Source organism: Flavicella sp. IMCC45668 (assembly GCF_057219105.1).
This window is the reverse complement of record NZ_CM170114.1, coordinates 230,686-288,356: the sequence shown is the minus strand read 5'-3', so window position 1 is coordinate 288,356 and position 57,671 is coordinate 230,686. Positions and strand designations below refer to the sequence as shown.

The 57,671-nt window shown below is 33.4% G+C and carries 60 protein-coding genes, 4 tRNA genes and 1 other RNA gene (2 of these 65 only partly in view); 32 read left to right on the top strand and 33 right to left on the bottom strand.

Going from position 1 to position 57,671, the window contains the following annotated elements:
• From AC2DZ0_RS01395 to AC2DZ0_RS01385, 3 genes are all read left to right on the top strand, one after another.
• On the top strand, positions 1-482 hold the 3' portion of the coding sequence (locus tag AC2DZ0_RS01395) for a peptidylprolyl isomerase (RefSeq protein ID WP_484491242.1). 451 nt of this gene lie to the left of the window's left edge; only the last 482 of its 933 coding nucleotides appear in the window; the start codon falls outside the window, past its left edge; its stop codon occupies positions 480-482.
• Between the two features lie 198 nt (positions 483-680).
• A tRNA-Gly gene (locus AC2DZ0_RS01390) sits at positions 681-753 on the top strand.
• A gap of 84 nt (positions 754-837) precedes the next feature.
• Positions 838-1,623: a class I SAM-dependent methyltransferase gene (locus AC2DZ0_RS01385; protein ID WP_484643206.1), complete on the top strand. Its 786-nt coding sequence runs from the start codon at positions 838-840 to the stop codon at positions 1,621-1,623.
• Between the two features lie 120 nt (positions 1,624-1,743).
• Here the strand turns inward: AC2DZ0_RS01385 and AC2DZ0_RS01380 are convergent, their stop codons facing one another.
• From AC2DZ0_RS01380 to AC2DZ0_RS01355, 6 genes are all read right to left on the bottom strand, one after another.
• Positions 1,744-2,157, bottom strand: a complete 414-nt coding sequence (locus AC2DZ0_RS01380) for a hypothetical protein (RefSeq protein WP_484643205.1) — start codon at positions 2,155-2,157, stop codon at positions 1,744-1,746.
• Between the two features lie 176 nt (positions 2,158-2,333).
• Positions 2,334-2,406, bottom strand: a tRNA-Lys gene (locus AC2DZ0_RS01375).
• A 25-nt stretch (positions 2,407-2,431) separates the two neighbouring features.
• Positions 2,432-2,512 (bottom strand) — tRNA-Tyr (locus AC2DZ0_RS01370).
• Between the two features lie 41 nt (positions 2,513-2,553).
• Positions 2,554-2,626 (bottom strand) — tRNA-Lys (locus AC2DZ0_RS01365).
• 64 nt (positions 2,627-2,690) lie between these two features.
• Positions 2,691-3,458 (bottom strand): ABC transporter ATP-binding protein, encoded by a 768-nt coding sequence (locus tag AC2DZ0_RS01360; protein ID WP_484491239.1) that lies wholly within the window; start codon positions 3,456-3,458, stop codon positions 2,691-2,693.
• A complete protein-coding gene (locus tag AC2DZ0_RS01355; protein ID WP_484491238.1) occupies positions 3,459-4,199 on the bottom strand; it encodes an MlaE family ABC transporter permease in 741 nt (246 codons plus the stop codon).
• 126 nt (positions 4,200-4,325) lie between these two features.
• On the opposite strand from AC2DZ0_RS01355, the gene pafA reads away from it, so the two are divergent.
• Positions 4,326-5,966, top strand: a complete 1,641-nt coding sequence (pafA, locus tag AC2DZ0_RS01350) for an alkaline phosphatase PafA (RefSeq protein ID WP_484643203.1) — start codon at positions 4,326-4,328, stop codon at positions 5,964-5,966.
• Here the strand turns inward: pafA and AC2DZ0_RS01345 are convergent.
• The 5 genes from AC2DZ0_RS01345 to AC2DZ0_RS01325 form a co-directional block, all read right to left on the bottom strand.
• The gene (locus AC2DZ0_RS01345; RefSeq protein WP_484643202.1) at positions 5,963-7,264 is read right to left on the bottom strand and encodes a dihydrolipoamide acetyltransferase family protein; all 1,302 of its coding nucleotides are present in this window, start codon (positions 7,262-7,264) and stop codon (positions 5,963-5,965) included. The two genes, pafA and AC2DZ0_RS01345, sit on opposite strands and share 4 nt — an antisense overlap.
• 195 nt (positions 7,265-7,459) lie before the next feature.
• The gene (locus AC2DZ0_RS01340; RefSeq protein WP_484643201.1) at positions 7,460-7,921 is read right to left on the bottom strand and encodes a TspO/MBR family protein; all 462 of its coding nucleotides are present in this window, start codon (positions 7,919-7,921) and stop codon (positions 7,460-7,462) included.
• A gap of 6 nt (positions 7,922-7,927) precedes the next feature.
• Positions 7,928-8,326, bottom strand: a complete 399-nt coding sequence (locus AC2DZ0_RS01335) for a DUF2452 domain-containing protein (RefSeq protein ID WP_484643199.1) — start codon at positions 8,324-8,326, stop codon at positions 7,928-7,930.
• Positions 8,323-8,490 carry a Lacal_2735 family protein gene (locus AC2DZ0_RS01330; protein WP_484491233.1) on the bottom strand — a complete coding sequence of 56 codons (168 nt, stop codon included), beginning with the start codon at positions 8,488-8,490 and terminating at the stop codon, positions 8,323-8,325. The genes AC2DZ0_RS01335 and AC2DZ0_RS01330 overlap by 4 nt, the downstream gene beginning before the upstream one ends.
• Before the next feature lie 3 nt (positions 8,491-8,493).
• Positions 8,494-9,177 carry an SDR family NAD(P)-dependent oxidoreductase gene (locus tag AC2DZ0_RS01325; RefSeq protein ID WP_484643198.1) on the bottom strand — a complete coding sequence of 228 codons (684 nt, stop codon included), beginning with the start codon at positions 9,175-9,177 and terminating at the stop codon, positions 8,494-8,496.
• Positions 9,178-9,291: 114 nt separating this feature from the next.
• Here AC2DZ0_RS01325 and AC2DZ0_RS01320 point away from each other — a divergent pair, with 114 nt between their 5' ends.
• From AC2DZ0_RS01320 to AC2DZ0_RS01300, 5 genes are read left to right on the top strand one after another with little or no spacing between them, the layout of a single operon-like run.
• Positions 9,292-9,951, top strand: a complete 660-nt coding sequence (locus AC2DZ0_RS01320) for a TetR family transcriptional regulator C-terminal domain-containing protein (protein ID WP_484643196.1) — start codon at positions 9,292-9,294, stop codon at positions 9,949-9,951.
• 10 nt (positions 9,952-9,961) lie between these two features.
• Positions 9,962-11,275 carry an ABC1 kinase family protein gene (locus AC2DZ0_RS01315; RefSeq protein WP_484643194.1) on the top strand — a complete coding sequence of 438 codons (1,314 nt, stop codon included), beginning with the start codon at positions 9,962-9,964 and terminating at the stop codon, positions 11,273-11,275.
• On the top strand, positions 11,272-11,886 hold the full coding sequence (locus AC2DZ0_RS01310; protein WP_484643193.1) for a flavin reductase family protein: 615 nt from the start codon (positions 11,272-11,274) through the stop codon (positions 11,884-11,886). Before AC2DZ0_RS01315 ends, AC2DZ0_RS01310 begins: the two co-directional genes overlap by 4 nt.
• A gap of 3 nt (positions 11,887-11,889) precedes the next feature.
• Entirely contained in the window at positions 11,890-13,308 is a 1,419-nt protein-coding gene (locus tag AC2DZ0_RS01305; protein ID WP_484643191.1) for an SDR family oxidoreductase, read from the top strand.
• 50 nt (positions 13,309-13,358) lie between these two features.
• Positions 13,359-13,721 (top strand): hypothetical protein, encoded by a 363-nt coding sequence (locus tag AC2DZ0_RS01300; protein ID WP_484643189.1) that lies wholly within the window; start codon positions 13,359-13,361, stop codon positions 13,719-13,721.
• A gap of 70 nt (positions 13,722-13,791) precedes the next feature.
• Here the strand turns inward: AC2DZ0_RS01300 and AC2DZ0_RS01295 are convergent, their stop codons facing one another.
• From AC2DZ0_RS01295 to hemA, 9 genes are all read right to left on the bottom strand, one after another.
• On the bottom strand, positions 13,792-14,487 hold the full coding sequence (locus AC2DZ0_RS01295) for a hypothetical protein (RefSeq protein WP_484643188.1): 696 nt from the start codon (positions 14,485-14,487) through the stop codon (positions 13,792-13,794).
• A 127-nt stretch (positions 14,488-14,614) separates the two neighbouring features.
• On the bottom strand, positions 14,615-15,517 hold the full coding sequence (gene hemF, locus AC2DZ0_RS01290; protein WP_484643187.1) for an oxygen-dependent coproporphyrinogen oxidase: 903 nt from the start codon (positions 15,515-15,517) through the stop codon (positions 14,615-14,617).
• Positions 15,518-15,593: 76 nt separating this feature from the next.
• The gene (gene hemE, locus AC2DZ0_RS01285; RefSeq protein WP_484643186.1) at positions 15,594-16,619 is read right to left on the bottom strand and encodes a uroporphyrinogen decarboxylase; all 1,026 of its coding nucleotides are present in this window, start codon (positions 16,617-16,619) and stop codon (positions 15,594-15,596) included.
• A gap of 38 nt (positions 16,620-16,657) precedes the next feature.
• Complete coding sequence (locus AC2DZ0_RS01280) at positions 16,658-17,008, bottom strand: four helix bundle protein (RefSeq protein WP_484643184.1); 351 nt, start codon at positions 17,006-17,008, stop codon at positions 16,658-16,660.
• 39 nt (positions 17,009-17,047) lie between these two features.
• Positions 17,048-18,340 (bottom strand): glutamate-1-semialdehyde 2,1-aminomutase, encoded by a 1,293-nt coding sequence (gene hemL, locus AC2DZ0_RS01275; RefSeq protein ID WP_484491223.1) that lies wholly within the window; start codon positions 18,338-18,340, stop codon positions 17,048-17,050.
• 68 nt (positions 18,341-18,408) lie between these two features.
• On the bottom strand, positions 18,409-19,374 hold the full coding sequence (gene hemB, locus AC2DZ0_RS01270) for a porphobilinogen synthase (RefSeq protein WP_484643183.1): 966 nt from the start codon (positions 19,372-19,374) through the stop codon (positions 18,409-18,411).
• A gap of 2 nt (positions 19,375-19,376) precedes the next feature.
• On the bottom strand, positions 19,377-20,045 hold the full coding sequence (locus AC2DZ0_RS01265) for a uroporphyrinogen-III synthase (RefSeq protein WP_484643181.1): 669 nt from the start codon (positions 20,043-20,045) through the stop codon (positions 19,377-19,379).
• 17 nt (positions 20,046-20,062) lie between these two features.
• On the bottom strand, positions 20,063-20,983 hold the full coding sequence (gene hemC / locus AC2DZ0_RS01260) for a hydroxymethylbilane synthase (protein ID WP_484491220.1): 921 nt from the start codon (positions 20,981-20,983) through the stop codon (positions 20,063-20,065).
• Between the two features lie 17 nt (positions 20,984-21,000).
• Positions 21,001-22,251, bottom strand: coding sequence for a glutamyl-tRNA reductase (gene hemA / locus AC2DZ0_RS01255; RefSeq protein WP_484643180.1), 1,251 nt, complete (start codon positions 22,249-22,251; stop codon positions 21,001-21,003).
• Between the two features lie 307 nt (positions 22,252-22,558).
• On the opposite strand from hemA, the gene AC2DZ0_RS01250 reads away from it, so the two are divergent.
• The 3 genes from AC2DZ0_RS01250 (at position 22,559) to AC2DZ0_RS01240 (ending at position 24,758) form a co-directional block, all read left to right on the top strand.
• Positions 22,559-23,455 carry a helix-turn-helix domain-containing protein gene (locus AC2DZ0_RS01250; protein ID WP_484643179.1) on the top strand — a complete coding sequence of 299 codons (897 nt, stop codon included), beginning with the start codon at positions 22,559-22,561 and terminating at the stop codon, positions 23,453-23,455.
• Positions 23,456-23,459: 4 nt separating this feature from the next.
• Positions 23,460-24,476, top strand: a complete 1,017-nt coding sequence (gene hemH / locus AC2DZ0_RS01245) for a ferrochelatase (RefSeq protein WP_484643177.1) — start codon at positions 23,460-23,462, stop codon at positions 24,474-24,476.
• A gap of 135 nt (positions 24,477-24,611) precedes the next feature.
• Complete coding sequence (locus tag AC2DZ0_RS01240) at positions 24,612-24,758, top strand: hypothetical protein (protein WP_484491216.1); 147 nt, start codon at positions 24,612-24,614, stop codon at positions 24,756-24,758.
• A gap of 54 nt (positions 24,759-24,812) precedes the next feature.
• Here AC2DZ0_RS01240 and AC2DZ0_RS01235 read toward each other — a convergent pair whose 3' ends face one another.
• A complete protein-coding gene (locus tag AC2DZ0_RS01235) occupies positions 24,813-25,109 on the bottom strand; it encodes a DciA family protein (protein ID WP_484643176.1) in 297 nt (98 codons plus the stop codon).
• An 18-nt stretch (positions 25,110-25,127) separates the two neighbouring features.
• On the bottom strand, positions 25,128-26,210 hold the full coding sequence (gene recF, locus AC2DZ0_RS01230) for a DNA replication/repair protein RecF (RefSeq protein WP_484643174.1): 1,083 nt from the start codon (positions 26,208-26,210) through the stop codon (positions 25,128-25,130).
• A 170-nt stretch (positions 26,211-26,380) separates the two neighbouring features.
• Between recF and AC2DZ0_RS01225 the strand changes: the two genes are divergently transcribed.
• From AC2DZ0_RS01225 to AC2DZ0_RS01185, 9 genes are all read left to right on the top strand, one after another.
• On the top strand, positions 26,381-27,148 hold the full coding sequence (locus AC2DZ0_RS01225) for a tetratricopeptide repeat protein (protein ID WP_484643173.1): 768 nt from the start codon (positions 26,381-26,383) through the stop codon (positions 27,146-27,148).
• Between the two features lie 35 nt (positions 27,149-27,183).
• Positions 27,184-27,663: a 6,7-dimethyl-8-ribityllumazine synthase gene (ribH, locus tag AC2DZ0_RS01220; RefSeq protein WP_484491212.1), complete on the top strand. Its 480-nt coding sequence runs from the start codon at positions 27,184-27,186 to the stop codon at positions 27,661-27,663.
• Between the two features lie 126 nt (positions 27,664-27,789).
• Positions 27,790-28,083, top strand: coding sequence for a hypothetical protein (locus tag AC2DZ0_RS01215; RefSeq protein ID WP_484491211.1), 294 nt, complete (start codon positions 27,790-27,792; stop codon positions 28,081-28,083).
• Positions 28,083-29,963 (top strand): DNA mismatch repair endonuclease MutL, encoded by a 1,881-nt coding sequence (gene mutL, locus AC2DZ0_RS01210; RefSeq protein ID WP_484643172.1) that lies wholly within the window; start codon positions 28,083-28,085, stop codon positions 29,961-29,963. Before AC2DZ0_RS01215 ends, mutL begins: the two co-directional genes overlap by 1 nt.
• Positions 29,964-29,968: 5 nt before the next feature.
• Positions 29,969-30,700, top strand: a complete 732-nt coding sequence (locus tag AC2DZ0_RS01205) for a rhomboid family intramembrane serine protease (protein ID WP_484491209.1) — start codon at positions 29,969-29,971, stop codon at positions 30,698-30,700.
• A 4-nt stretch (positions 30,701-30,704) separates the two neighbouring features.
• On the top strand, positions 30,705-31,568 hold the full coding sequence (locus AC2DZ0_RS01200; RefSeq protein WP_484643170.1) for a rhomboid family intramembrane serine protease: 864 nt from the start codon (positions 30,705-30,707) through the stop codon (positions 31,566-31,568).
• Positions 31,565-32,575, top strand: a complete 1,011-nt coding sequence (locus AC2DZ0_RS01195) for an endonuclease/exonuclease/phosphatase family protein (RefSeq protein ID WP_484643168.1) — start codon at positions 31,565-31,567, stop codon at positions 32,573-32,575. Before AC2DZ0_RS01200 ends, AC2DZ0_RS01195 begins: the two co-directional genes overlap by 4 nt.
• A 28-nt stretch (positions 32,576-32,603) precedes the next feature.
• Positions 32,604-33,755, top strand: a complete 1,152-nt coding sequence (locus tag AC2DZ0_RS01190) for a geranylgeranyl reductase family protein (RefSeq protein ID WP_484491206.1) — start codon at positions 32,604-32,606, stop codon at positions 33,753-33,755.
• 5 nt (positions 33,756-33,760) lie between these two features.
• Positions 33,761-34,486 carry a pseudouridine synthase gene (locus tag AC2DZ0_RS01185; RefSeq protein ID WP_484643167.1) on the top strand — a complete coding sequence of 242 codons (726 nt, stop codon included), beginning with the start codon at positions 33,761-33,763 and terminating at the stop codon, positions 34,484-34,486.
• 41 nt (positions 34,487-34,527) lie between these two features.
• On the opposite strand, the gene AC2DZ0_RS01180 is transcribed toward AC2DZ0_RS01185, so the two are convergent.
• The 3 genes from AC2DZ0_RS01180 to AC2DZ0_RS01170 all read right to left on the bottom strand — a co-directional run bounded on the left by AC2DZ0_RS01180 (position 34,528) and on the right by AC2DZ0_RS01170 (position 38,003).
• Positions 34,528-35,691, bottom strand: coding sequence for a sigma-54-dependent transcriptional regulator (locus AC2DZ0_RS01180; RefSeq protein WP_484491204.1), 1,164 nt, complete (start codon positions 35,689-35,691; stop codon positions 34,528-34,530).
• 61 nt (positions 35,692-35,752) lie between these two features.
• Positions 35,753-37,069 carry an ABC transporter permease gene (locus tag AC2DZ0_RS01175; RefSeq protein WP_484643166.1) on the bottom strand — a complete coding sequence of 439 codons (1,317 nt, stop codon included), beginning with the start codon at positions 37,067-37,069 and terminating at the stop codon, positions 35,753-35,755.
• A gap of 4 nt (positions 37,070-37,073) precedes the next feature.
• Positions 37,074-38,003 (bottom strand): ABC transporter ATP-binding protein, encoded by a 930-nt coding sequence (locus AC2DZ0_RS01170; protein WP_484643165.1) that lies wholly within the window; start codon positions 38,001-38,003, stop codon positions 37,074-37,076.
• A 139-nt stretch (positions 38,004-38,142) separates the two neighbouring features.
• Between AC2DZ0_RS01170 and AC2DZ0_RS01165 the strand changes: the two genes are divergently transcribed.
• The 8 genes from AC2DZ0_RS01165 (at position 38,143) to AC2DZ0_RS01130 (ending at position 46,358) form a co-directional block, all read left to right on the top strand.
• Positions 38,143-38,592 carry a MarR family winged helix-turn-helix transcriptional regulator gene (locus AC2DZ0_RS01165; RefSeq protein WP_484491201.1) on the top strand — a complete coding sequence of 150 codons (450 nt, stop codon included), beginning with the start codon at positions 38,143-38,145 and terminating at the stop codon, positions 38,590-38,592.
• A gap of 18 nt (positions 38,593-38,610) precedes the next feature.
• The gene (locus tag AC2DZ0_RS01160) at positions 38,611-41,013 is read left to right on the top strand and encodes a 3-hydroxyacyl-CoA dehydrogenase/enoyl-CoA hydratase family protein (RefSeq protein WP_484643163.1); all 2,403 of its coding nucleotides are present in this window, start codon (positions 38,611-38,613) and stop codon (positions 41,011-41,013) included.
• A gap of 37 nt (positions 41,014-41,050) precedes the next feature.
• Positions 41,051-42,235 carry an acetyl-CoA C-acyltransferase gene (locus AC2DZ0_RS01155; protein ID WP_484643161.1) on the top strand — a complete coding sequence of 395 codons (1,185 nt, stop codon included), beginning with the start codon at positions 41,051-41,053 and terminating at the stop codon, positions 42,233-42,235.
• Between the two features lie 31 nt (positions 42,236-42,266).
• Complete coding sequence (locus AC2DZ0_RS01150) at positions 42,267-44,060, top strand: acyl-CoA dehydrogenase family protein (RefSeq protein ID WP_484643160.1); 1,794 nt, start codon at positions 42,267-42,269, stop codon at positions 44,058-44,060.
• Positions 44,061-44,116: 56 nt separating this feature from the next.
• Positions 44,117-44,302 carry a membrane or secreted protein gene (locus tag AC2DZ0_RS01145; protein ID WP_300324913.1) on the top strand — a complete coding sequence of 62 codons (186 nt, stop codon included), beginning with the start codon at positions 44,117-44,119 and terminating at the stop codon, positions 44,300-44,302.
• 2 nt (positions 44,303-44,304) lie between these two features.
• Positions 44,305-45,411: a glycosyltransferase gene (locus AC2DZ0_RS01140; RefSeq protein WP_484643158.1), complete on the top strand. Its 1,107-nt coding sequence runs from the start codon at positions 44,305-44,307 to the stop codon at positions 45,409-45,411.
• A 10-nt stretch (positions 45,412-45,421) separates the two neighbouring features.
• Positions 45,422-45,970 (top strand): RNA polymerase sigma factor, encoded by a 549-nt coding sequence (locus AC2DZ0_RS01135; protein ID WP_484491196.1) that lies wholly within the window; start codon positions 45,422-45,424, stop codon positions 45,968-45,970.
• 193 nt (positions 45,971-46,163) lie between these two features.
• Positions 46,164-46,358, top strand: coding sequence for a PID-CTERM protein-sorting domain-containing protein (locus AC2DZ0_RS01130; protein WP_484491195.1), 195 nt, complete (start codon positions 46,164-46,166; stop codon positions 46,356-46,358).
• A 76-nt stretch (positions 46,359-46,434) separates the two neighbouring features.
• Here the strand turns inward: AC2DZ0_RS01130 and rny are convergent, their stop codons facing one another.
• The 4 genes from rny to AC2DZ0_RS01110 all read right to left on the bottom strand — a co-directional run bounded on the left by rny (position 46,435) and on the right by AC2DZ0_RS01110 (position 48,801).
• Complete coding sequence (gene rny, locus AC2DZ0_RS01125) at positions 46,435-48,006, bottom strand: ribonuclease Y (RefSeq protein ID WP_484491194.1); 1,572 nt, start codon at positions 48,004-48,006, stop codon at positions 46,435-46,437.
• A gap of 47 nt (positions 48,007-48,053) precedes the next feature.
• Positions 48,054-48,160: non-coding RNA, 6S RNA (gene ssrS / locus AC2DZ0_RS01120), on the bottom strand.
• 46 nt (positions 48,161-48,206) lie between these two features.
• Positions 48,207-48,500, bottom strand: coding sequence for a cell division protein ZapA (locus tag AC2DZ0_RS01115; RefSeq protein ID WP_484491193.1), 294 nt, complete (start codon positions 48,498-48,500; stop codon positions 48,207-48,209).
• Between the two features lie 10 nt (positions 48,501-48,510).
• A complete protein-coding gene (locus AC2DZ0_RS01110) occupies positions 48,511-48,801 on the bottom strand; it encodes a hypothetical protein (RefSeq protein WP_484491192.1) in 291 nt (96 codons plus the stop codon).
• 210 nt (positions 48,802-49,011) lie between these two features.
• On the opposite strand from AC2DZ0_RS01110, the gene AC2DZ0_RS01105 reads away from it, so the two are divergent.
• Entirely contained in the window at positions 49,012-50,709 is a 1,698-nt protein-coding gene (locus tag AC2DZ0_RS01105; RefSeq protein ID WP_484643156.1) for a M23 family metallopeptidase, read from the top strand.
• A 13-nt stretch (positions 50,710-50,722) separates the two neighbouring features.
• Positions 50,723-53,185 carry a TonB-dependent receptor gene (locus AC2DZ0_RS01100; protein WP_484643154.1) on the top strand — a complete coding sequence of 821 codons (2,463 nt, stop codon included), beginning with the start codon at positions 50,723-50,725 and terminating at the stop codon, positions 53,183-53,185.
• 2 nt (positions 53,186-53,187) lie between these two features.
• On the opposite strand, the gene bcp is transcribed toward AC2DZ0_RS01100, so the two are convergent.
• Complete coding sequence (gene bcp, locus AC2DZ0_RS01095) at positions 53,188-53,643, bottom strand: thioredoxin-dependent thiol peroxidase (RefSeq protein ID WP_484643153.1); 456 nt, start codon at positions 53,641-53,643, stop codon at positions 53,188-53,190.
• Positions 53,644-53,795: 152 nt separating this feature from the next.
• On the opposite strand from bcp, the gene nth reads away from it, so the two are divergent.
• Complete coding sequence (gene nth, locus AC2DZ0_RS01090; RefSeq protein WP_484643151.1) at positions 53,796-54,455, top strand: endonuclease III; 660 nt, start codon at positions 53,796-53,798, stop codon at positions 54,453-54,455.
• Here the strand turns inward: nth and AC2DZ0_RS01085 are convergent.
• The 3 genes in view from AC2DZ0_RS01085 to AC2DZ0_RS01075 are tightly spaced (at most 55 nt apart) and all read right to left on the bottom strand, a layout consistent with a single transcriptional unit that may run on beyond the window.
• Entirely contained in the window at positions 54,452-55,384 is a 933-nt protein-coding gene (locus AC2DZ0_RS01085) for an alpha/beta hydrolase (RefSeq protein WP_484643149.1), read from the bottom strand. The genes nth and AC2DZ0_RS01085 overlap by 4 nt on opposite strands.
• 5 nt (positions 55,385-55,389) lie before the next feature.
• Entirely contained in the window at positions 55,390-56,388 is a 999-nt protein-coding gene (locus tag AC2DZ0_RS01080; RefSeq protein WP_484643147.1) for a DUF4421 family protein, read from the bottom strand.
• A gap of 55 nt (positions 56,389-56,443) precedes the next feature.
• A protein-coding gene (locus AC2DZ0_RS01075; protein ID WP_484643146.1) for a GH1 family beta-glucosidase crosses the window boundary here: on the bottom strand, positions 56,444-57,671 show its 3' portion. Its footprint extends 137 nt past the window's final position; the window shows 1,228 of its 1,365 coding nt (coding positions 138-1,365); its start codon lies beyond the right edge, outside the window; it ends in the stop codon at positions 56,444-56,446.

Here is a 57,671-nt window from a genome sequence, read left to right as displayed (position 1 = left end):
CTTTAGAAATTGTCCGTGTAGGAGAAGAAGCTGAAAACTTCAATGCAATCGAAGCTTTTAGAACTTTTGAAGGATCTAGAGAGGCTAGAATCGCTGAAGCAAATGCTAAACAAAAAGCAATTTTGGATGAAGTTTCTGCAGGATACGAAGAAACTGCTTCTGGATTACGCTACAAAATATTAGAAAACGGTAATGGAAAACAAGCAACTAAAGGAGCTGGTGTTTCTGTTCATTATAAAGGTCAATTATTAGACGGAACCGTATTTGATTCATCTTACAAACGTAAACAACCAATCGACTTCAATGTTGGAGTGGGTCAGGTTATTAAAGGATGGGATGAAGGAATTCAGTTATTAAAAGTTGGAGACAAAGCTCGTTTGGTTATCCCTTCTGAATTAGCTTATGGTTCTGCTGGAGCGGGAGGAGTAATTCCTGCCGATGCAATACTTATTTTTGATGTTGAATTGGTTGCTGTAAAGTAATTATCTTCTTCAAATAATAAAAAAAGACCTGTTTTAAACAGGTCTTTTTTGTTTCTAAAAACAATTTAAAAAAAAGTTTTAACGCATGTTTCTCGTATACAAATAGTTATAAAAAAACATTAAAAAAAGGTAAATTTATTGTGCTATTTCCCTTGCCAAAACGAAGAAACGTACTATATTTGCAGAGCAATACCAAACGCGAAAGTAGCTCAGTTGGTAGAGCGTCAGCCTTCCAAGCTGAATGTCGCCGGTTCGAACCCGGTCTTTCGCTCAAAACTCCATCTTTTTAAGATGGAGTTTTTTTTATCCCAGTTTTTAATATTTGTTACGTACATTTAAACAAAAAAAAACAAAAATGAAAGTACTGCAGAAATTATGGATTGCACTCAATATTATCAGAACATATCGAAAAGGCTTTTTATTTCTTAGCAATCCTATTTACATATCAGGAAGGAAAAACGTTAAACTAGAAAAGAACAAGAACGGAAATCGAACCGAAACGATAAATGCTATTTTAAAAACCTTCAATAGAAAGACTGCGTATTTAGAAATTGGAACAAGAAACCCTTCTCATAACTTTAATCTTGTCGAAGCAGACCAAAAATACAGTGTAGATCCTGGTGTAGAATTCAAGAAAAACCCAGTAGATTTTAAAATGACGAGTGACACTTTTTTTAAAAAACTAAAAAAAGGTGAAGTACTTCATAAAAACCAATTATTTGATGTTATATTTATTGACGGTCTACATCTTGCCGAACAAGTAAACAGAGATATCAATAACGCCTTTAATCATCTCAGCAAAGATGGTTTTATCGTTATGCACGACTGTAACCCTCCAACAGAGTGGCATGCGAGAGAAACATACAATTATAGGTACAGCCCAGCGGGTGGAATTTGGAATGGAACTTCATGGAAGGCGTTTTACGCATGGAGATGTAAAGCAGATATTTTTTCACTTTGTGTAGATACCGACTGGGGTATTGGTGTATTATCAAAGAACAAATACATCGGAAACAACACCACCCTAACCAATCCATATTATGAATTTTCCAAAATGTATAAAAACAGAATCGAAGACTTAAATTTGATGAGTTTCAATGATTTTAAAACATTGATAAAAAAAAAGCAGCCCCCTCAATAAAAAATTAAAAGAAAGAACAATCCTTACAAATAAATAAAAAAGCCAGATGGTCTATAGAATAAAAACTTTCTTACCATCTGACTTTTAAATTTTAGTATTTCTTTTATCAACTACATCATACTAATGCAATACAACATTTTTATACGAAGCACCATTTAAAGACTCTTTCCAAGTAGTTCCTTTAGGTCTAATATTAATACGTATTTCATGATTACTACCTGATACAGGCGCTTTCTTAAACTTAATTGAAATAACACCTTTATTGGTTCCTTTTTCAACCTGCATTACTTTACCTCCAATCCACTTACCATCTTCTCTCAACTCAATAGCAACCTCTCTTCCACTTTTAGCAGTATACTCTATTTCAAAATCCATCTTAATTGCTGCTGTAAAGCCTTTATCAATATTTAATACTTGAATCGACTCTTCCTTTAAACTATCTACAGCGTACGTTTCCGAGCTCCATGACACCAGTCCAACTGCCAATACCAATAGCGCAACAAGTCCTCTTAATTTTAATCCAATTGTTTTCATAATTCTAATCTATTTTATGGTTATTAATTCTACTGCAAGTTTATTCACAACGCAACCAAAAAAGGATAAGAAAACATTTTGGAAGGGCAACAAATGGCTTATTTTTCAATTTATAGACAGAAAATACAAAAAATATAGACAAAAAAAAAGTCTGCAATAAATTGCAGACTTTTCTGTGACCGGGCTGGGGCTCGAACCCAGGACCCTCTCCTTAAAAGGGAGATGCTCTACCAACTGAGCTACCAGGTCATTGCTAAAAGCAAAAGAAATATAGTGGTGAGAGTAGGATTCGAACCTACGAAGCTTGCGCAGCAGATTTACAGTCTGCCCTCGTTGGCCACTTGAGTATCTCACCAATATTTCAATAAAAAGGAAAATTTAGTTTACCTAAATTAGTGACCGGGCTGGGGCTCGAACCCAGGACCCTCTCCTTAAAAGGGAGATGCTCTACCAACTGAGCTACCAGGTCATTATTTCCTTTGTTTTAGCGGGTGCAAATATAGAACGTTATTCCAATATAACAAAGCTTTTTTTTAATTAATTTCATCTAAATATGCTTGTCTTACTTTCTTGAATAAATTGGAACTGTAAACAAAATCCACAACAGATTCATTATCAGTTTTAAAGACATCCTTACTCGTCCCTTCCCACTCTTTCAAACCATTTTTTAAAAAAATAATTTTTTCTCCAATTTCCATCACCGAGTTCATATCATGGGTATTTATAACCGTTGTTATTTGAAATTCGGCTGTTATTTCTTGAATCAAATTATCAATAACAATAGCCGTTTTTGGATCAAGTCCAGAATTTGGTTCATCACAAAACAAATATTTGGGATTCATCACAATCGCTCTTGCAATTGCTACACGTTTTTGCATCCCTCCAGAAAGTTCCGCTGGGAATTTTTTATTTGCATTTGTTAAGTTCACCCTTTTTAGAACCGTATTGACACGATCCATCATTTCAGACATCGATTTATCTGTAAACATTTTCATCGGAAACATCACATTCTCTTCAACCGTTAACGAGTCAAACAATGCGCTTCCTTGAAAAACCATTCCTATATCTTGTCTTAATTGTCTTCTACCGTCTTCATCCAAATCTTTACTGATCTTTCCGTCAAATGCGATAGTACCCACCTCTGGAACATGTAAACCCAATAAACTTTTTAAAAACACGGTTTTTCCAGAACCACTCTGACCAATGATCAAACTAGTCTTTCCACGTTCAAAGGTTGCGTCTACCCCTTTTAAAATAGTTGTATCACCAAAACTCTTTTGTATCCCCTTAACTTCTATCATCTATCCTAAAAGTGTTTGTGTTAAAAAATAATTCATTAAAATAATAACTACACTGGTCCAAACCACTGCTTGTGTACTTGCACGACCTACCTCTAAAGCACCTCCTTTTACATAAAAACCATGATAAGAAGGTATCGTAGCTATAAGAAATGCAAAAACTACAGACTTAATCAAAGCATATTGAACTAAAAATGGATCAAAATCTAATTGAATTCCACCTATATAATCTGCTGAATGAAACAACCCTGTTAAAGAACCTGCAACCCATCCTCCAAAAATTCCAAGAAACATTCCTACAATTACAATTAAAGGATAAAAAAACACAGTCGCCAATACTTTAGGCATCACAAGGTAGTTCAACGAATTTATTCCCATCACCTCCAAAGCATCAATTTGTTCAGTTACTCGCATTGTACCAATACTAGAGGTAATAAACGACCCAACTTTCCCCGCCAAAATAACAGAAGCAAAAGTCGGAGCGAATTCTAGTATCATTGATCTTTTTGTAGCAAATCCGATAAGGTATTTTGGAATCAGTGGACTATCAACATTCAAAGCTGTCTGAATAGCAACAACTCCTCCAACGAAGAAAGAAATAAAAGAAACGATTCCTATAGACTTCAAACCCAAATCTTCAATTTCTCTAAATAAAGCCTCTCGGAAAACATTCCACTTCTGCGGCTTTTTAAAAACCTCTTTAAGCATAATAAAATACTTACCGATATGTTCTATATAATTCATGTATTAATTTTTTGCTAAAGTATTAAATAATCAGAAACTATATTACATTAAAATTAGGAATAGAATCACATATTCTACCGTTTTTTATAACAATAATTGACTAATTTTATACCAAACAATATTCCTATGCAAAACGCAATTCTTTTCTGTACAGCAATCTTATTTTCTTTAACCTCAACGTTTGCTCAAAACAAAAACAAACCTAAGTTAATGGTTGGAATTGTAGTAGACCAAATGCGCTATGATTATTTATATCGGTTTGAAAACAAATATGGTAATGGTGGTTTTAAAAGATTAATGAACAAAGGATTCCGTGCGGAAAACACCCATTATAACTATGTACCTACTTATACTGCGGTAGGCCATGCTTCAATTTACACCGGAACTACCCCACAAAACCATGGTATTATTGGAAACGATTGGTATGATAAGTTTCTTAAAAAAAGTATTTATTGTGTGGATGATGCTGCATACTCTTCAGTTGGTACAAGCACCAAAGCTGGACAAAAGTCTCCTTATAGGATGCATACAACAACTGTTACGGATCAACTGAAACTTGCCCAGAATTTAAAAAACAAGACCATCAGCATCGCCATCAAAGATAGATCATCTATATTACCAGCAGGGCACACAGCAGATGGTGTCTATTGGTTTGAAGGAGGCAAAAACTCACATTGGATTACCAGTAGTTTTTACACGAAAGAACTGCCAAAATGGGTACAGGAATACAATAATGGAAATTCTATAAATCAATATCTAGAAAAAGATTGGAACACTTATTACCCAATAGAAACTTATACCGAAAGTATGGAGGATGACAATCCTTTTGAATGGAAATTTAAAGGAGAAGAAAAACCTGTTTTCCCACATAAGCTTCCCCTCTTAAAAGAAAAAAATGGAGGTTCTAATATTTTAAAATCTACTCCTTTTGGAAATTCTTTGACGACAGACTTTGCGCTAGCTGCAATCAAAAATGAAAATTTGGGACAAACTGATGGTACCACTGATTTTTTAACCATTAGCTATTCAAGTACAGATTATGTTGGTCATAAATATGGGGTGGATTCCAAGGAGATTGAGGATACCTATATTCGAATGGATTTGGAAATAGAACGATTCTTAATTTACTTAGATAAAACCGTCGGTAAAAACAATTACACCTTATTTTTAACCGCTGATCACGCCGTGGCACAAACTCCAAATTATTTAAAAACGCTTAGAATCCCCGGTGGACATTTTGAATACTCTAAATTAAAAACAAGAATTAAAGAATTATCCTTAGAAAATTATGGTTCAGATAAAATTGTGGAGACTATCTCTAATTACCAATTATTTTTCAATTATAATGAATTAAAGAAATTAAAACTTTCTTCTGTAGAAGTTCAAAACTTTTTTGCTCAAGAATTAATAAATTTCAATCAAGTATACAAAACGATTACAGCACATACGCTTCAAACTAGTGAATTTAGAAAAGGTATTTACAGTTTAGTACAACAAGGGTACAATCAAAAATTATCTGGTGATGTTATTTTGGTCCCGAATCCTTCTGTGCTGCTAGGACATGATGCCTTTGGAACTACTCATGGAAGTGGTTATAGCTATGATACCCATGTTCCATTATTGTTTTTTGGTAAAGGGATACAAAAAGGTTCTTCAAGCAACTATTATCCAATTATTGACATCGCACCAACGCTATGCAATCTTTTAGAAATTGAATTTCCAAACGGTGTTACAGGTAAAGTAATTAGTGAAGCTATAAAAAACTAAAATGCTGCATCAGCATCCCAAGCTTCTAGGTAATCCTTAATAAATTTAATAAACAACCCTCCCAATGCACCATTTATAACTCTATGGTCATAAGAGTGTGATAAAAACATTTTCTGACGAATTGCTATAACATCCCCTTCCGGTGTTTCAAGTACTGCAGGAACCTTGCGAATGGCACCAATAGCTAATATTGCAGCTTCTGGTTGATTTATGATTGGAGTACCAAATAAACTTCCGAAACCTCCAACATTTGTTACCGTATAAGTACCACCTTGAATCTCATCTGGTTTTAGCTTGTTGTTTTTAGCTCTTGCAGCCAAGTCATTTACAACTTTTGCCATACCAATTAAATTCAATTCATCTGCTTTATGAATTACAGGAACAATTAGGTTACCATCACCTAATGCGGCAGCTAGTCCAAGATTGATATCTTTTCTAATTGCAACTTTTTTATCACCATCAAATGACAAGTTCACCAACGGATATTCTTTAATAGCAGCTGCTACCGCCATCATAAACACAGGAGTATAAGTCAATTTTTCTCCCTCTCTTTTTAGAAAAGCATCTTTGTTATTTGACCTCCATGTTACCAAATTAGTAACATCAACCTCTATAAAAGATTGTACATGAGCTGACTTTTGAACAGAATGAATCATATGATCAGAGATCATCTTTCCCATTCTACTTAATTCTATCAATTCATCTTCTCCATTTAAAGATAATGGAACTACGGCTTGGGCTTTAGATACTGAGGCAGTGGGCTCTGTTTTTTTCTCTACAACACGTGTTTCTAAGTATTCTAAAATATCAGATTTTGTAACCCTACCTTCTAATCCTGAACCAGGAATTTTATCTAACTCTTCTTGACCAATACCTTCTTCACTTGCAATATTTCTTACCAATGGAGAATAAAATCTATCAGAGGTAACCACTTTGGTAACTGCTGTTTTAGATATTACGGCTTTTTCTATATCTTTTTCAACTTGCTGGGCAGCTTCGGAAACAGAACTATCAACTTTTTCAATGACAATGTCATTCACAGAACTCTCAAGCTCTCCCTCTACTTCAATAATCGCTAAAGTCTCCCCAACTTTTACTACTGAATCTTTCTCATGTAAAATTTGAACTAACGTACCAGAAACTTCACAAGGAACATCAGAATCCACCTTATCTGTTGCAATTTCCACAACAGACTCATCAGCTTCAATAACATCTCCTACTTCTTTCAACCAACCTGTAACTGTTGCCTCAGCAACACTTTCACCCATTTTCGGTAGTTTCAATTCAAATTTAGCCATAGTAACAATTTATTGGGAACTTAACATCCCTCGTATTCAATAGTTGAACCGCCAAATTAGTGGCTAAGTTCATTATTTTAATGCTTCGCAAATTTAGTAAAAATATAGACAACAATCTTAAGGAATCAATCTAGATAAAAGTTCAGTAATAACTAAAGAATTTCAAAGAAATCAATCTTACTGAAAGCTGAAATATTAATTCATGATAACCGCAAAGATATTCAATGAATTAGCTATCAGTAACCAAAGAAAATAAGGAACTACCAACAGGCTGTAATATTTCATTTTTTTTAAATATGTAAACAGAAAAAAACCAACAATTACCGTTAGAGAAATTAAAATAATCCCTGCCACTAGCATCTGATGTTGATTGAAAAACACCCAATTCCATGAAATATTTAACAACCATTGAATAAAAAAAAGTTTTGAGATCTTTATTACTTGTTCTTTTTGCATCAAAATCGCCATATAAAAAGAAAAGCAAACCATAATAGTTGACCATGCAGCACCAAAAACCCAACCAGGCGGTGTCCATGGAGCTTTATGTAATTTCAAATACCAATCACTCGTTGGGCCAGAATTCATAAGCCAAGCACCTATCCCTAAAGCGGCAAAATTTAAGGTAAAAAATAAAAGTACTCTAAGAAACTGTTTCATTAAGATTTATATTTTGGTCCATAATTTATCACTATTCAAGAGAAAACTCCCTAGATAATCAAAATTACATTCTTTTGGAGAGAGAATTGAAAGAAAGTTTTCTCCATTTTTATTTATGTACAGATGATATGTTTGTCCTACAATCGGCTCAAAACTAAATTTTGCGTTGTACAACATTTGATTGTCCGTAAAATTTTGTTTAAACTCTTCTAACTTTGCAGTCAATTCTTCAAATTTTGTTTTGAACTGAGCATTTACCGTTTGTAAATTGGTTTGTTTCCAAGAAATGGTGTTTGGTATTGATATTACAGGAGCGCTTAGGTTTGTTCCATACTCCTTATAAGATGCATCATAAACACCTTTATCTTCATTAAACACTACATTATCTGGCTTCTTTTCTATCATATTTGATGCGCCTCAATTTGCTCAAGAACCGCTTGGGCTTCCACTATTTTTTTATCACTTTCTGTTCTGTTGATCTTCGATAACTCAAAAGATTCCCGAAGTAACTTTTCATACGAATCTTGCAATATTTCTAACTTTGATTTTTTCTTAAACAATCCAAACATCTTTTAAACTTTTAAATTTGTAATTCCACAATCCATTTCTATAACCTGACCAGAAAAAGACTTGGCTTTATCAGAAATTAAAAAACTAGCCATTTCTGCTACTTCGGAGGCTTCTAAATATCTTTTCAAAGGATGTCGTTCAGCACTTAACTCTTTTGATTTATCGTTCCTTAAAATTTTTTCTGCCAATCTAGTATTCGTTAACGTTGGAGCAATCCCATTAACTCTAACCGTAGGTGCATACTCTGCTGCTAAAGATTTTACCAAGCCCTCCACAGCCCCCTTAGCCGAGGCGATACTTGTATGAAATGGCATCCCTATTTTTACCGCAACCGTACTAAACATCACTACCGAAGGTGACACTCCTTTCTTTAAAACGGGCAAGTATTTCTGAAGTACTTTTATTGCTCCCATCACGTTTATCTGATAGTCTGCATAAAAATCTTCTTCTTTCAGCCTAGAAAAAGGCTTTAAATTTATACTTCCCGGACAGTAAACAAGAGCATCTAAATTCTCTAATTCTGGCAATTCATCTGAAAGAACATCTAAATGATACTCTTTTAAATTCTCATGCTCTATACCCACAGAATTACGTTGGATGCTAATTATTTTTGAGTGCTCAATTTCGGACTCTATAAGAGCTCTACCGATACCACTACTTCCTCCAATTATTCCTATTGTTTTCATAATAAATAGATTAACTTTATAAAACATAACATTATACAAAACTACATTTTTTTGTTTAATAAACAATATTATTTATTAAACATTATGTATCTTTGATAAACAGAAACGAATATCATGGCAACACAAAAAAAAATCACATCACAAGAAATCATTTCAAAATATATGGATGTTACCCTTACAGAAGGGAATAAACCACACTCCATATATAAATTTACGAAGGAATTAGAAATTGAAGAATCAGAGTTCTACAATTTCTTTAGTTCTTTCGAACAAATAGAAAAGAAAATCTACTCGCTTTTTCTTGAGAATTCTATTTCATTGCTTGAAAAAAACGAAGAATTTCATCAATATGACCCAAAGAACAAATTACTGAGTCTCTATTTTACACTTTTTGAAAACTTTACTGCAAATCGCTCTTACCTTTTAATGGATTTACAAGGCGAATCATCGAAATTGAAATCATTAAAAAAGCTAACTGATCTAAAGCAAGATTTTACAAGGTTTGTAAACAGTATAGGTATTGACAAAATAGACCTAAAACAAGAAAAGCTGCAGAAAATACAGAACAAAGGTTTTGAAGAAGCATTTTGGATGCAATTTTTATTAATCTTAAAATTCTGGATGAATGACACTTCTCAATCTTTTGAAAAGACAGATGTTTTTATTGAGAAAAGTGTTCATGCATCTTTTGACATGATCAACACACAACCCATCAAAAGTTTTATTGACTTAGGTAAATTCATCCTAAAAGAAAAAATGGATTTTAAACTTTAAAATATCCAGTATGAAAACAATAGACAACATACCCACTTCCAAAATACAAAGAGCTACTAAGTTAGTAACTACAGGTGCCAAAGTTGGAGTTAACTATATGAAATACTATGGTGATAAAATATTAAGTACCGAAGAAGAAGCTAAAGAAAAATTAAACAAAGCAAATGCTGAAGATATTTATGATGGTCTAAAAACCATGAAAGGGAGCGCCCTAAAGGTAGCTCAGATGTTAAGCATGGAAAAGAATATTTTACCAAGAGCTTATGTTGAAAAGTTTTCCTTAGCCCAATTTTCTGTCCCTCCATTATCACCTCCACTAGTTATCAAATCATTCAAAAATTATTTTGGCAAGCACCCATCTGATTTATTTGACTCTTTCAATTTAAACTCTGTAAATGCCGCCAGTATTGGTCAGGTGCACAAAGCCGAAAAAGATGGAGAAAAATTGGCTGTAAAAATCCAATATCCGGGAGTAGCAGAAAGCATCTCAACCGATCTTGCTTTGGTGAAACCGATCGCCATGAAAATGTTCAATATCAAAGGAGAAAATTCAGATAGATACTTCAAAGAAGTTGAAGATAAACTTACCGAAGAAACCAACTATAATTTAGAGTTTGCACAAAGTGAGGAAATTGCCAATGCTTGTGCACACATCCCTAATTTAAAATTTCCAAACTACTATAAAGAATATTCATCTGAGCGAATCTTAACGATGAGCTGGATGGACGGTATTCATTTATCAGAGTACACCAATGAGCCGATGGATTCTGAGGTCTCAAAAAAACTAGGACAAGCTTTGTGGGATTTTTATATGTTTCAAATCCATAAATTGAAAAAAGTTCATGCAGACCCTCATCCAGGAAATTTTTTGGTTAACAAACAAGGCGAATTGATTGTGATTGATTTTGGCTGTATGAAATCCATTCCTGATGAATTTTATGTTCCATATTTTGAACTTGCGAAAAAAGAAAATATTGACAATCCTGAAATTTTTGAGAAAACCTTATTTGAATTAGAAATCTTAAGAGAAGATGATACGGACAGGGAAAAAGCTTTTTTCAAAGAATTATTTCATGAAATGCTCAGTTTGTTCACGCAACCATTTCAGGTAGATACTTTTGATTTTTCTGATGGAATTTTCTTTAATAAAATAGCCGAGTTAGGAGCTAAATATGCAAAATCTACAGAACTCAAAGACATGAACGGAAACAGGGGTTCAAAACATTTCATTTACATCAACAGAACTTTTTTCGGACTCTATAATTTGATGCACGATTTAAAAGCCAAAGACATCAATATAAAAACATATTACACCATAGGATGATTGAATTTTCAAAAAATAAAATTGACGAATTACCACATTTAGAAAAAATAAACTTAATAAACTCAGCAACCGGTTATAAATCAGCAAATTTAATAGGAACTATATCGAATGATGGTATCACCAATTTAGCAATCTTTAGCTCCGTTACTCATTACGGTTCTGCACCTGCTATATTTGGTTTTGTGTTGAGACCCACAACCGTTGCTAGAAATACATATACCAACATAAAAAACACAGGTTATTTTACAATAAACCCAGTTCATGCTTCTATTATAGAAGATGCTCATCATACGTCCGCTAAATATCCAGAAGGGATTAGTGAGTTTGATAAAACCAACTTAGAAGAAGAATATAAAGACGACTTCCTAGCTCCTTTTGTAAAAGATGCCCCAATACAAATCGGATTAAAACTCATTGAAGAACATCCTATAAAAGCAAATGGTACAATTCTAGTTTTGGGAGAAATTGTGAAATTATATGTAAAAGAATCCTTGATAGAAAATGATTTATTTATTAATTTAAGCAAAGCTAACATTGCAACCATTAACGGTCTTGATGGATACACGATACCTTCTAATCCAAAAAGACAAGCTTACCAAAGACCTAAATAAACTATGAAAATTCTTATAACTGGTACAACTGGATACATTGCAAAAAGACTCATCCCATTACTCTTAGATCAAAAACATGAGCTTGTTTGTTGTATCAGAGACCTTATGAGAATCCCTGAAAATTTCAAAAACAACGATCTCATCACCTTTATTGAGGTAGATTTTTTAAAATTTGACAAAAACCTAAAATTCCCCACAGACATTGATGCTGCCTATTATTTAATACACTCCATGTCAACCTCTTCAACTGATTTCAGTTCACTAGAAGAAACCTGTGCGAAAAATTTTAAAAAATATGTCTCCGAATCAAATTTACAACAAGTAATTTATCTAAGCGGTATCACCAACGATGAAGAACTATCAGACCACCTGATGTCTAGAAAAAATGTTGAGCTAAATTTGGCCTCTCCTAAATACGCCCTTACCACTTTAAAAGCAGGAATCATTGTAGGAAGTGGTAGTGCATCTTTTGAAATCATAAGAGATTTAGTCGAAAAACTTCCCATAATGATTGCTCCCAAATGGCTACAAACCAAAACACAACCAATTGGAATATCAGACGTTATTTTATTTCTAAACCGGGTATTACTTAAAAAAGAATTATTCAACCAATCTTTTGATATTTATGGTCCTGAAATTCTTACCTATAAAAAAATGCTGTTAGAATTTGCTGATGTAAGAAAATTAAAAAGAACTATCATTACAGTACCTGTAATGACCCCTAAACTATCATCTTACTGGCTGTACTTTGTAACCTCAACATCCTACTCTTTAGCATCTTCTCTTGTAGATAGTATGAAGGTAGAAATTATCGCTAAGAAAAATAACCTTGCAAGTATTTTAGACATTCAACCAATTTCTTATAAAACAGCTGTTGAAAGAGCCTTTGACACTATAGAGCAAAACATTCTAATTTCTAGTTGGAAAGATGCAATGGTTAATGGAACCAATGAAGACAAACTTTCTAAACATATTAACATTCCTCACTTCGGATGTTTTAGAGATATAAGACATAAAACAGTTAAAAACAGAGAAAAATCTTTAGATAAAATTTGGGCTATTGGCGGAGATACCGGTTGGTATATTGCCGATTTTTTATGGCGCGTAAGAGGATATATGGATAAACTAGTTGGCGGCATTGGGCTTAGAAGAGGAAGAACCCACCCTACCAAGTTGCAAACCGGAGATGCATTAGATTTTTGGAGAGTGATATATGCGAATAAAAAAGAAGGTAGATTATTGCTATACGCAGAAATGAAACTTCCTGGAGAGGCATGGCTCGAATTTAAAATGATTAAAGATCAGCTTTACCAACGTGCTGTTTTTAGACCTAAGGGAATAATGGGGCGTCTTTATTGGTACGCTGTGCTTCCATTTCATGGAGTTATATTTCAAGGAATGTTAAAAAAAATTGTGGAATAAAAGGAATTCATGTTTAATTGTTTTAATTTTGACTGCTAAAACTAACTATTTTGAAAAATATTTTTATCGCATTTATTACGATTCTATCTGTTTCTATTTCTTCTTGTGACAGAGCAACGGTTACACCGGGGGAGTATCCTATTATCGGAAAATGGAAATACACTTCTGATGGAGGAAGTATATCTATCACTAGGACTTTTAAAGCAGATCAATCCTATATATACCAAGGTATAAACAACACGAGTCCTGATTTAAATGTTACGCTAACAGGAACCTACGAATCTGACGGTACGAACTTATCATTCACTTATTCAAATGGTTCTACCGACACAGGCAAATACACCTCTACCGATTTGGAGCTTATTTTAACTATGGCCAATGAAAATGGGCCTACGGTTTATATAAAACAATAAGTTTTTACAAAAAAATAAAAAAAGGATGTTATTTTATAACATCCTTTTTTTTATCTCTATATTCAAAAATTTATAAACTAATCAGAGGCACTGCTTGCTCTAAAAGAACCTTATACTTATAACCATAACCTAAATCAATATCTGTAGCAATAACTCCTTCTAAGGTTACGATATCCCCTACTTCAAAAACCTCTTTTGAAGTAATAATCAAATCAAAATCGTCACCATACTTGGTTCCATCCTCTAAATGAATCCAATTTTTATTCATAATCATTGGATTGAATTTGGTTACTTTTCCTTTCACTACAATTTTCTTTCCATTGTACTTTTTATAGTCCTTATTTAATTCCGCTACTGTAGTTACTGCTTCTATCTTCTCTATAACAATAGCTTCTCCCTTAGGTAATTTTGATTTTTTCATTATTGGTTGATCATTATCATCTCCATTAGGATCCTTATGAATTCTTTGTAAAAACAAAATAGAATTAAACGTTCTATTCAACTCTTTGCTTTTAAACTTAAACATTTCTAATCCATCATTAAAGTAATAGGTTTCCCCTACTTTACCATCAAAAGAAGGAGCTGCTAACCAAACTTCTTTTCCATTTTCATCTGAACGCACATAGGTATAACCACTAACCTGAATAACCTCTTTCGCTACAACTTCATGAGCAAAGCCACTTTCTTTATTTATCTTTTTACCACCTTCCTTACAAGCAATAAAAACTAAACCAACCAACAAAAGACTTATAATTTTCTTTATCATAATTTTTAATTTTTCTGTATCATTACATAAATATACAACACACCATCTCTTCTACCTAAAAATGAATCTGAAGTTGTATTCATTCGTTTGAGAAAAAAAAGGATACTAAATTAGTATCCTCATTTTTTTATATCCATTCTTTCGGCTGCTCCAATATTGAAACTAAATATGCCTCATCACTACCCTCTATAGGCTTATGATTGTAATGCCATTGTACCTTTGGAGGTAAACTCATTAAAATAGATTCTATCCTACCATTTGTTTTCAAGCCGAATAAAGTTCCTTTATCATGAACTAAATTAAATTCTACATAACGTCCCCTTCTAACCTCTTGCCAGTCACGTTGTGACTCTGTATATTTTAATTCTTTTCGCTTTTCAACAATTGGAACGTAACTTTCTAAAAAGCTATTTCCTACCTCAGTCACAAAGTCATAACGATCTTGTAAACTAAATTCATCAGTCTTTTTCAAATAATCAAAAAATAACCCACCTATTCCTCTTGCTTCATTTCTGTGTGCATTCCAAAAATATTCATCACAACGTTTTTTATACATCGGATAAAATTCTTTATGATGCTTATCACATGCTTTTTTGCATACAGAATGAAAATGAACCGCATCCTCATCAAATAAATAATAAGGTGTTAAATCTTGTCCACCTCCAAACCATTGCGTTACTATCTCACCTGTATCATCATACATTTCAAAATAACGCCAATTTGCATGCACTGTTGGTACCATAGGATTTTTTGGATGTAATACCAAAGACAGGCCACAGGCAAAAAAGTTCCCTTCTTTGACACCAAAATTGTCACGCAACGCTTGTGGCAACTCCCCTTCAACCGCAGAAATATTTACACCTCCCTTTTCAAAAATAGCTCCGTTTTCAATTACACGAGTTCTACCTCCACCTCCTTCTGGTCGTTTCCATAAATCTTCTACAAATTTTGCTTTTCCATCAACCGCTTCTAACTTAGAAGTTATGGTATCTTGAAGATCTTGTATGTACTGATAAAATTGTTCTTTCATATTTATTTGGATTCTGGACATAAGACTCAAGACTCATGATACTCAAAACAAACCACTTGACTCCTGATTCTCGATTCTAACTACGATATTCTTTCACTGCTTCTATAAAAGCACCTGCGTTTTCAAGTCCGATATTTGGTAATATTCCATGACCTAAATTCACAATATATTTATCTTTTCCAAAAGCATCAATCATTGTTTTAACTTGGTTCTTGATTTCTGCCGGAGGAGAAAACAAACGAGTTGGATCAAAATTCCCTTGTAAAGTGATATTTCCACCTGTTAATTTTCTAGCCCATTCTGGAGTAATCGTCCAATCAACTCCCAAAGCAGAAGCATTTGATTTTGACATTTCTTCCAATGCAAACCAACATCCTTTTCCAAAAGCAATAACTGGAGCATCATCTTTCAACGCTTCAATAATTTGATTGATATATTTCCAAGAAAACTCTTGATAATCTACTGGAGATAACATACCTCCCCAAGAATCAAAAACTTGAACGGCATTTACACCTGCTTCTACTTTTTTCTTTAAGTAGGCAATTGTAGTATCTGTAATTTTCTGCAATAAAGTATGTGCAGCAACCGGCTGTGTAAAACAAAACTCCTTAGCTTTATCAAAGTTTTTAGAACCTTGCCCTTGTATACAGTAACACAAAATTGTCCAAGGAGACCCAGCGAAACCAATCAAAGGAATTTCATCCTCTAACATTTGTTTGGTTAGCTTGATAGCATCCATTACATACCCCAAGGTCTCGTCAATATCAGGAACAATAGCTTTATTAACATCTTCCATAGTACGAATCGGATTAGGCAACCATGGTCCGATTCCATTTTTCATTTCTACTTCAATATTCATCGCTTGAGGAATTACCAAAATATCAGAAAATAAAATCGCAGCATCCATACCGTATCTTCTGATCGGTTGTACTGTAATTTCTGCAGCCAATTCTGGAGTTTGACATCTCGTAAAGAAATCATATTTTTTCTTGATTTCTTGAAATTCTGGTAAATACCTTCCTGCTTGACGCATCATCCAAACAGGTGGTCTTTCAACTACCTCTCCTTTCAATGCTCTTAAGTATAAATCGTTTTTTATCATAATAATATGTATCTGGTATCATGAGTCATGACTCAAGACTATTTTAAATGTTGATTAAATTTATATAACATCTTTTGCACTTGCTGAATTGAATTTTCAACCTTTTTAAAAGTTAATTCAGCAATTAATTGCAATTCAAAAGCTATAATTATTTGTGTTTCTATTTCAAACGAGGAACCGAAGGCAATATCAATAAATCGAGAAAAATCTTTATCCGACTTTCTACTCGATCCTTCCGCTATATTTGAAGGGACAGAAACAACCGTCCTATTTAATTGACTCACTAATCCATACTTTTCAGAATCTGGAAAAGTATTCGTCACCAAGTAAATCTCTTTACAAAGATCCTTAGACAACTTCCAAACATGTGATTCTTTAAAATTGTGCATCGTAGCAATTCCTGATTCTTGAATCCTTATTCCCGTATCTTATTTTATTTCTGACACTTTTTTCATAGCTGCATCCACTGCTACTTCAAAATTTTCTAAATCTTTACTTGACAATGCAGAACACAAAAACCATGACTCAAATTGAGATGGTGGCAAAAACACACCATGTTTGATCATCTCCCAAAAGAAAACTGCAAACTTTTCTGTATCGCACTTTTGAGCCTCTGTAAAATTTGTAATTTCTTCTTTTGCAAAAAATGGATTGATCATCGATCCAAATTTATTCACAGTAATGTCAACCCCATATTGAGAAGCTGCACTTGACAATATTGAAGCAATTTTTTCTGCAGTTTTTTCGAATTTCTCGTATGGATTTTGACGCTTCAATTCAGACAATGTAGAAATTCCAGCAGCCATTGCAATTGGGTTTCCTGATAAGGTTCCTGCTTGATACATCCCTCCTAAAGGCGCTACATTTTCCATAATTTCATTCCTAGCACCATAAGCTCCTACCGGAAATCCTCCTCCAATAACTTTACCCAAACAAGTAATATCTGCTTCAATACCTAAAAGTTCTTGCGCTCCACCAAATTTAGAACGAAAACCTGTCATTACCTCATCACAAATCAAAAGAACACCGTTCTCTTTTGTTAACTTTCTCAATCCGTGGATAAATTCTTGAGATGGTTGTACAACTCCCATATTACCCGTAACTGGCTCTAAAATTACCGCAGCAATATCTTTGTGCTCTTGAAAATGTTTTTCTACACTTTCTAAATTATTATACTCTGCAATCAACGTATTTTCTACCGCTTGCGAAGGCACTCCTTTTGATCCTGGTAAACTTAAAGTAGCCAAACCAGAACCTGCAGCCACCAACATAGCATCCATATGTCCGTGATAGCAACCAGAAAACTTTACGATTTTATCGTTTCCTGTATGTGCTCTTGCCAAACGAATAGCGCTCAAAACAGCTTCAGTACCTGAATTCACAAAACGTACTTTATCCATGCCCGGAAAAGCATCACATACAATTTTGGCTAATTTTATTTCTGCATTCGTAGAAGCACCAAAAGAATAACCATTTTTCAAAGCCTTAGAGATTGCTTTTTCTACTTTTTTATGACGATGTCCTAAAATCATTGGCCCATAAGACAAAACCATATCAATATATCTATTGCCATCTACATCTTTAATCTTACTTCCTTTAGCTTTATCAATAAACAAAGGATTTCCGCCTACTGATGCAAATGCTCTAACAGGTGAATTTACAGCCCCTACAAGATTTTCTAAACCTTTATTGTATAGTTTTTCTGATTGTTTGAATTTCATATATTTTGTATTTGGTCTTTCCTATTCGACTATTATTAATAGTCCAATGCTAATACTTTAATTAACTACTATTTGTCTTTTAATAATTTTGCCACTTCCTTTGCGAAATAAGTAATAATAATATCTGCTCCAGCCCGTTTCATAGATAACAAGGACTCCATCATTACTCGCTCACCATCTATCCATCCTTTTTCTGCGGCGGCCTTCACCATGGCATATTCTCCGCTTACATTATAACATGCAATTGGACGATCATACGTGTTTTTTAAATCTCTGATAATATCTAAATAAGACAACGCTGGCTTCACCATTAGAATATCTGCACCTTCTTGATCATCAAAAGTTGCTTCTCTTAAACCTTCATCTCTATTTGATGGATCCATTTGATACGTTCTTCTATCCCCAAATGTTGGTGCAGAATCTGCAGCATCTCTAAACGGACCATAAAATGCTGAGGCATATTTAACAGAATACCCCATAATAGGCAAATTATAAAAACCAGTATTATCAAGAGCTTCACGAATTGTTGCAATTGTTCCATCCATCATTCCTGACGGTGCCACCATGTCAACTCCTGCCTTCGCATGAGATATAACTTGCTTTGCCAAGTTCACCAAGGTAGCATCATTATCTACATCATTATCGTGAATAACACCACAATGACCGTGGCTTGTGTATTCGCAAAAACACACATCTGTGATTACATATAAACTTGGATAGTTTTTTTTAATATAGCGAATTGCTTGTTGCATAATCCCTTGATCATTCCAAGTTTCTGTTCCAGAATCATCTTTTTCAGAAGGGATACCGAATAATAAAACTGCTGGAATATCAAGTTCCACAACCTCGTCTAACTCAGTATGCAAACGATCTAAAGAAAAACGTTTGATGCCTGGCATAGAAACAATTTCTTTTTCAATATTTTCACCCTCTTCAATAAACAAAGGATAAATCAAATCATCAGTTGTCAATTTATTCTCACGAACCAACCTTCTAATTCCTTCCGTTTTCCTAAGACGTCTTGTTCTATTCATACTTATTTTACTAGTATTTCGTTTACTTTATCTAACACAGATTCCACCGTAGTAGTATCTGATATATACACATTATCAAAATATTCAATTGCTTTTGTTGCTGTGGTAGTCCCTATACAAAACACGGGAGTTGAATTCACTCTATTCTTTTTAATATAGCTCTCAACTCCAGAAGGACTATAAAATAAGATAGCATCATAATTCTCTGCAACCTCCACAGGAATTAATTTAGTTTGATACACCAAATATTCAGTAACCAAAACCCCATTTGCGGCCATTACTTGTGGTAAATCATTATTTCTTAGATTGCCACAGAACCAACTTATTTCTTTGATGCTAAGCGCTTCATTTGAAAATCGTTCAGCCAAAAGCTCCGCTAACTCTAAAGCATTATTTGCTACCAAGGCAACCTGTAGACCAAAACATTCTAATAATTCTTTTGTTTTAGTTCCCACACAAAACACAACATCAAAAAAAGAAGTTGAAATTTGATGTTTTTCAAACACAGACCGAACACTATTAGCGCTGGTAAAAACTGCATTTAATATATTCTCTTTTATTTCAAAGTCACTTCCATAAGAAATTTCTATCATCGATATTTCATCCAAGGTAATTCCTTCAATTACTGATTTTTGAGGCTTGGATAAAATTTTAGTTGATAAAACTCTCACGTTCGTTAGCTATTGAATTATTTTTTAATCACTTTTTTTATTTCCTTCATCAACTCAGCACCACCATCTTCAAGAATCTCCTTTGCGCTATGAACTCCTAATTGCTTAGCATTATGAAGCGAAGCCATTCTAAAAACACCTTTTTGCTCCTTACCATCAATCGAACTCAACAGCCCTTTGAAGGATACATTTTCTCCATCTATTTCTGCATAACCACCTATTGGTGCAGTACAACCTCCTTCTAAGGTTCTCATAAAATCTCTTTCAATCCCTACACATAAAGCAGTATCATCATGATGTAATTTTTTACAAGCATCCAAAACAAAAGCATCTGATTCTAGTGCCGTAATCATGATTGCCCCTTGCGCCGGAGCCGGTATCATCCAATCCAACACCAGGTGTTCTTTTGGCAACAACTTTATACGTTCTAGTCCTGCTTTTGCAAAAATAGCCCCATTCCAATTATTATCTTCTAATTTTTTCAAACGGGTATTCACATTTCCACGCAAATCCGTAAGCTTATGTGTTGGATATTTATGCAACCATTGCGCAGTTCTTCTTAAACTACCTGTTGCAATTGTTGCTCCTTCGGCAACCAACTCTTCCTCTGTTCCTTTATAAACAATTACATCATTTACATCAGCCCTTTCCAAAACAGCAGCTTGCACTATTGTATCTGGTAATTGAGTAGGTACATCTTTTAAAGAATGTACCGCAATGTCAATCTGACCGCGTAGCATTGCAACATCAAGTGTTTTTGTAAACACTCCCATACTACCAATTTGATGCAAGGGTATATCTAAAATCTCATCTCCTACCGAAGACAATTCAATTATTTCCGTGGTATACCCTAATTCATTTAAGGAGTCCTGAACTAAATGGGCTTGCCACAAGGCCAACTCACTATTTCTAGTTCCAATTCTAATTGCTTTGGTCATATAATTGATTGGGAAAATTATTTATTTATCTGCATATCAAACATTTTTGAAATCACATCAATACTTTGATCTACAGAAGTATCTTCAGCTTTTAAATGTTTGACAAATTGGGTTGTGATTTTTTGAATCATTCTTGAAGCAATAACTTCAGCATGTTCAACATTAAATCCATCTGTTTTTTTACTCTGAAAATCGATTGCATCATTTTGAATTGACATCAATGAAGATTTCAATGCATTCACCGCAGGGGTAAACTTTCTGTGATCCAACCATTCCATAAACTCAGATTTATGTTCATCAATGATTGCTTCCGCTTTAGGGATTTCTTTTTCTCGTTCAGCAATTGTTTTATTGGTAATTTTTGATAACTCGTCAATATTTACCAAATTAACTGATTCCAATTCACCAACCGCCAAGTCAACATTCTCTGGCATGGATAAATCAAGGATCAGCAACTTTTTATTCTCAGCAACATTTTCTGTAGTTATTGTTGGTACGTTTGCTCCAGTGGATACAATTAATATATCAGCTTTTTCAATTTCAGCGTTCAATGCTGACAACGTTTCTATTCTAACTTCTTTATGCTGTTCATGAAACGCCCTTGCTTTACTTTCTGTCCTATTTATCAATACAACATTATCATTTTCAGTATACTGAATTAGATTTTTACAAGTATTTTTACCTATATCACCCAAACCATAAACCAAAATGTTTTTCGATTCAAAATCTTCCACTTTTTCAATAATATACTGAACCGCGGCATAAGAAACTGATGTGGTACCTGAACTTAATTTTGTTGAATTTTTTACTTTTTTACTAGCCTGCAACACCAAATTGATCAATCTCTCTAGATAAGCATTTAGGGTGTTTTGATCTTTTGCGGTTTGAAAAGACTCTTTTAATTGCCCAACAATTTCATAATCTCCTAATATCTGACTATCTAAACCTGTAGCTATTTTAAACAAATGACGAATCGCATCTTTTCCTTTATAAACATTCGAAACGTTTACAAATTCTTCAACAGAACCTTGTGAGTATTTACATAGCAAAGAAATCAACTCAAATGGATGATTTGCAAATCCCATTATTTCAGTTCGATTACAAGTAGATAAAATAAACACTCCATCTACTCCAAACTTCTTTGCTTCTCTAAGAAGTAAAACTTGGTTTTCTTTAGTTATACTAAAAGCCCCTCTCGTTTTCACGTCGGCTTTTTTGTAACTTAAACCTACATTATATAATTTTCTTCCTTTAGATTCGATACTCATCAATACTATATTTCGTTCTGATTACAGTCTATTCATTGATTAGGATAAATAAACCACGCCAAAAGTACCACCTTACTTCCGATAAAAACATCGCTAAAAGGACTTTAAATATCGTTGAAAGGAACGAAGCCTTAATTTAGAATCATTACAAACAAAACAAAACCCTTTAAAAAACAACCATTTACAATAATCATATGGTAAATTACATAATTTTTATTGCGCTTAAAACATAAAAACAACAGTCAAAAAACTTTGATATTTATCGGTATTTTTATCGTATTTTTGCTGTGTAAATAATTTATCACGTATGAATTTCGATACTTCAAAATTTAAAAACATCGACAAAAGTACTATTCGTCTTTACAGAGAAAAAGGAACTTTTACGTTAGTGAATTACCGAAATAACACAGACGAGACTTTATTTCAACAATTTGAACTAGAAGACAACTATATACAGATTTACTTTAGTTTAAATAAAAAAATATCTGTTGCCTTTAATATGGAACATTGTGCCATTCACCTAACTCCAGAAGACTCTGGCTTGGTGTATTTTAAAGAGGACAACACCAAAGTTTTAACAACACTACCTCCTCATGGAGAGTTACTTGGGCTCCTTATACCTGTTCCTTATTTTCACTCATTATTTGCACACGAAGGAGACTCTTTTTTCAATTTCGCAAGCATCAAAGGTGGAAGACCTATTATTGAAGAAAAAGTTGTAAGCAACTCAACAAAACTAGTTCTAAACCAATTAGTTGATAAAAAACTACACGGAGCACTTCAGAACATATATATGAAGGGAAAAATATACGAACTTTTAAGTCTGTATTTTAACATCTCCGAAGAAACCGAATCAGACCACTGCCCATTTATGGCTAACGAAGAAACGGTTGCTCAAATTAAAAAGGCCAAAGATATTATGATTGAGAATATGGCCAACCCACCAAGCTTAGAAGAACTTTCTAAACAGGTAGGACTTAATATCAAAAAATTAAAAATGGGTTTCAAAGAGTTTTATGGAACCCCTGTTTTTACTTTCCTTTTGAATTATAAACTGGATTATTCAAAAAAACTTTTAGAAGAAAACAAATTAAACGTTTCTGAAATAGCAACTCAAATTGGCTACAGCAACTCTAGTCACTTTATCGCTGCATTCAAAAAACGTTTTGAAATTACTCCCAAACAATTTACAAAACAAGAATAAAATAATGAAAGGTGTATTATTAGTAAATTTAGGATCTCCGGACACACCAAATCCTAAAGACGTAAGAAGGTATTTGGATGAATTTTTAATGGACGAACGTGTGATTGACACAAACGTTATTTTAAGAAACATACTGGTTAGAGGCATCATACTAAACACGAGACCTAAGAAATCTGCAGAAGCCTACCAAAAAATTTGGTGGGACGAAGGCTCTCCATTAATCGTACTTTCTGAAAGGTTCCATAAAAAAGTAGTTGCAAAAACTGACATTCCAGTTGCATTAGGAATGCGTTATGGTTCTATGAGTATTAAAGAAGGATATCAAAAACTGGCAGAACAAGGTGTTACAGAAGTTTTACTGGTTCCTTTATACCCGCATTACGCAATGTCTTCCTTTGAAACGGTAGAAGTAAAAGCAAAAGAAGTTCAGCAAAAGTTTTTCCCTGAAATGACTACTGAGGTACTTCCTGCATTTTACAACAAGCCTGATTACATTAAAGTAATGGCGGAAAACATCAAGAAAAACATTGAGGGGTTTGAACATGACCATATCTTATTTTCTTACCACGGAATACCTGAACGTCATATTTTAAAATCAGACACAACCGGATCTCATTGTAAATTAGATGGATCTTGCTGTAACAAACCTTCAAAAGCACACGCTACCTGTTACAGACATCAATGTTTTGAAACCACTAAAGAGATCGTAAAAGAACTAGGACTTAAAGAAGGTACTTATAGCAATTCTTTTCAATCTAGACTAGGTAGAGATCCTTGGTTAAAACCATATACAGATTTTGAATTTGAAAGACTTCCTCAAGAAGAAGGAAAAAAGAAATTAGCTGTAATTACGCCTGCTTTTGTTTCTGACTGTCTAGAAACACTAGAGGAAATAGCAATAGAAGGTGAAGAACAATTTAAAGAAGGTGGAGGAGAATCCTACAAACACATCCCTTGTTTAAATGACAATGATGATTGGGTTGATGTTATGGTTGACTGGATTAACAACTGGAAAAACTAATTTATAAATGCTATTTTTAAAAGCGCTTCTTGAAAAAGACAGCGCTTTTATTTTTAACAACCTTTTCTTAACATTGACATAACTTTAAATTCTGATATCGTATCTATTTTTGCAGTGTAAAAATTAAAATCAGAAATGAAAGTATTTATCGTTTTATCAGCACTGGCATTATTCACATTAGCTTCTAGCTCTAAAAAGCAAGATTCAAAAGTTGAAGTTACTAAATCGTTGAAAATTTTAAATATCCACGAAACAACGGATGCTAAAATTTTATTAGCTTAAAACTTTCCTTTACCAAACATAAAAAAAGCCAACTTGTAAGAGTTGGCTTTTTTATTATAGTAACATTACTTTTTTTATTTCATTACCTCCCAGCGCCTCATTCATCATGGCTAGAATTTTCTCTTTACCATAACCTAGTTCCTCCCTAAGTACAGAAGAACTTAACTTAACAAATAAAGTACCATTTCGCAACTCTACTTTCTCTGTATAACTTGCAACACCATTTCCCATAAGAGAATCCCAGTTTTCTTTCACAGAAATTTTCTGCATCCCTTTAGAAAGATTATTTTCTTTTATAAAGCTCCCCATTAAATCTTTAAGTGAGAGATACTCCTCTTGACGTTTTGCCATATCTATTTATTACGAACTTTAAGAAAGTTCAAACATTTTATACGATTTATTAATTCTTTGCACTACTTCTTCTGTTCTTTCCGCATGAGTATCCGTAATAAACAATTGACCAAACTGATCATTATTAACCAGTGAAATAAGTTTAGAAACCCTATTTTCATCAAGCTTATCAAATATATCATCCAACAAAAGAATCGGTACTACCTTAGATTCTTTCTTTATAAAATCAAACTGAGCTAACTTTAAGGCTATCAAATATGATTTTTGTTGTCCTTGAGAACCAAACTTTTTTATGGGATACCCTCCGATTTCAAAAACTAAATCATCCTTATGCACACCAGAACTAGTGTACTGAAGCATTTTATCTTTTTGCAAGCTTTCCGCTAAAAGTGTTTCAAAATCCACTTCTAATAACTGAGACTTATATACTAAATTCACCTCCTCTTTTCCTTCGGATATCGTACGATACCTCTCATTAAAGATAGGTATAAATATCTTTAAAAACTCTCTTCTTTCTTTATGAATAATTTCACCGTATGAAATCAACTGCTGGTTATACACCTCTAAATTAACCGCATCAAACGTTCTATTGGCAGCAAAAAATTTCAATAACGCATTTCTTTGCACCAATGTTTTGTTATATGCAATTAGAGTTTTTAAATAGGACTGATTCTGCTGAGAAATCACACTATCAATAAATTTCCTACGTGTTTCACTCCCCTCTATAATCAAATCTCTATCCGCTGGAGAAATAATCACTAAAGGGAACTTACCTATATGTTCAGAAAATTTTTCATAAGCCTTACCATTTCTTTTAATTATTTTTTTTTGCCCTTTTTTTAAACTGCAAAGAATCACCTCCTCACGATCATCAACTTCATAAGTTCCTTCTAGCATAAAAAACTCTTCACCATGTCGAATATTCTGAACAGCGACAGAATTAAAATAACTTTTCGCAAATGACAAATAATAAATAGCATCTAACACATTTGTTTTTCCAACGCCATTATTTCCAACAAAACAATTTATCTTCTCTTTAAAATCAAACACTTGCTGTGTTAGGTTTTTATAATTTACTAAAGATAATTTACGCAAATACATAGTTCAGTTGTCATATAAATAAGAGGCCGCAAATTATTAAAAGTTTTGCGAAAAAGAGACTTTTTAAATTCAATTAAAAAAACTATTTTTGCTTGCTTATAAATCGAAAATAAATTAAAAAACTTATTTTTTCGATCGAAATAAACCAAAAAAAAGAAAAACAAAAATAGATGGCAACATACAAGAAAAAAGGACAGAAAAAAGTTAAAAGTGCACCTGTAGATCACGTTGAAGAAGAAAGCACAACTGCTGAAGTATTCAAAAATTTAGAGGAAAGTGCTTCAAAGTCTGAACAATGGATTGAAAAATATCAAAAACCATTATTTTCTGGATTGGTACTTGTTGTTGTTCTAATCTTGGGATACATTGCTTATAACTCTTATGTTATAGAACCAAAAGAGCAAGAGGCAGCAAACGAATTATCTTTCCCTAAAGAAAACTTTGAAGAAGCTATCAATGCTACTGATGACGCTCAATCTTTATTCAATTTGGCTTTAGAAGGTGCTAACGGTAAATACGGTTTTATCGATATCGCAGACAAATACAGCGGAACTAAAGCAGGAAACCTTGCCAATTACTACGCAGGTCTTTCTTACTTAAAAACAAACGACTACAAAAACGCTATTGCTTACTTAGAGAAGTTTTCTTCAAGCGATGTTTTATTAAATCCTACAGCCTTAGGAGCTATTGGTGATGCTTTTGCTGATTTAGATCAAAACAGCGATGCTTTATCTTATTACGAAAAAGCAGCAAATATCAAACCGAATGCATCTACTACACCATTGTACTTATTAAAAGCTGGTAATACTGCTTTAGATTTAGGGGATGCAAAGAAAGCAGAAGATTTCTTTTCTGAAATCAAAAACAAATACCCTGAGTCTGCTTTAGCCAACAATATTGAAATGCACATCAATAAAGCTAAGTACGCACAAAATTAATTAGCAGTTACCTACTCAATATAAAATTAGCATTCATGGCTACTACTGACTTATCAGCATATGACAAAAATACAGTTCCAAACGCGAAAAATTTTCGGTTTGGAATTGTTGTTTCGGAATGGAATGAATCTATTACAGATGGCTTATACAAAGGAGCTGTAAAGGCTCTTTTAGAAAACGGAGCTCTTGAAGAAAACATAATAAAATGGGACGTTCCCGGGAGTTATGAATTGATTTATGGAGCAAAAAAAATGGTTAATTCTCAAGATCTCGATGCTGTAATCGCAATAGGAAACGTAATCAAAGGGGAAACCAAACACTTTGATTTTGTTTGCGATGGAGTAACACAAGGAATCAAAGACTTAAACATAATTCAAGACATTCCTGTTATCTTTTGCGTTTTAACTGACGATACCATGCAACAATCTATTGAAAGATCTGGAGGTAAGCACGGAAACAAAGGAGTAGAATGCGCTATCGCAGCGATTAAGATGGCTGTGATTAAAAATATTTAATCCTTATTACAAACTCTTATTTCCTTGAAATACTTTGTTAATTTCTTTAACAAAGTTTTCAAGGAATTGACTTTTATTCCTTCATTAATTTCTTTAATTTTGAGGATACAATCAAAATGAAATTATATGTTCGGAACTCCTTTTAAACAAAGAGCTCATTACGTTTTTAACTACAAGCCTCGCTATTATAGTGAGCGTAAAGAACGTTTGGAAAATTTAAAAGGAAAATATGCGGAAGATTCTGAAAACTCAGAAAACAAAGATTACAGAGTTTCCTTAGTAAAAAACAACTTAAAAAATGATTGGGCAAAATCAAAAAAAGGTCCCAATGACGGTGGTTCGAGCAAACGCTTGGCAATAATCATTGCTCTTTTAGTAGGAATCTGCGCCTATCTTTTTGAATTACACACACTTATTTAATGACAGACATTATACAATTGTTACCAGATCACGTAGCAAATCAAATTGCTGCAGGGGAAGTTGTACAACGTCCTGCTTCTGTTGTAAAAGAATTATTAGAAAATGCCATTGATGCAGGAGCTACCAACATCAAGCTGATCATAAAAGATGCTGGAAAAACTTTAATTCAAGTTATTGACAACGGAAGTGGAATGACCATGACTGATGCTAGATTGTGCTTTGAAAGACATGCGACTTCTAAAATTAAGGAAGCGCAAGATTTATTCAACTTAAACACTAAAGGTTTTAGGGGAGAAGCAATGGCCTCTATAGCTGCTATTGCCCATGTTGAATTAAAAACCAAACAAGAAGGACAAGACATTGGAACTTGTTTAAAAATAGAAGGCAGCAAAATAACGTCACAAGAACCAGATTGCCCTGCCAAAGGAACTAGCGTAGCTGTAAAAAATTTATTCTACAATATTCCTGCTCGAAGAAATTTTTTAAAATCTGATACCATTGAAACTCGACACATCGTAAATGAGTTTCAACGAGTTGCCTTGGCGCACAATGATATTGGATTTTCATTAAACCACAATAACTCTGAAGTATATAATTTAAAAGCAGGAAACTTAAAACAACGAATCGTTGGTGTTTTTGGTGGTAAAACGAATGAAAAATTAGTTCCGATCACAGAGGATACCGATGTTATTAGAGTGGATGGTTTTGTTGCTAAACCAGAGTTTGCTAAGAAAAAACGCGGAGAGCAATTCTTTTTTGTTAACGATAGATATATCAAAAGTTCCTATTTACACCACGCAGTTTCTAGCGCCTTTGATGGTTTGTTAGGAAATGGGTACCATCCATCGTATTTTCTCTATTTAAACGTACCACCAGAAAGTATCGATATTAACATACATCCAACTAAAACTGAGATTAAATTTGATAACGAAAAGATTCTGTATGCCATTATCCGAGCAACGGTAAAACATGGTTTAGGTCAATACAACGTATCACCTGTTTTAGATTTTAATAGAGACTCTTCTATGGATACACCGTATGCATTAGAAGGAAAAGAATATTCTTCTGAACCAAAAATAGAAATTGATCCTAATTTCAACCCTTTTAAAACGGAGGCGGCTTCAAATTCTTATAGCACTTCTACACAATCGAACACAAATACTTACACAGCGCCAAGTTTTGCATCAAAATCAGAACTTCCGGCTTGGGAATCCTTGTATACAGATAGTGCTGAAAATGAAACTTTTGAAATCCAATCAGAACCTGTTCAAACGGAATTAGGTTTGGATTTACAAGAGGAAGAAAAAGCAACTGGTAAAACATTTCAAATTCACAATAAATACCTGTTGAGCACAATTAAGTCAGGTGTCGTTTTAATTCATCAAAACTTAGCTCATCAGAGAATTTTGTATGAAGAATTTTTAGAAAACATTACAGTAAAAGAAGCTGCTAGTCAACAATTATTATTCCCTGTAGAAATTTCATTCACAAAAGAAGAAATTGAAATCTTAAGAGAATTAAAATTAGACTTAGAAAATACTGGCTTTCTTTTTGATAAAATCACCAAGGACAGCATTATTGTAAAAGGTATTCCGACCTCTATCACAGAAAGTCAGATTACAATTATCATAGAACAGTTGCTAGATGATATAAAAGAAGAAGTTCCTGAAAGCAGTTTTAGTCAATTGGATATTATTTCTAAATCTTTAGCTAAATCACTTGCTATCAAAACAGGTAGTAAACTTACTGAAAAAGAACAAGAGAGTTTGGTTTTTAATCTATTCGCTTGCAAAGAACCCTCTATTTCTCCTTATGGAAAAAAAGTTTTTGAAACCTTAACCATTGGAGAATTAGATAAAATTTTTAATTCAAAACTATAAATAACATGGGTAGAATTACAGAAAGCATAAAGCATTTGATTATCATCAATGTCATTTTATTCATCGCACCTCAATTTTTCAAAGGAATTGATTTGCAAACTCTTTTCGCACTGCACTTTCCAGGAAATCCTGAGTTTGGGGTTTGGCAATATCTTACGCATATATTTATGCACGGGAGTTTTTCACATATCTTGTTTAATATGTATGGACTTTGGGCATTTGGGACACCTTTGGAACAAATGTGGGGTAGAAATAAATTTTTATTTTTCTATTTCTCAGCAGGAATTGGAGCTGGATTGATTTATACCGCTGTCAATTATTATCAATTCAATGGATTCTACGAACAATTAATTTCTGATGGCTTAAGTAGTGGTGATATCCAGAACCTTTTAGATACGGGTAAATATAATGCCAATATGGTTAGTTTATCAAATGAAGCTTTAAGTGAATTTTTCAGTTTATATCACACACCTGCCGTCGGGGCTTCTGGAGCCATTTATGGGGTGTTAGTTGCATTTGGATTATCTTTCCCTGAATCTAAATTAGCTTTGATATTCTTTCCGGTACCCATCGCTGCAAAATATTTTATACCAGTGATGATCCTTGGAGATTTATTCTTTGGGGTTACCAAATATTCTATTGGAAACGTAGCGCATTTTGCTCATATTGGAGGTGCCTTAATCGGTTTTATTATTGCTTGGTACTGGAAAAACAATCAATTCAAACGCTGGGATTAATCATATGAACAAGTATCTAAATAAATACAATCAAGGAACTATAGTAGAAAAACTCATCTATATAAATGTTGGCGTATTTCTATTGACATTTCTTTTAAATTCTTTTGGTTCTTTTTTTGAGTCCAACTCGAATATTGTGATGGATTGGTTTTCTATGCCCTCCAACATAGATTATTTTCTAACAAGGCCTTGGACTGTTATTTCATACGGTTTTCTTCATCTAGACTTTATACATATATTATTCAACTTAATTTTTCTTTACTACATAGGAAATCTGTTTATTGATTATTTTACTCAAAAACAACTATTGAGTTTTTATTTATTTGGAACCGTTTTTGGTGGATTGCTTTATTTAGTTAGCTATACTATTTTCCCTGCATTACAAACCACAAATGCCACCCTAGTTGGCGCCAGTGCTGCAGTAATGGCGATATTTATCGGAATTGCTACTTACATTCCCAATTATGAAATCAACATTAGATTTATTGGTTTTGTCAAACTATGGAAGCTCGCAGCCTTTTTTGTCGGACTGGATTTAATTCAAATTCCGAGTGGCAATGCAGGTGGTCATTTAGCACATTTAGGTGGAGCTTTATTTGGTTTAATTTATATGAGCCAGATTAGAAAAGGTGCTTTATCTTTCAAAATAAACAATCCTTTTAGTTCTTTATTTACAAGAAAAAGTACTTTAAGAACTGTTTACAAAGCGAAACGAAAAAAAGCGAAGGAAAAATCTGTTACAAAACCTGTTAAAACGAATCAACAGCAAATCGATGCCATTTTAGACAAGATTAGCAAATCTGGTTATGATTCTTTAAATCAGGAAGAAAAAAATTTGTTGTTCAAACAAGGAAAAAAGAATTCATGAAAAACCTTTCCTTCTTAGATAAAATACTGTTTTTTTTAAATTCTCTAGCAGCATTTTTTTTACTTGCTTCCTATATAATCCCATATGTCCCTCCAGAAGTAACAGCCACAATCTCTGTATTTAGCTTAGGAATGCCTGTGCTTATCATAATTAATGCTGCATTTTTTATTTACTGGATCGTAACAATGAAAAAGCAATTTTTCTTGTCTCTGTTAATTTTAGGTATCGGTTTTCAGCATATCAATGCTTTTGTACAGTTTGGAAATTCTAAGCCAGCTACTGATGTGGAGACTATCAAAATAATGTCTTATAACGTTCGCCTTTTTAATGCTTACAAATGGTCTAAGAAAAATGACCTAGACAAAAACATATACGAGTTTATCAATATCAAATCTCCTGATATTATTTCCTTTCAAGAATATTTTCAAAAGAAGGACATTCAACTTGATTTTCCATATAAATACATTCTTAAAAACAAAGGCTCGAAAGCAAGTCAAGCTATTTATTCCAAATACAGAATAATCAAGAAAGGCTCCTTAGAGTTTACGCACTCTGGCAACAACGCTATTTTTGCTGATATCATTGTAAAACAAGATACCCTTAGAATATACAACATACACTTACAATCATTTAGCATCGATAAAAACAAAGAGAATTTCGGTGAAAAGGATTCTGAAAAATTATTGAAAAAATTTACGACTAGATTTGTCAAACAGCAAACTCAAGTTGAAAAAATACTGAAGCATGTAAAAAACTCTCCTCATAAAAATATATTTCTGGGAGATTTTAACAATACCGCTTTTTCATGGGTCTATAAAGAACTTAGTAGAAACAAAAAAGATGCATTTATTGAAGCTGGTAATGGCTTTGGAAAATCATTTGATTATATATTTCCATTTCGTATCGACTTTATCTTAACAGATCCCAGCATAGATATACATGATTTTAAAACACACAAAGTAAATTATTCTGATCATTACCCAATAATGACTAGAATAACTCTTTGAAATTAATACATTTGCAAAAAACCGAATTATGAAAACATTTGATGTTGCAGTTATAGGAAGTGGACCTTCAGGTGCTTCAGCTGCATTAAAACTGGCAGAAAACGGAATTTCTGTGGTACTTATTGAAAAAGAAACACTCCCTAGATATAAAACCTGTGGAGGTGGTTTTGTCTATAGAGGTAGAAGAAACATGCCGTTTGATGTAAGTTCTGTAGTTGAAAGAGAGTTCAATAAAATTGATATTTATTTTGACAAAGCCGGAATTCATTTAACTTCAGAAAGAGAAGAGCCTATTATTAGCATGATCATGCGTGATGATTTTGATAATTTAATTGTTGAAAAAGCTAAAAAAGCAGGGATCACTCTTTTGGAAGACCATAAATTAAAAGACATGACTTTTGGAGATGTTATTACATTACACACTTCCAAAGGTGACCTTCAATCTAAATTTGTAATCGCAGCAGACGGAGCATTGAGTCCGACAGCAAAATTAACAGGTTGGGAAGAAACAAGATATCTTATTCCCGCCTTAGAATACGAGGTGGAAGTTTCTCCTGAAGACTTCGAAAGACTCTCTAAAGAAGTTCGTTTTGATTTTGATGCTGTTCCCCTAGGATACGGATGGTCTTTCCCTAAGAAAAACCATTTATCTATTGGAGTGGCTTCAGCACGCAGAACAAAAATAGATCTAAAAAAGCACTACCAAGAATATTTAAAAACACTGGGAATCGAAAAAATTGTAAACGAACAATTTCATGGATTCCAAATCCCTGTTACCCCGAGAGAGGATGGGTATTTTAGAAAAAACGTATTACTTGTAGGTGATGCTGCCGGTTTCGCAGATCCAGTAACTGCAGAAGGTATCTCTAATGCAATTTTGACAGGTGTAATGGCTGCTGAATCTATTATTGAAGCAAAATTAGATAGCAGTAAAACGGAAGAATTGTTCGAGGCAAAACTTAGTAAAGTATTACTTCCTGAATTAAAAACAGGAGTATACTTAGCTAAATTATTCTATGAAAACGAAAAAGCACGTCACTTTTTAATGAAGATGTATGGACCTCGTTTTTGTGAAGCTATGACGGATGTTTTTATGGGAGAAAGATCATATCCAACGGATATAAAAGCAAGAATTGGTGAAAAAATTAAAGGTGCCATTTTCGATAAATTCAAGATCTAGAGCCCATGGAAACCAAAAGACTTAACAAAGCTATTTCTGAAACTGGATATTGTTCAAGACGTGCCGCTGATAAATTAATTGAAGACGGACACGTTAAAGTGAATGGTGAAACTGTTGGTCTTGGTGTAAAGGTAACTTCAAAGGATACTATCATGGTTCACGGCCAAATGATCACCAAAGAAGTAGAAAATATTTATTTAGCATTTAATAAACCTGTTGGGATTACTTGCACAACAGACACAAAAATTAGAGGAAATATTATTACCTACATGAATTATCCTGAAAGGATATTCCCTGTGGGTAGACTCGACAAACCTAGTGAAGGTTTAATTTTCATGACCAATGATGGTGATATCGTAAATAAAATTTTACGTTCTAAAAACAACCATGAAAAAGAATATATTGTGACTGTAGACAAAAAAATCACAGAAAGCTTTATAAAAAAAATGGGAAACGGAATACCTGTTTTAGATACGATTACCGATAAATGTTTCGTTGAGAAAATCAATGAGTATACCTTCAAAATTATTCTAACACAAGGTTTGAATCGTCAAATTAGACGTATGTGCGAGTACCTTGGATATGAAGTCAAGAAACTGAAACGGGTAAGAATCATGAATATCCGTTTGAATAATATCAAACCTGGTAAATACAGAGCTTTTACTAGAGATGAACTTTTAACCATCAATAAATTGGTTGGGAATTCTAGTAAAACAGAAGAAGCTTCTTAAATTAAAAACCCCATTTCTAAATAGAAATGGGGTTTTTAATTTTATTTACTTGCAAACAATTTTACATCTTCTTCAGAAACCTCAGAAGCTCCAAGAATCATCAAACGCTCCACTACATTACGTAATTCACGTATATTTCCAGTCCAATCATAAGCCTTGAGCAAATCTATCGCCTTCGCTGAAAAACTCTTTACGGGTAAGCCTTGTTCCCCTGCCAAGATTTTGGCAAAATAATTAACCAAAAGAGGGATATCATCCCTCCTATCATTTAATGCAGGAACTTTTATTAAAATAACAGCTAACCTATGGTAAAGATCTTCTCTAAACCTTCCTTCAGCAATCTCTTTTTTTAAATCTTTATTTGTTGCCGCTACCACTCTCACATTAACTTTTATATCCTTGTCGCTTCCAACTCTACTAATTCTACTTTCTTGTAAAGCTCTAAGAACTTTTGCTTGAGCAGACAAACTCATATCCCCTATCTCATCTAGAAAAATTGTTCCATTGTTCGCTGCTTCAAATTTCCCTGCTCTATCTTTATTTGCTCCCGTAAAGGATCCCTTTACATGACCAAACAATTCACTTTCTATTAATTCAGAAGGAATAGCGGCGCAATTTACCTCAACCATTGGAGCCTTAGATCGATCACTTTTCTCATGCAACCAATGAGCCACTAATTCTTTTCCTGTTCCATTTGGACCAGTAACCAAGACTCTTGCATCCGTGGCGGCTACTTTTTCTATCATTGTTTTGATATGTGAAATAGCCTCGCTTTCACCAATCATTTCGTACTTTTTACTAACCTTTTTCTTAAGACGAGTATTTTCAACTATAAGATTATTACTCATTAGTGCATTCCTGACCGTTGTTAACAAACGATTTAAATCTGGCGGTTTTGAGATATAATCAAATGCACCTAGTCTCATCGTTTCCACAGCAGTATCCAAATCTCCATGCCCAGAAATCATAATAACCGGAACTTGAGATTTAATTTTCTTTAATTTCTCTAACACCTCAACACCATCCATTTTAGGCATTTTAATATCACAAAGAATCAAATCATACTCTTTTTCCATTACTTTTTCAAGTCCTATCAATCCATTCTCAGCCTCTTCAACATGGTAAGCATCATTTTCTTCACTGATAATCTTAGTCAATACTCTACGTATTGCTGCTTCATCTTCAATTATTAATATATTACTCATTTAAATGGATTTCTTTTAATAGTTTTCAAACTCAAACCTAACAAAACTTTCTCAATTATTATTAATATTTAAGCCATTTGTATAAATCTTTATAGCTAGGTTTTTTACCATACATCAATATTCCTATTTTGTAAATTTTTGCAGCCACATATACTATCCCAACAAATGTAATTACTAAAACAAACATTGATAGGATTATCTCGTACCATGCCACTCCAAAAGGAATACGCATCATCATTACTATAGGAGAGGTAAATGGTATCATTGAAAATGTTGTCGCAACAGGTCCGTGTGGGTCACTAATAACGGCTGCAAAACCAACATAGACTCCTAAAATCAATGGAATAATAACGGGTAACATAAATTGTTGTGTATCTGTTTCACTATCTACAGCCGCTCCTATTGCCGCATAGATTGAACTGTATAAAAAGAAACCTGCAATAAAATAAAATATAAACAGAAAAAACATGCTTATCAACGGTAAATCCAACACTTCACGGACCACTTTAACAATATCATTTATTTGACCAGATGGCATAGAAATATTAGAATTCATTATTTCATTTGATTGCACTGCCATTAAATCAATTCCAAGAAAAAACGAAGCACCGAAACTAAAGGTTATCAGCAATACTCCCCAGATAAGAAACTGTAATAAACCTGCCGAAGCATTCCCTATTATTTTTCCCATTAAAAGTTGAAACGGTTGTACCGAAGAAATTATTACTTCAATAATTCTACTTGTTTTCTCTTCAATTACAGATCTCATCACTGAGTTCCCGTAGACTACTATAAACATCATTATTAAATAACCTGCAGCCATTCCAAGTCCAATTTTTATACCACTTCCCAATTTTGAAGACTTACCACCTGAAAAGTTTATTTGATGCATACTCACCTGATAACTCGCATTTTTTATAGTCTTTGGTTGAATACCAATAGCTTTCAAGTGAGAAAATTTTAATCTATTCGCTATCTTTTCTTCAATGCCTTTTATGAACATCAAATTGGGAGCATCTATTGAATAAAACTCAATACTTTCAGATAAATCTTTTAAATTAGTGTAGTCTGATGGTAAAAATAACAATCCATCATATTTAGCTTCTTCAACCAATGTCTTACATTTCTCTATTCCTACTTTGGTAAGATCCATATAATACACTGTTTCAGTATCATTGAAATCTTTACTTATTCCAAGCTCCGAATTATCAACAATAACAATCTCCTTAATATTAGATTCGTTTACTTTTGTCAAATAAGCAATCAACAATCCCATTCCAATAACTAAAAAAGGACTCAAAAAAGTAAGAATGATAAAAGACTTATTTCTCACCTTAGTCAGAAACTCCCGATAAATGATCAGTTTCAGTTTTTCCATACCACTATACATTTATCTTTTTATTTGACACAGCCTTCATAAAAATTGAATTCATTGTGGGGATTTGTTCTAAAAAATGTGTCACTGTTCCATACGTCTTAATTTTTTCAAATAGGACATCCCTTGATTGCCCCTCCTCCAATTTCACTATCAATCTGGTATCGTCATACAACGTTTGAAAATTTGCAGGTTGAACATTATATTCTTTAGACAAAGCAATCATTATATCTTCCTCATGATCGGTTTTTACAGCAATTTCAAAAAGATCGGATCTATATTTCTTCTGTAAATCGAGCAGTTTTCCTTCCAGAATTTTCTTCGATTTATGAATCAATACAATATAATCACACATTTTCTCTACAGACTCCATTCTGTGCGTCGAAAAAATAATGGTCGTTCCGTTCTCTTTTAGTTCTAAAATCTCATTCGCAATCAATTCTGCATTTACAGGGTCAAATCCACTAAAGGGTTCGTCAAATATCAAAAGTTTAGGTTCATGTAAAACAGTAACAATAAACTGTACCTTTTGGGCCATACCTTTTGATAATTCTTGAATTTTTTTATCCCACCAATCAGTAATTCCAAATTTTTCAAACCAAATCAAAAGCTTTTCTTTAGCATCTTGCTTAGACATCCCTTTCAATCGCGCCAAGTACATGGCTTGCTCACCTACCTTCATTGATTTATACAAACCTCTTTCTTCCGGCAAATAACCTATTTGCGAAATATGGCTTTGATTTAACTCTTCACCATCCAATAATACGGTTCCTTTATCTGCAAGAACAATTTGATTCAATATTCTAATCAAAGAAGTTTTTCCTGCTCCGTTTGGCCCCAATAGACCAAAAACCGAACCTTTCGGTATAGAAAAAGAAATATCATCTAAGGCAGTATAACTACCATAAAATTTACTCACATTATTTATTTGTAGCAATTTTTTGTATTTTAAAGATAGGATTCAAATATATCAAAAATTAAAAGCCCTTTTTATTTAACAGATAATTTTGTTTTCTATCGAAATAAATTCATATATTTACTGTGCATGCATAATATAATTTATTAAATATTTTTAAATGCCAACAAAAAATAAATCCATAGATCATCAATTAAGAGCAACTTGGCAAACCGTAGCTAAGATGTATAACGAAGAAGCAGCCACTTATGGAAGCACTATGGCTACTGGATTTCTATTACTAAATATAGATTTTGACAAAGGAACCCCCTCTACATCTCTTGGTCCAAAAATGGGCATGGAGCCCACGAGCCTTTCTCGACTCATAAAAAAAATGGAAGAAAAAGGATTGATCTACCGAGAAAAAAATCCAGAAGACGGACGAGGTGTTTTGATTAAACTCACTGAATTTGGCATAGAAAAAAGGGAAACCTCTAAGCAAAGTGTTCTACAATTTAATGATATGATTAAAGACAATATTTCAGATTTCAAACTAAAGCACTTTTTTGAAGTCACTGAAACAATTCAAGAATTAGTTTCCAAAAAATTAATATTCAATACTAAACAATAAGCAAGTAAACTCAATCAAATGAAAAAGCACATTAAAAAGATTGCCGTTATTGGCTCAGGAATCATGGGGTCTGGAATCGCATGCCACTTTGCCAATATAGGGGTAGAAGTACTTTTATTAGACATTGTTCCAAAAGAATTGAACGAAAAAGAAAAGTCGCAAGGACTTAAGCTTGAGTCTAAAGTTGTTAGAAACCGAATTGTCAATCATAGCCTAACAACCTCATTAAAATCAAAACCATCTCCTATTTATAAAAAAGAGTTCGCCTCGAGAATAAAAACAGGAAACTTGCAAGATGATATTTCAAAAATAGCCTCTGTGGATTGGATCATAGAAGTTGTTGTTGAGCGTTTGGATATCAAGCAAAAGGTATTTGAATTAATTGAAAAGCACAGGACACCTGGTACAATTATAAGTTCAAACACGTCTGGGATTCCCATCAGTTTTATGAATGAGGGTCGTAGCGAAGATTTTCAGAATCATTTTGCGGTCACTCATTTCTTCAATCCACCTAGATATTTAAAATTGTTTGAAGTGGTACCAGGGCCATCCTGCAAACCAGAAATTATTGATTTTTTAATGGGATATGGAGAAAAATTTTTAGGGAAAACCTCTGTTTTAGCCAAAGATACTCCAGCCTTCATTGGAAACCGAATAGGAATATTTGGAATTATGAGTCTTTTTCACATTGTAAAAGAACTTGGATTGACTGTAGAAGAAGTAGATAAATTAACTGGTCCCGTTATTGGACGTCCAAAGTCTGCTACCTTTAGAACTGTGGATGTTGTTGGTTTAGACACCCTTGTTCATGTAGCAGAAGGTCTACATAAAAATTGCCCAACAGATGAAGCTCATGATCTATTTGAATTACCTGATTTTGTAAAGAAATTAATGGAAAACCAATGGCTAGGAAATAAAAGCAAACAAGGTTTTTACAAAAAAGTGATTTCTGAAAAAGGCAAAAAAGAAATTCATGCCTTAAACTTAGATACCTTTGAATATTCGCTTGCACAGAAAATTAAATTCAACACTTTAGATTCTACAAAATCTATTTCCAATGTGATTGATCGTTTTGCTGTATTGATAAAAGGAAAGGATAAGGCTGCTGAGTTTTATAGAAAAACATTTGCCGCTTTGTTTGCTTACAGTGCTAATAGAATTCCTGAAGTTTCAGATGAGCTATTTAGAATTGACGATGCCATGAAAGCTGGATTCGGTTGGGAACATGGTCCTTTTCAAATTTGGGATGCTATCGGTGTCGAAAAAGGGATCGAATTAATTGAAAAGGAAGGACTACAATTAAATAATTGGGTAGCAGAAATGCTCAAAGGAGGACAAAAATCTTTCTATTCTGTGACTAATGGAATCGAGAATTATTATGATATTCCATCCCAACAAAACAAAAAGAAACCCGGACAAGATTCATTTATCATTTTAAATCATATTAGAGAAAACAGTACTATATGGTCTAATAAAGAAGCTTCCATCCAGCATTTAGGCGATGGAATTCTGAATGTAGAATTCCAATCTAAAATGAACACAATCGGAGGTGGTGTTTTACAAGCCATCAACAAAGGAATTGATCTTGCTGAACAAGAGTATGAAGCTGTTATTTTAGGAAATCAGGCTGCCAATTTTTCTGTTGGAGCAAATCTAGCAATGGCATTTTTATTAGCCATAGAACAAGAGTATGATGAATTAAACATGGCAACTAAACTATTCCAAGATACTGTAATGAGACTAAGATACTCTTCCGTTCCTACCTTATTAACGCCGAGAGGGATGACCTTTGGAGGAGCCTGTGAAATGAGCATGCATGTAGACAAGGTAATTGCAGCTGCGGAAACATATACTGGACTTGTCGAGTTTGGTGTAGGAATTATTCCAGCAGGAGCCGGTACCAAAGAAATGACTTTAAGAGCATCTGAAGAGTTTTTAAAAGATGATGTGAAGTTAAACCGCCTCAGAGATAGTTTCATAAATATAGCAATGGCTAAAGTGGCTACTTCTGCACATGAAGCTTTTGATCTCGGATTTTATCAAAAAGGCAAAGATATGGTGGTAGTGAATGAACAAAGACAAATCGCAACAGCAAAAAGATATGCTCTTCAAATGTTAGAAGATGGTTATACGCAACCGACTCCTAAAAAGGTGAAAGTTTTAGGACAACAAGTTTTGGGAATGTTCAGAGTTGGAACCGATAGTTTAGAAAAAGGGCATTATGCCTCAGAACATGATAAAAAAATCGCAAATAAACTTGGGTACATTATGGCAGGTGGAGATTTATCTGAACCGAGTTACGTAAGTGAACAATATTTATTGGATTTAGAACGAGAAGCAATTCTGTCCCTTCTAGGCGAAAGAAAAACTTTAGAAAGAATCCAACATACTCTAAAAACAGGAAAACCATTAAGAAACTAATTCACGGAACCTTCCAATCATTAAAAAACTAAAAAAAATGAAAACAGCATATATAGTACAAGGATACAGAACGGCCGTGGGAAAAGCACCAAAAGGACTTTTCCGTTTTAAAAGACCAGATGAATTGGCTGCTGAAACCATAGAACATCTATTAAAAAACACACCGGAACTCGATAAATCTAGAATTGATGATGTAATTGTAGGAAATGCAATGCCAGAAGCAGAACAAGGCCTTAATATGGGACGTTTAGTATCCTTAATGGGTTTAAAAATTGATACCGTTGCAGGAATGACAGTAAATAGATACTGTGCCTCTGGTTTAGAAACTATTAGTATTGCTGCTGCAAAAATCCAATCTGGAATGGCAGACTGCATAATAGCTGGAGGTGTAGAAAGTATGAGTTACATACCGATGGGAGGATATAGACCGGTACCCAACTACAAAGCAGCGGCAGAAGGGCATGAAGATTATTATTGGGGAATGGGTTTAACAGCAGAAGCTGTCGCTCATCAATTTAAAGTCTCACGTGAAGATCAAGATGAATTTGCATTCAATTCTCATCAAAAAGCATTAAACGCCCTGGATAAAAACATCTTTGAGGATGATATTGTTCCTATAAATATAGAAGAAATATTCATTGATGAATCCGGAAAAAAACAAACCAAGAGTTATGAAGTCAAAACAGATGAAGGCCCTAGACGAGGTACCTCAAAGGAAGCCCTCTCTAAATTAAGACCTGTTTTTGCTGCGGATGGAAGTGTTACCGCAGGAAACTCCTCACAAATGAGTGATGGAGCAGCCTTTGTTTTAGTAATGAGTGAAGCAATGGTTAAAGAACTGAATTTAGAGCCTATTGCAAGAATGGTTTCTTTTGCAGTAGCTGGAGTTCCTCCGAAAATAATGGGAATTGGTCCTGTTAAGGCTATTCCTAAGGCTTTGGATAGGGCTGGCTTAAATTTGAATGATATTGACCTTATTGAATTAAATGAAGCTTTTGCTTCACAGTCGTTGGCAGTTATTAGAGAACTAGGACTAAACCAGGATATCGTGAATGTAAATGGAGGTGCCATTTCACTTGGACATCCATTGGGATGTACAGGAGCCAAATTATCTGTGCAGCTTTTTAATGAAATGAGAAGAAGGAAAAACAAATATGGTATGGTTACCATGTGTGTTGGAACAGGACAAGGAGCTGCTGGAGTATATGAGTTCTTAAAATAAACTGAATTACAAACTAAACAAAACATAAACCATGGGTACAATAAAAGGAGGAGAGTTTTTATTAAAAACAACAAAAGCAGCAGATATATTTATCACTGAGGATTTTTCTGAGGAACAACAAATGATGAAAGAATCTGTCAAAGAATTTGTTGACAAGGAAGTTTGGCCACATAAAGAAAGGTTTGAAAAATCCGACTATGCTTTTACGGAAGAAATAATGAAGAAAGCTGCTGAAATGGGACTTTTAAGCATTTCAGTGCCTGAGCAATATGGAGGAATGGGAATGGGCTTTATTTCAACTATGTTAGTTTGTGATTATATTTCTGGATCTAGTGGTTCGTTAGCAACTGCTTATGGCGCACATACTGGGATTGGAACAATGCCCATATTACTTTATGGAACAGAAGAACAAAAACAAAAATATGTACCCAAGCTGGCTAGTGGAGAATGGTTTGGATCCTATTGTTTAACAGAACCTGGTGCTGGTAGTGATGCAAACTCCGGAAAAACGAAGGCTGTTTTATCCGAAAATGGTAAGCACTATAAAATAAATGGGCAAAAAATGTGGATTTCCAATGCCGGTTTCTGTAGCTTAATGATTGTTTTTGCTCGAATTGAAGACGACAAAAACATTACCGCTTTTATTGTTGAATACGATTCAGAAAATCCTAATGGTATCACCTTAGGTGAAGAAGAACACAAATTAGGAATCAAGGCCTCTTCTACCCGTCAGGTATTTTACAATGATACTATGGTACCAGTAGAAAATATGCTTTCAGAAAGAGGCAAAGGTTTTAAGATTGCCTTAAACTCATTAAATGTTGGAAGAATAAAATTAGCTGCAGCCTGCTTAGATGCTTGTAGAAGAGTAAGTACCGAAGCTGTTAAATACGCAAATGAAAGACAACAATTTAAAACCCCAATCTCTAGTTTTGGTGCCATCCAGTATAAATTAGCTGAAATGGCTACTAAAACTTTTGTTACTGAATCTGGAAGTTATCGTGCTGCAAAGGACATTCAAAATAAAATAGATGAATATATCTCATCAGGAAGTACACACCAAGAAGCAGAACTTAAGGGTGTAGAAGAATATGCCATAGAATGTGCCTTACTAAAAGTATATGCATCGGAAACTGCACAATATGTAACAGATGAAGGAATACAGGTATTTGGAGGTATGGGATTCTCACAAGACACTCCGATGGAATCTGCCTGGAGGGATGCTAGAATTGGAAGAATATACGAAGGAACAAATGAAATTAACCGTCTATTAAGTGTAGGAATGCTCTTAAAAAAAGCGTTCAAAGGAGAATTAGATTTAATTACTCCTGCCATGACTGTTGCTAATGATTTAATGGCTATACCTTCTTTTGATACTCCTGATTATTCAATACTTTTCTCAGAAGAAAAAGAAATTATTGAAAAGTTAAAGAAAACCTTTTTGATGATTGCAGGTAAGGCAGTTGAAACATTTGGTATGGAACTAGAGTCACAACAACAAATTATTTCTGCTGCTTCAGATATTATGATTGAAATATATATGGCAGAATCAACAATTCTCAAAGCAGAAAAACTAGTATCAAAAACATCAGAATCTGAATGCGAATCCCAAATAGCAATGGCTCAATTAAACTTATATAATGCAGTTGAAAAAATAAATAAGCAGGGAAAAGAAGCTATTATTTCGTTTACATCTGGAGATGAACAAAAAATGTTATTAATGGGATTAAAACGTTTTACCAAATACAGTAATTTTCCAAATATTGTTGAACTAAGAAGGCGAATCGCAAAAAAAATGATTGAAGAAAACCAGTACTCTTTTTAACCCTAAAATAGTTGCTTAAAGAAGATTTAATTATCTTTGCAACAAATATTTTTTATATGAAATTAGCAATAATAACATTTATTTTACTTGCACTTGCCTTTGCTGGAATTGCAATTAAAATATGGGCTAAAAAGGATGGTAAATTTGCTGGAACTTGTGCTAGTCAAAACTCCAATTTTAATGAAAAAGGAGAACCTTGTGGATTTTGTGGTAAAATGCCAGAAGATTGTGAAAACAAATAAATATGCTTGATTATTTATTGATTGCTTTTTATGTGGTCATCGTTTTACAGTGTTTGTATTACCTTATATTTTTAACTCCTCTATCGGAGGCTAAGCAGAATAACAACAGAAATAGTCCTCCTATTTCTGTTGTTGTTTGTGCCAAAAACGAAGCCGACAATTTAAAGAGATTTGTTCCACTTATACTTAATCAAAAATATAATGCACCGTTTGAATTAGTCCTTATAAATGACCGTTCTACAGATAACACAGACGAAGTCATTCATGAACTTTCACAAGAAAATTTAAATATTAAAATTGTAAACGTTGAAGAATGTGAAAATTTTTGGGGAAATAAAAAATACGCATTAACATTAGGTATTAAGGCTGCCAAATACGAACATTTATTATTTACTGATGCCGACTGTTATCCTGCTAGTGAAAATTGGATTGAACAGATGGCTTCTAAATTTTCAGAAAAAAAATCTATTGTTCTTGGCTATGGAGGATATGAAAAAACTAATTCATCTTTTTTAAACAAAATCATTAGATATGAAACCCTACTTACCGCCTTACAATACTTCTCTTATGCTAAACTAGGAATTCCATACATGGGAGTGGGCAGAAATCTAGCTTATACCAAACAAGAATTTTTCAAAGTCAATGGTTTTATAAAACATATAAAAATTAAATCAGGAGATGATGATTTATTTATTAATGAAGTTGCTAATCAATTAAATACTGAAATTTCTTTATCCATCGACAGCAGTACGGTCTCCATACCAAAAACTAATTTTAAAGATTGGGTTTTGCAAAAAAGAAGGCATATCTCAACAGCAAGTTTCTATAAAACTTCGCACAAAATGTTATTAGGTCTCTTTTACCTTACCCAAATCCTTACAATAGTATCACCATTTATTCTAATTCCGTTTGTATCCGATATAAAGCTGTTCTTGATTCCTTTACTTTTTCGATATATTATTTTATATGTCTCGTTCGGTATCTTTTCAAAAAAACTAAAACAACACGATATCATAATTTGGATTCCTTTTTTAGAAATCTCATTAATTTTCACCCAATTATACATATATTTAAAAAACACAATCTCTACTCCAAAGAATTGGAAATGAACTCGGTTATATGGAAAACGATATTTTAACTCATATTAAAAGAGCTAAAAATGGAGAACAATCTTCCTACAAAGCACTTTTAAATCATTATTGGAATGATATCTATAGATTTCAACTTGCCAAAACGAGCAATGAAAATGAAGCTGAAGATATCACCATTCAAACCTTTTCCAAAGCCTTTGACAAGCTAGAGCTGTTTGACGAAAAATATAGCTTTAAATCATGGATTATAACCATTTCTAGAAATATTCAAATAGATGAATATCGAAAATCTAAAACTCCTACAATCTCACTCAATACAGGTTTAAAGGATTCTTATGATATCACTGATGAAGCTCCCTCTCCTGAAGATCAATTAATAATTGAACAAAATTTGGCACAACTTTTAAGGTATATCAAACAACTAAAACCACATTATCAGCAAATCATAAATTTGAGATATTTCCAAGAGTTATCTTATAAAGAAATTTCTCAAGAATTGGATGAACCTTTAAATAACATTAAAGTGAAATTATTAAGAGCAAAAAAATTACTTGCTGAAATAATTTCGAAACGATAGCTGAGATTATTGAAAAATGAAATGATTTTTTTATGAAAATTATAATATTTCAAATAAAATTACGTTATTTACAGTATACAAATGTTAAGTATTTAGACATTCCCTCGTAATTTGAGACTTAATAATAGTATTTCGTAAGGAAATACGATAATTTTGTACTAAGGAAAAGAGATAAATCTAAATTGCATACGTTTTGTTTAAATTAAATAACTTGAAAAACTATACCCCATTCATATTATTTATAAGTTTAGTACTTATAAATTCAGGTGAGTTGTTTGCTGGTGGGCCACCACCACCTCCTCCTCCTCCAGGTCTACCTATAGATGGTGGTATTCTGTTTTTAGCTGCATCTGCATTGGTATATGGAGTAAGAAACATACGAAAGTAATAGACAAATAATATATAAAGCATAAAAAAACTCCTTAATTAAATTAAGGAGTTTTTTTATGCTTTTGTAAACCTAATTATTTAGCTACATTGACTGCTCTTGTTTCACGAATTACAGTTACTTTAACTTGTCCAGGATACGTCATATCGTTCTGAATTTTCTGTGAAATTCCAAACGAAAGCTCCGCTGCTTTCTCGTCATTCACTTTTGAACTTTCTACCAACACACGCAATTCTCTACCAGCTTGAATGGCATAGGCTTTTTGAACACCTGAAAAACCAAAGGCAAGATCTTCTAAATCCTTTAACCTTTGAATATACGAGTCTAGCACCTGTCTTCTAGCTCCTGGTCTTGCTCCAGAAATTGCATCACACACCTGAACAATTGGTGCGTATAATGTTTTCATTTCAATCTCATCATGGTGAGCTCCAATTGCATTACAAACGTCCGGTTTCTCTCCATATTTTTCAGCCCATTGCATACCTAACAAAGCATGTGGCAATTCTGTCTCCGTATCAGGCACTTTACCTATATCATGCAACAATCCTGCTCTCTTGGCTATCTTTGGATTTAACCCCAACTCTGTTGCCATTAAGGCACATAGGTTTGCTACCTCTCTAGAGTGCTGTAATAAGTTCTGCCCATAAGAAGAACGGAATTTCATTCTACCCACCGTTTTTATCAATTCTGGATGTAAACCATGAATTCCTAAATCTATTACCGTACGTTTTCCAACCTCAACAATTTCTTGATTTATTTGTTTCTCTGTTTTCTTAACAACTTCTTCAATCCTAGCTGGATGAATTCTACCATCCGTCACTAAATTGTGTAATGACAATCTTGCTACCTCTCTCCTTACCGGATCGAAACAAGATAAAATAATTGCCTCAGGTGTATCGTCAACAATAATCTCTACTCCAGTAGCTGCCTCTATAGCTCTAATATTTCTACCTTCTCTACCAATAATTCTACCTTTAACATCGTCTGATTCTAAATTAAAAACAGACACACAATTTTCAATAGATTGTTCTACCCCTACTCGTTGAATGGTATTTAAAATAATTTTTCTAGCATCTTGCTCTGCAGTAAGCTTTGCTTCCTCTAGAATATCTTGAACGTAAGACATAGCATCAGACTTAGCCTCATCTTTCAACGATTTGATCAGCTCAGCCTTCGCATCCTCTGCAGACAAACCAGACATAACTTCTAATTGTTCTACCTGTCTCTTGTGAATCTTTTCAACCTCGAGCTGTTTTTTGTCTAAAAACTCAAGTTTGTAATCATAATCCTTTTGTTTGGCATCTAATTCTTTGTTAGATCTTCGATTTTTATCTATTTCCGATGCCAACTGAGATTCCTTATCTCTAATTCTTTTTTCTACATCAACAACTTTCTTTTCTCTTGCCTGAACCACTTTCTCGTGTTCAGCCTTCAATTCAATAAATCGTTCTTTCGCTTGTAAAATTTTATCTTTTTTAATAGCCTCAGCCTCTTTATGTGCTGATTTTACTCTATTTGAAGCGGTTCTTTTCGCCGATTTTATTATTGATGATCCTTTTCGCTTTTGCAAGATATTGCTTATCAAAAGCCCAATTACCAGACCAACACCAGCTCCTATCGCTACTACTACTATCGTTGTTGTTTCCATTTAAATTAATTATATATATAAAAAAACCTACATCAGTTGGTTTATATAAACTCCCAAATAACAAGTTTAGGACTAACTAGAGGCTCAAGTATTCGATCGAATCGACACGCTTTTACAACTAAGACTCATCCTTTTTAATGGAATTGCGTTGAGTTTATCAAACATTAACTAATGTAGGTAGTATTCTCTTATTCAAGAAATCATCTCAAATTTGCATCTAAAATATCATGCATTTTTTCAATTTTCTCTTTAGCTTTTTGTTCATTTTCTTGATCTACAATATTTGTTATCTCAAGTTGAGAAGCAAATTGTAAAGCACACATGGCTAATACGTCTTGCTTATCACTAACGGCATAATTTTCTTCAAATTTTAAAATTAAGTTGTTTATTTTATCAGCAGCTTTTCTAGTACCCTCTTCCTCTTTTGCAGTGTTTACATGCAAAGGATAGGTTCTACCGCCAATCACAACATTGATTTTAACTTTTTCCGCCATTTTAATGAACTCATTGATTCAATTTAACAATACACTTGTCAATTTCACGAATCAAAGTATTTATTTTGTTTTTTGTTTCTCTGCTATCGGTTCTACTACCTTCAATAGTTTTTGCAATTTTTAGCAACCTATATTTTTCCTGCTCCTCATTATACTTATCTTCTAATTGAGAAACCAAATTTTGTAATTTGTTAATATTGGAAATTAGAATATCATTTTCTTCTTTTAAAAAAGTATATCTTTCTACTAATGTAGTTAACTTACTTTCCAATAAATCAACAGATTCCAAATTTATACTCATAAGTGCGAATTACGAAAACTATCTCTACAAAGTTAACATTCCAAAGTTAAAACGCAACAATTTCTACGTATTTTCATACAGATTTTTAGATTACACATATAAAACACTCAAATACAGAGAGTAAACAGAACTGCATTACATGTGTTTTTTATAATTTTTCATTCTTATATTTTCTAGTAAAACGGTATTTTAGCTCTAAAAAAAACACCCTTGAAAAACAACATTTTATTTACTCTTATTTTAGTTTTATCGATATACAAGACAATCGCTCAAACGCAATACCCACAGGATTATTTCAGAAACCCTTTAGAAATACCAATTATATTAGCTGGTACCTTTGGTGAATTAAGAACGGCTCATTTCCACTCTGGAATGGACCTAAAAACACAACAAAAAGAAGGATTAAAAATTCACACCTCTGCTCCTGGCTATGTTTCAAGAATTAAAGTTTCTAATTGGGGCTATGGAAAAGCACTCTATATAACACATCCTAATGGCTATACAACGGTCTATGCACATCTAAAAAAATTCAATAAAAATATTGAAGATTATGTGAGAAAAAACCAATACCGTCTTGAAAAAGAAGAAATTCAATTATTCCCAAAAAAGGATAAATTACCAATCCTAAAAGATGAAATCATAGCATATTCTGGAAGTACCGGTGGTTTTATTGCTCCTCATTTACATTTTGAAATTCGAAATACTAAAACTGAAAAAATAATCAACCCAATGCATTTCGGGCTAGTTCCGAAAGACACCAAAAGACCAAGAATAAACCATTTAAGAGCTTATTCCTTTACAGATTCTTCCTCAGTAAACGCTAGTAAAGTAGCCATCCCCATAAATTTTAAACATATGGCATCCGGCACATATATAGCAAGTGAAGTCAAAGCTTATGGCACCATAGGCTTTTCTCTAAACACCTATGACCAACAAGATGGTGCTCTTAATAAAAATGGTATCTATAAACTTGAAATGTATGTAAACGGAATCAAAAATTTCGAACACAAAGTGGAAACTTTTTCCTTTGATGAGTCTAAATACATAAATCTTCTTATCGACTACCCATATTACGGTGAACACAAAAGAAAATACCAGCGTACACACATTCATCATGAAAACAAATTAAGCACTTATAATAGAAAACTAGGCACTGGAAAAATAAATATTGAAAATGGTAAAAGTTATCAGGTTCAAATACGTGTATCTGATTTTGTTGGTAACATCAGTGAACTTACGATTCCAATAAAAGGTATCAAATCTGCTCCTACCCTAATAGATAAAACGGCTAGTACAGATTATTACATCCATAAAAATAAAGAGAATGTATTTCAAATAAATGACGTAAAACTTAAGTTTCCTAAGAATGTTTTCTATGACAACATGTATTTAGATATTAAAGAAAAAGACTCTATCATTTCTATCCATAAACCTATTATTCCATTACATAAAAATTATTACATCTCTTTTGATGTTCGTAATTTTTCAAAAGAAGAAAAAGACAAAATGTATATTGCCAGTGTTGTAAAAAACAAATACTATAATTATTGTAATACAACAAAAAATGACAGCGTATTCTCCACAAGTACTAGATCACTTGGTTCATTTACGCTTCATTCCGACAAAATACCACCAACTATTGAAAAATGTAGTTTTTACAAAAACCAAAATTTATCAAAATATCATTATTTTAGTATAAAGGTTTATGACAAAGAATCTGGCTTAAAAAAATATCGAGGTGAAATAGATGGTAAATGGATACGCATGGAGTTGAATGTTAAGACAAATAAACTTACTTTTGACTTTAATGATTTAAATCTAACAAATGGGAGCCATACATTTAATTTAATCGCTATGGATAACGTTGGAAATACCCGTACATTTACCTCCACATTTCAAATAAAATAACGAGACGCTTTACTTGAATACAAAATTTACATATTTAATAATATTTCTATTATGTAGCATGCCAATGTTTGCCCAAACGGCAACTGTAAAGGGATATATACGTGACACTAAAAGAAAGCCTATTGAAGGCGTAAATATTACTTTTGCGAATTCCACAAGTGGAACAACTTCTAATAGCAAAGGTGAATACATAATTACCATCCCTGCAAAAGCTGAAATAATTTTAGAATTTAGCCATATTAGTTATAATGATTTCTACAAACGTGTAAAAATCCCTAGAAACAAAACATATCGTTTTTCTCCTATCCTTACCTTAAAAACAGAAGAAATTAACGAGGTAACTATTCAAGATAAAAGAAAAGCCGTTGAAGGTTTTACAACGATCAAAAAAGAAAAAGTAAAAAAACTACCTGGTGCTAATCCAGGTGTGGAAAATCTTTTAATGACCTTCGCTGGTGTTAGTAATAACAACGAATTGAGTACACAATACAATGTGCGAGGAGGTAACTTTGATGAAAATCTTGTTTATGTTAATGGAATTGAAATATACAGACCTTTTCTCGTTCGATCCGGGCAACAAGAAGGTCTAAGTTTTGTAAATACGGAAATGATCCAAAACATTAATTTCTCTGCAGGTGGATTTCAGGCTAAATACGGTGATAGACTATCGTCGGTTTTAGATATTACCTACAGAAAACCAACTAAAACAGCCACCACCATTGAACTTGATATGATGGGCGGAAGTGCTACATTTGAAGGTAGATTTGCTGAAAATAAACTTTCAACCATTACAAGCTTTAGATACAGAGATAATTCACTTCTAGTCAATACAAAGGACACAGAAACAAATTACAAACCACAATTTGCTGATGTGCAAACCTTTTTATCTTATAAATTATCAAAAAAATGGACCTTAGATTTTCTTGGTAATATATCGGTAAATAAATACAACTACCAACCGTTGACAAGAAGGACAACTTTTGGTACCATCACCAACCCTTTGGAATTAGTAGTCGTTTACCAAGGTAATGAAAACGACACCTTTAAAACCTATTTTGGTGCTTTAAATGCTACTTATAGACATGCCGACGACCTAAAATTAACAATTACCTCATCTATATACAATACACAAGAAGAAGAGTATTTTGATATTATAGGAGCCTATTCTCTTAATCAAACAAATGGAGATATAGATTCTCCTAATTTTGGTGAAACCGAATATAGTGAAGGAATTGGTGGACAAATAAACCACTCTAGAAATGAATTAGATGCCTTAATCCAGAACATTCAATTAAAACTTTCTACCAGAGAAGATGACAATTACTATGAACTAGGAATGAAGCTTCAAAAGGAAAATATAAGAGAAAGTATTAACGAGTGGGAAATTATTGACTCTACTGGTTTCTCTATCAGACCACTAGGAAATCAGGTTCCTAACAATCAACCTGCAGAACCTTATACAGGTCCGATTGAACCATATAGATCCATAAGAGCTTTAAACAATGTTACTATTAATAGATTATTTGCATATGCGCAATGGAGTAAACAATCTGAATGGAAAGAAAATCAAGTATGGTATAATTTTGGGGTACGTAGTCAATTTTGGAATGTAAACTCGGATAATTTCACATCCGAAACACAATTTACTTTTAGTCCAAGAGGACAATTTTCTATCAAACCTAATTGGGAAAAAGATATGCTATTTAGAGTTTCCGGAGGATGGTATCATCAACCCCCAATGTACAAGGAACTTAAAAACTATGAAGGACAAATTGTAAAAAATGTAAAGGCACAGCAATCTATTCATTTTGTAGTAGGAAACGAATACAGCTTTTTAATGTGGAACAGACCCTTTAAATTTACCACAGAGGCATACACCAAAAGACTAAGTGATGTTAACGCCTACTCTGTTGACAATGTAAGAATTAGATATAGAGCAGATAACGTAACTACAGCAAATGCTATTGGAATTGACTTTAGATTAAATGGTGAATTTGTGCCAGGAAATGAAAGTTGGATTAGCATGGGGCTTTTAAGTACCAAAGAAAATATTGATGGTAGAGGTGAAATTGCAAGACCAACAGATCAACGATTCAAACTCGGAATTTTATTTCAAGACTATGTACCAAGTGTACCAGATTTAAAAGTATACTTAAACATGGTGTACAATTCAGGTCTTCCTGGAGGATCACCTTCTTACAGTGACCCTTATGAATATCAATCTAGATTGCCTTCGTACAAACGTGCTGATGTTGGCTTCTCTTATATTATTGTAGACCAAAAGAAAACTTATAAAACTGGTTTTCTAAGTAGTTTCGAAGATTTAAACGTAGGAATTGAAATCTTTAATATTTTTGATATTCAGAATTCCAATACCAACACCTGGGTTAGAGACGCTTATACTAAGCAAGCATATGGTGTTCCTAATTACATGACCAGCAGAGTAATAAATGCTCGACTGGCCATGAAGTTTTAATATTATTCAGATAAAATTTGCTCCGCATGAGCTTTTGTTTTTACTTTTAAGATAACATCTTCTATAATTCCATTTTCATCAATTACAAAAGTAGTTCTGTGAATCCCATCATATTCACGCCCCATAAACTTTTTAGGTCCCCAAACCCCAAAAGCCTCAATCACTGATTTATCTTCATCAGCCAATAAAGGAAATGGCAATTCATGCTTATTGATCCAATTTTGCTGCCTTTTTGCCGAATCTGCGCTTACACCTAACACATCATAACCTTTGGCTAAAAATGTTTGATAGTTATCTCTCAAATCACTAGCTTCAGCGGTGCATCCCGGAGTGCTCGCTTTAGGATAAAAGAACAACACTAACTTTTTACCAGAGTAATCCTCTAATTTAACAGTGTTTCCTGTATTATCTAAAGCCTCAAAACTTGGGGCCTTATCCCCTATTTTTAATGTCGTCATAATCTTATTTGTCTTTGTTTTAAAGTACCGAAGTTATAAAGTAATAGGCACAAATACAAAACTTAAAACCCTAAACTTACTCTAAATTCTAAAGCGCTAAATCATGCATCATACAAGTATGTTTTGTATTTTTATCCTCTCAAATCAATCACATGACAAAGCAAGAAAAAGTTCAATTTGTAATAGATAAACTTGAAGAATTATATCCCGAAATTCCTATTCCATTAGATCATAAAGACCCTTATACTTTGTTGGTTGCTGTTTTACTCTCGGCACAATGTACGGATGTAAGGGTAAATAAAATCACGCCGCTTCTTTTTGCAAAAGCAGACAATCCGCATGACATGGTTAAAATGTCTGTTGATGAAATTAAAGAGATTATCAAACCTTGCGGCTTATCTCCAATGAAATCTAAAGGAATACATGGACTCTCGAAAATATTAATTGAAAAGCATAACGGAGAAGTTCCATCTAATTTTAAAGATTTAGAAGAACTACCTGCTGTTGGCCACAAAACGGCAAGTGTGGTACTTAGTCAGGCTTTTAACATTCCAGCTTTTGCGGTAGACACCCATATTCATCGCTTGATGTACCGCTGGAATCTAAGCAATGGAAAAAATGTTGTTCAAACCGAAAAGGATGCGAAAAGATTATTCCCAAAAGAACTTTGGAACGACTTACATTTACAAATCATTTGGTACGGACGAGACTACTCTCCTGCTCGTGGATGGAATCTTGAAAACGATATTATTACGAAAACAATTGGTAGAAAAACTGTTTTGGAAGCATATCACAAACAGAAAAAATCTTAATTTAATTCAGACAACCAGTCTTCCAATCTATCTTTCCAAGTTTCTAACCTACCTTTGTCTATCGCCATAGCAAAACCATGTCCTCCATATGGGTAAATATGCATCTCTGTTTTGACATGATGCTGCTTTAAACTCTGATACAACTGTAAACTATTCTCCACAGGAACTGCCTTATCATCTGATGAGTGCACTATAAATGTCTGAGGCGTTTCGGTGGTTACTTGCAACTCGTTTGAAAATTGTGTCATCAATTTTTTACTTGGCTTTTTACCAAGCAAAGAACTTCTTGATCCCTTATGAGTATAATCATCCTGCATGGTAACTACTGGATACACTAAAATCATAAAATCGGGTCTTGCAGAAACACTCTCTAAACTTGATTCTTTAAAATTATTGGGTGCGTTGAATTGAGTTCCCAAAGTAGAAGCTAAATGTCCTCCAGCAGAAAATCCCATAATTCCAATTTGATCTTTCTGTATTCCGTATTTTTCAGCATTTCTACGTACCAATCGCATCGCTCTTTGAGCATCTTGTAAGGGAGCTTCATACGATACTTTTACAGATGCAGAATTTGGCATTCTATATTTCAGAACAAAGGCAGTTACACCAAGAGAATTTAACCATTTCGCAATATCTGTTCCTTCCCAATCATAAGCTACACTATGATACCCCCCACCAGGACAAATAATAACAGCTTTTCCATTTTTATTTGGTTTCGCAGGTTCAAATACCTCAAGGGTCGGATTTTGAATTTGAGAAATCTTAAAAATACCGGATTTAGCAGTCGGATAGGTTTCAACCTCATCTGATTTTTTTGAATTAGGGATTCCCTCATTCCATAATGCAATTATATTTTCTTGACTTGATAAGTTTCCTATTTGCATCATACACATAACTAGTAACAAGCTAATCTTATTAAGCTTCAACATAAATATTATTTTTTCCAATTCTTTTTAATTTTCCCCTTTAACTTATAACCAAAAGCCAACTTAGCATTTAGATACCCAAAAATTACATCATCCCCTATATTATAGTCGGTAGTATAATAACCATTGGAAATGGCTAAGTTAACATAATACTGATCCGCATTATAACCTAACATCATAGACAAACCTAATTGATGAATAATGGGTTGTTTTGGCTGATACCCAGCATCATTGGTAGTCACATATTTACTCATCAAACCAATACCAGGTGCTGCATTTAAGGACAAAAAGAAATTATGAGGCAAAACAATTAGTGATGAAAACCCTACCATTACTCCCAATCCAGTTCCTTGAAACTTCTCCACTGGCTCCGTTAAAATAGCACCATCAGTTGGAATAGGAATAATTGACTCATCAGCACTTTGATTATTATATAAAAGAAAACCACCCAATCCTAATGAGAATGAAGATTTTTCCGCGGTTACTAATCCCGTTTTCATAGATGCAATAGAATATTCCGCTTCATGAAACATATACATATATCTAATAGCAGTTGACAAAGACCTGATATCCTCTCTAAACAAAGTTTCACCTGTTGATGCATCGTTTACTTCAAAACCTCTGTAGTGTTGAAAATAAAAATCAACCAAATGATTCTTTTTAAAAAATGACCATAAAATATCGTAGCGCTCTGTAGGATTTTCTTCAGAAGCCTTTAGATTAAAAGAAAAGTCTAGAATCAACTTTTTAGTACCAACCCCCAAACCAACTCCATAAGGATTATTAGGACGGTAAGTATACCTGTTTCCGGCAGGTCTTAAAATAAATTGCTGTTGCTTAAAACTACTCAAAGCACGTACAGACCAATTATTCAGGTCCCTATCAATCAATAAGGTATCTATGAATTTTGTTGTTTTAGAAAGATCAATAAACTTAGAATCTTCTTGACCAACCATAGGCTTGCAACCAAGTAATATTACCCAAAGTATGAAGATCAATTTTTTCATACTCGAAAGTAATTATTTTTTTTATTTTATCATTGCATTTTAAAAGGATTATAACTTAAACATCAGGGTATATCTTCTCTTTTCTCTTTAAAAAATTTTGCAACCAAAAAGCAGATTTTTTATAGGTTCTTTTTTGTGTTTCAAAATCATTAAAAATCAAACCAAACCGAGGCTTATATCCCTCACCCCATTCAAAATTATCAACTAAAGTCCATAAAAAAACGCCTTTCACGTTGATTCCCTTTTTAATCGCCTTATGAATTTTAGCGAATGTTTTTTTCATGTACTTAATTCGTTTTGGGTCTTTAATTTTACCATCAATTTTTTCATCATTCAAACAGACTCCAGCCTCAGTTATAAATATAGCATCTACTCCCTTATATTTGCTGAATTTTTTAATGGTTTTGTACAATCCTTTATGATAAATTTCCATCCCCATGGAGTTCATTTTCACATTTCTTTTACTTGCCGGCACTTCTTTCGCAAATAAAATGGGAGGTAATAAATTATACTTAGCAACAATTCTAAAATAATACTGAAGTCCGATAAAGTCAAAATCAAACTTCATTAATTTTTCGTCTCCTGGCTTAAAATACTTTTTGATTTTTTTCAACCCAATGAACTCCTTATATGGATACCCCAAACCCAGCAATGGTTCAATAAAAAACCTATTGAGCAAGGCATCTACCCTTTTTGCAGCTTTTATATTACTCCATAAATAATTTTTGGGTGTTACATGAGAACAAGAAAAAGTAGTCCCCACATAAGCCCCTTCAACATTTTCCCTAACAATACGACCTCCAATAGCTTGACAAAGTGTGGCATGATGTGCCGCCGGTAAAAAGCTTTTCAACCCCTTTTTACCTGGAGCGTGCTCTCCAGTAAAATAGCCCAAACCGATAAAACTCATCGGTTCATTCATCACCATCCAATTAGTAACTTTATCGCCATATTCTTTAGTACAAAAATCCACATAATACGAAAACCAATCTAAAATAGAACGACTCGTCCAGCCACCTTTGCCCTCTAGCGCTTGAGGTAAATCCCAATGATATAAAGTAACCCAAGGAGTGATTCCGTTGTCTAGACATGTATCAATCACTTTGTGATAAAAAGCAACACCTTTTAAATTTACCTCACCAGTTCCTTTTGGAAACAACCTTGACCAAGATAACGAGAATCGAAAAGAATCCAAATTTAAATCTTTAATCCTATTTATATCAGCCTCATAGTTATTATAAAAATCAATAGCTTTATTGGCATTTCCATTTTTAAATTTTTTA

What these genes read in the sequence shown, in the direction of transcription:
- AC2DZ0_RS01385 (WP_484643206.1), top strand. Translation starts at nt 838, where the DNA reads ATGAAAGTACTGCAGAAATTATGGATTGCACTCAATATTATCAGAACA.
- AC2DZ0_RS01380 (WP_484643205.1), bottom strand. Translation starts at nt 2,157, where the DNA reads ATGAAAACAATTGGATTAAAATTAAGAGGACTTGTTGCGCTATTGGTA.
- AC2DZ0_RS01360 (WP_484491239.1), bottom strand. Translation starts at nt 3,458, where the DNA reads ATGATAGAAGTTAAGGGGATACAAAAGAGTTTTGGTGATACAACTATT.
- AC2DZ0_RS01355 (WP_484491238.1), bottom strand. Translation starts at nt 4,199, where the DNA reads ATGAATTATATAGAACATATCGGTAAGTATTTTATTATGCTTAAAGAG.
- pafA (WP_484643203.1), top strand. Translation starts at nt 4,326, where the DNA reads ATGCAAAACGCAATTCTTTTCTGTACAGCAATCTTATTTTCTTTAACC.
- AC2DZ0_RS01345 (WP_484643202.1), bottom strand. Translation starts at nt 7,264, where the DNA reads ATGGCTAAATTTGAATTGAAACTACCGAAAATGGGTGAAAGTGTTGCT.
- AC2DZ0_RS01340 (WP_484643201.1), bottom strand. Translation starts at nt 7,921, where the DNA reads ATGAAACAGTTTCTTAGAGTACTTTTATTTTTTACCTTAAATTTTGCC.
- AC2DZ0_RS01335 (WP_484643199.1), bottom strand. Translation starts at nt 8,326, where the DNA reads ATGATAGAAAAGAAGCCAGATAATGTAGTGTTTAATGAAGATAAAGGT.
- AC2DZ0_RS01330 (WP_484491233.1), bottom strand. Translation starts at nt 8,490, where the DNA reads ATGTTTGGATTGTTTAAGAAAAAATCAAAGTTAGAAATATTGCAAGAT.
- AC2DZ0_RS01325 (WP_484643198.1), bottom strand. Translation starts at nt 9,177, where the DNA reads ATGAAAACAATAGGAATAATTGGAGGAAGTAGTGGTATCGGTAGAGCT.
- AC2DZ0_RS01320 (WP_484643196.1), top strand. Translation starts at nt 9,292, where the DNA reads ATGGCAACACAAAAAAAAATCACATCACAAGAAATCATTTCAAAATAT.
- AC2DZ0_RS01315 (WP_484643194.1), top strand. Translation starts at nt 9,962, where the DNA reads ATGAAAACAATAGACAACATACCCACTTCCAAAATACAAAGAGCTACT.
- AC2DZ0_RS01310 (WP_484643193.1), top strand. Translation starts at nt 11,272, where the DNA reads ATGATTGAATTTTCAAAAAATAAAATTGACGAATTACCACATTTAGAA.
- AC2DZ0_RS01305 (WP_484643191.1), top strand. Translation starts at nt 11,890, where the DNA reads ATGAAAATTCTTATAACTGGTACAACTGGATACATTGCAAAAAGACTC.
- AC2DZ0_RS01295 (WP_484643188.1), bottom strand. Translation starts at nt 14,487, where the DNA reads ATGATAAAGAAAATTATAAGTCTTTTGTTGGTTGGTTTAGTTTTTATT.
- hemF (WP_484643187.1), bottom strand. Translation starts at nt 15,517, where the DNA reads ATGAAAGAACAATTTTATCAGTACATACAAGATCTTCAAGATACCATA.
- hemE (WP_484643186.1), bottom strand. Translation starts at nt 16,619, where the DNA reads ATGATAAAAAACGATTTATACTTAAGAGCATTGAAAGGAGAGGTAGTT.
- AC2DZ0_RS01280 (WP_484643184.1), bottom strand. Translation starts at nt 17,008, where the DNA reads ATGCACAATTTTAAAGAATCACATGTTTGGAAGTTGTCTAAGGATCTT.
- hemL (WP_484491223.1), bottom strand. Translation starts at nt 18,340, where the DNA reads ATGAAATTCAAACAATCAGAAAAACTATACAATAAAGGTTTAGAAAAT.
- hemB (WP_484643183.1), bottom strand. Translation starts at nt 19,374, where the DNA reads ATGAATAGAACAAGACGTCTTAGGAAAACGGAAGGAATTAGAAGGTTG.
- hemC (WP_484491220.1), bottom strand. Translation starts at nt 20,983, where the DNA reads ATGACCAAAGCAATTAGAATTGGAACTAGAAATAGTGAGTTGGCCTTG.
- hemA (WP_484643180.1), bottom strand. Translation starts at nt 22,251, where the DNA reads ATGAGTATCGAATCTAAAGGAAGAAAATTATATAATGTAGGTTTAAGT.
- AC2DZ0_RS01250 (WP_484643179.1), top strand. Translation starts at nt 22,559, where the DNA reads ATGAATTTCGATACTTCAAAATTTAAAAACATCGACAAAAGTACTATT.
- hemH (WP_484643177.1), top strand. Translation starts at nt 23,460, where the DNA reads ATGAAAGGTGTATTATTAGTAAATTTAGGATCTCCGGACACACCAAAT.
- AC2DZ0_RS01240 (WP_484491216.1), top strand. Translation starts at nt 24,612, where the DNA reads ATGAAAGTATTTATCGTTTTATCAGCACTGGCATTATTCACATTAGCT.
- AC2DZ0_RS01235 (WP_484643176.1), bottom strand. Translation starts at nt 25,109, where the DNA reads ATGGCAAAACGTCAAGAGGAGTATCTCTCACTTAAAGATTTAATGGGG.
- recF (WP_484643174.1), bottom strand. Translation starts at nt 26,210, where the DNA reads ATGTATTTGCGTAAATTATCTTTAGTAAATTATAAAAACCTAACACAG.
- AC2DZ0_RS01225 (WP_484643173.1), top strand. Translation starts at nt 26,381, where the DNA reads ATGGCAACATACAAGAAAAAAGGACAGAAAAAAGTTAAAAGTGCACCT.
- ribH (WP_484491212.1), top strand. Translation starts at nt 27,184, where the DNA reads ATGGCTACTACTGACTTATCAGCATATGACAAAAATACAGTTCCAAAC.
- AC2DZ0_RS01215 (WP_484491211.1), top strand. Translation starts at nt 27,790, where the DNA reads ATGTTCGGAACTCCTTTTAAACAAAGAGCTCATTACGTTTTTAACTAC.
- mutL (WP_484643172.1), top strand. Translation starts at nt 28,083, where the DNA reads ATGACAGACATTATACAATTGTTACCAGATCACGTAGCAAATCAAATT.
- AC2DZ0_RS01205 (WP_484491209.1), top strand. Translation starts at nt 29,969, where the DNA reads ATGGGTAGAATTACAGAAAGCATAAAGCATTTGATTATCATCAATGTC.
- AC2DZ0_RS01200 (WP_484643170.1), top strand. Translation starts at nt 30,705, where the DNA reads ATGAACAAGTATCTAAATAAATACAATCAAGGAACTATAGTAGAAAAA.
- AC2DZ0_RS01195 (WP_484643168.1), top strand. Translation starts at nt 31,565, where the DNA reads ATGAAAAACCTTTCCTTCTTAGATAAAATACTGTTTTTTTTAAATTCT.
- AC2DZ0_RS01190 (WP_484491206.1), top strand. Translation starts at nt 32,604, where the DNA reads ATGAAAACATTTGATGTTGCAGTTATAGGAAGTGGACCTTCAGGTGCT.
- AC2DZ0_RS01185 (WP_484643167.1), top strand. Translation starts at nt 33,761, where the DNA reads ATGGAAACCAAAAGACTTAACAAAGCTATTTCTGAAACTGGATATTGT.
- AC2DZ0_RS01180 (WP_484491204.1), bottom strand. Translation starts at nt 35,691, where the DNA reads ATGAGTAATATATTAATAATTGAAGATGAAGCAGCAATACGTAGAGTA.
- AC2DZ0_RS01175 (WP_484643166.1), bottom strand. Translation starts at nt 37,069, where the DNA reads ATGGAAAAACTGAAACTGATCATTTATCGGGAGTTTCTGACTAAGGTG.
- AC2DZ0_RS01165 (WP_484491201.1), top strand. Translation starts at nt 38,143, where the DNA reads ATGCCAACAAAAAATAAATCCATAGATCATCAATTAAGAGCAACTTGG.
- AC2DZ0_RS01160 (WP_484643163.1), top strand. Translation starts at nt 38,611, where the DNA reads ATGAAAAAGCACATTAAAAAGATTGCCGTTATTGGCTCAGGAATCATG.
- AC2DZ0_RS01155 (WP_484643161.1), top strand. Translation starts at nt 41,051, where the DNA reads ATGAAAACAGCATATATAGTACAAGGATACAGAACGGCCGTGGGAAAA.
- AC2DZ0_RS01150 (WP_484643160.1), top strand. Translation starts at nt 42,267, where the DNA reads ATGGGTACAATAAAAGGAGGAGAGTTTTTATTAAAAACAACAAAAGCA.
- AC2DZ0_RS01145 (WP_300324913.1), top strand. Translation starts at nt 44,117, where the DNA reads ATGAAATTAGCAATAATAACATTTATTTTACTTGCACTTGCCTTTGCT.
- AC2DZ0_RS01140 (WP_484643158.1), top strand. Translation starts at nt 44,305, where the DNA reads ATGCTTGATTATTTATTGATTGCTTTTTATGTGGTCATCGTTTTACAG.
- AC2DZ0_RS01135 (WP_484491196.1), top strand. Translation starts at nt 45,422, where the DNA reads ATGGAAAACGATATTTTAACTCATATTAAAAGAGCTAAAAATGGAGAA.
- rny (WP_484491194.1), bottom strand. Translation starts at nt 48,006, where the DNA reads ATGGAAACAACAACGATAGTAGTAGTAGCGATAGGAGCTGGTGTTGGT.
- AC2DZ0_RS01115 (WP_484491193.1), bottom strand. Translation starts at nt 48,500, where the DNA reads ATGGCGGAAAAAGTTAAAATCAATGTTGTGATTGGCGGTAGAACCTAT.
- AC2DZ0_RS01110 (WP_484491192.1), bottom strand. Translation starts at nt 48,801, where the DNA reads ATGAGTATAAATTTGGAATCTGTTGATTTATTGGAAAGTAAGTTAACT.
- bcp (WP_484643153.1), bottom strand. Translation starts at nt 53,643, where the DNA reads ATGACGACATTAAAAATAGGGGATAAGGCCCCAAGTTTTGAGGCTTTA.
- nth (WP_484643151.1), top strand. Translation starts at nt 53,796, where the DNA reads ATGACAAAGCAAGAAAAAGTTCAATTTGTAATAGATAAACTTGAAGAA.
- AC2DZ0_RS01085 (WP_484643149.1), bottom strand. Translation starts at nt 55,384, where the DNA reads ATGTTGAAGCTTAATAAGATTAGCTTGTTACTAGTTATGTGTATGATG.
- AC2DZ0_RS01080 (WP_484643147.1), bottom strand. Translation starts at nt 56,388, where the DNA reads ATGAAAAAATTGATCTTCATACTTTGGGTAATATTACTTGGTTGCAAG.